The organism is Mycobacterium sp. 141 (genome assembly GCF_000382405.1).
Taxonomy (GTDB): Bacteria; Actinomycetota; Actinomycetes; order Mycobacteriales; family Mycobacteriaceae; genus Mycobacterium.
Window position 1 is genome coordinate 1 of record NZ_KB908274.1, and the last position, 55,826, is coordinate 55,826.

Genomic DNA, 55,826 nt, shown 5'->3' on the forward strand with positions numbered 1-55,826 from the left:
GGGAGTGTCGCAGTAACGGTGTAAGTGGCCTTAAAGCCCCCGGTGTGTCGGGGGCGGAAAGGTCACCTGATGACCGAGACTGTCGTGGCTGTGGAGCCATCGCAGAATGACTATGACGATCCCGCTCCGGCGGCGATTGATATCCCGCGCGGCCGTGAGGTCGATGAACTCGAGGTGGCCCGGGAGCTGGTGCGCCAGGCCCGGGAGGCCGGTGTTGCACTGACCGGCCCGGGTGGGCTGTTGAAGGCGATGACCAAGACGGTCATCGAAACCGCGTTGGATGAGGAGCTTTCCGAGCATCTGGGGTATGACCGCCACGACCCCGCGGGTCACGGTAGCGGTAACTCCCGCAACGGAACCCGCTCGAAAACCGTACTCACCGACTCGTGCGGCAATATCGAGATCGACGTGCCCCGCGACCGGGCCGGCACCTTTGAACCGCACATCGTCAAGAAACGCCAACGGCGCCTCACCGACGTCGACGAGGTGATCGTGTCGCTGTATGCCCGTGGGCTGACCACAGGCGAGATCAGCGCCCATTTCAGCGACATCTACGGCGCCGAGGTCTCCAAGGACACCATCAGTCGGATCACCGATCGCGTTGTCGAGGAAATGACAGCCTGGCATACGCGTCCACTGGAGCGGGTGTATGCCGCGGTGTTCATCGACGCTCTGCACGTCAAGATCCGCGACGGCCAGGTCGGTCCCAGGCCGATCTACGCGGCCATCGGGGTAGATCTGGCCGGCCATCGTGACGTGCTGGGTATGTGGGCAGGTGAGGGTGACGGCGAGTCGGCCAAGTACTGGCTCTCGGTGCTGACCGAACTGAAGAACCGCGGCGTGGCCGACATCTTCTTCCTGGTCTGCGACGGCCTCAAAGGACTGCCGCAATCGGTGGGTGCGGCGTTCCCCGACACCGTCGTGCAGACGTGTGTCATTCACTTGATCCGCGGGACGTTCCGTTACGCCGGGCGCCAGCATCGTGATGCGATCGCCAAGGCCATCAAGCCGATCTATACCGCGGTCAACGCCGAGGCCGCCGCGGCGGCGTTGGATGCCTTCGAAGCCGAATGGGGACAGCGCTATCCGGCAGCAATTCGGTTGTGGCGCAACGCGTGGAGTGAGTTCATTCCGTTCCTGGACTACGACACTGAAATAAGGAAGGTGATCTGTTCAACCAACGCCATCGAATCCTTGAATGCCCGCTATCGCCGTGCGATCCGGGCCCGTGGACATTTTCCGACTGAGCAGGCCGCCTTGAAATGCCTATACTTGGTCACCCGGTCACTGGACCCGACCGGGACCGGCCAGAAGCGGTGGACGATGCGCTGGAAACCAGCACTGAATGCCTTCGCGATCACCTTCGCCGACCGCATGCCGGGAAGCGAAACTGCCTAACAGAACACGCCGCTTACACCGTTAATCGGACAGTCCCGGTTTACGCCGCTGCTGCGGGCGGAGTTGTGCCGCGCTGAGTACGACCGCGGCGAGAAGCGAATCATACAGAAGGCCAAGACGATCAGCGTCAACACATTCACGGCAGATGACATCCAGTGGTGAGCCGCAGCCGCCGCCGATGCAATCGAAAAGTTCCTCGACATTGTCAACAAGCGGCTTGGCCACGCGCCTAGCGGTTCTCTAGGGCGTCGGTTATTCCGGCCCACGCAGGTTTGCGCTCATATCTCGGCGAGAGGGGCAGCGCGGCCCCGTAGCCAGAGAATGACTCGGGGTAGTCGGTGATCCAGGACCGTTTGTCGGTGAAACCCCAGAGCGTGATGCCGGTGCATTTGGGCTGGTCTAGGCACAGGTCGGTCATGGTCTTGTAGACCTGGCGTTGACGTTCCAAATCGGCGGGATCAGCCTTGCCGTTGACGACGGGAATGCGCACGTCGAGTTCGGTGAACCGGATGTCGAGTCCGAGATCGGCGAACCGTTGCAGGTTGCTCGCCATGTCTTGGGTGCTGGGCTGCTGGTCTTTGCCGCCGAGCATGTGTCCTTGAAATCCCATGCCGTCGATGAGCGGCTTGGTGGTGGGCTGTCCGTCGATGTTGACGTCGACTGTTGTTTCTCGCAGTCGCTTCACGAGGTCGTAGATGGCGTTGGATTTGTCGCTGTGGGTCTCAGCACTGTGGTCGTTGTAGTACAACAATGCTTTTGGATCGGCCAGCCGGGCAGCGCGGTAGGCGTCGAAGATGTACCGGTCGCTGTGGGTGGTGTCCCACCACACGGTAGGTTGGAGATTGCCCATCTGGTCGAACGCCTCGTTGACCACAGTGACCGTGCTCGATTTGCCGGCGTAGCGGCCCATGACGGTGGAGATGGAGTCGAGCATCAGCTGGTGGCGCTGATCCGGCGGGAGCATCTTGATCGTGTCCGGCACGATTTTCCACTGCTGTTGGTCCAGTGGATCCCAGATCAGCGAGTGGATTTGGAAGTCACGTCCGGTGCGTTCGGCCAGTGCTGCCACGGCATCGGCTTCTTTGAAGTCGAACCGCTTCGGGTCTGGCTGAACTGTGTTCATCATCGTGCCGATTTCAGTTGTCAGAGAGTTGAACTCGGTGACAGCGACCTGCTCGTAACACGGATCGTTGGCAGCGTAGGTGCTTCGATACGCGGTGCCGAACGTTTTTCCGCGGTCGGCGGCCAGGTCGGCGATTGTGGGGTTTGACATTCCGCAGGCCTTGTTCTGGATGGCTGCTTGCTGAGTGAGGTCGGGAGGGGACGGCGAAGGGGCGCACCCGAGGGGGAGTCCGATCACCAACGCGCCGATGAAAACGGGTGCTGCCCTGAGTGTTTTCCTCGTGTCGACAAGCATCACACCAACTGATTGTGCCGCACTTCTTCGATGCTGGAGGGTGCGCCGACTCGCTTTAGCGGTGGTTTACCCATGCATTGCGTCGTTGTACCAGCGTTAGATCGCGATTCTGTCGACCAGGGAGAGGGGCGAGGTTTCGGCGGCGCTGGATTGTGTTGCTACGGAAGGTATTTGAGTGGCAGTAGTGAAAGAAGTGGCTGACAGGAATTTGCGCAGAGCCGGCCCGTGCTCGGGATCGGTGATTGCTGAGGCGAATTGAGCGATCAGATAGTCCGTGTGGTTGCCGGTGTCGTACCAGGCGCCGGTGAGCACCTGCCCGTAAACGGCACGCGTGCCGGCGTAGCTGTTGATCGCGTCGGTCAGATAGATCTCGCCCGACCTGTCGTCATACCAACGACGGACCTGTTCACGCAGCACATCGATGATTCCCGGTGTCACGATGTACCCGCCGATCGCCGCATACGCCGACGGGACGGCTCACAGATAGTGCGGGAAAACGACTCAGCAGTGGATCGCTGGCCCGCCCACCCACCGGCGAACACGCCGACTGGTGGTGGTACCAACCCTTCCAACCCCAACCACCAGCAACCAATTAGGTGATGTGCGCCGGCCACTGGTGCACGTGTTCACCGATCCGATGACTGCCACCGCGACATCGTGCGAGTGGCCCGACTGCACATCAATCGGACGCGAGACACACCACTAGCTGGTGCCCAACGGATCGATGGTCCACGCGATGTAGAGCACCGCCGCGCTGACGGTCGCCGTGGTGACGAAATCGATCGCCCGGGTACGCACCACCAGCAGGCCGGCCCGGTCATCGGTCAAGGTCAGCCGCAGCGCCGCGGCCACCCCGACACCGATGCCGATGACCAGCGCACCGCGCCGCCAGTAACCCGCCACGACCAGAGCGAACGCCGCGATGAAGATCAGCCCGACCACGAGGATCGGCCATTGCCGGGCGAACAGCTTGTGGGCGAATTCCTGGACAGTCACGCCAGTTTCGACTCTTCGAGTTCAACGACATTGGTCAGCAAGAACGCGCGAGTCAGCGGGCCGACCCCGCCGGGATTCGGCGACACGTGACCGGCCACCTCCCATACATCGGGCGCCACGTCACCGGTCAACTTGCCATCGACCCGACTCACCCCGACGTCGACGACGGCCGCGCCCGGCTTGATCATGTCCGCAGTCAGCAGATGCGGCACGCCGACCGCGGCGATGATGATGTCGGCCTGCCGGGTCAGGCCGGCCAGATCCCGGGTTGCGGTGTGACACAACGTCACCGTGGCGTTTTCCGAGCGGCGCGTGAGCAGCAGACCTATCGGACGGCCTACCGTGACACCGCGGCCGATCACCACCACGTGGGCCCCGGCGATCGGCACGTCGAACCGGCGCAGCAGATGCACGATGCCACGCGGGGTGCAGGGCAGTGGCGCCTCTATACCGAGGACCAGCCGGCCCAGGTTGGTCGGATGCAGCCCGTCGGCATCCTTGGCCGGATCGATACGCTCGAGCGCCGAGTTCTCGTCGAGGTGCTTGGGCAGCGGCAGCTGCACGATGTAGCCGGTGCAGTCAGGGTTGGCGTTGAGTTCGTCGATGGTCGCATCGAGTTCGGCCTGCGAGATGTCCGCGGGCAGATCGCGCCGGATCGAGTTGATGCCGACCTTGGCGCAGTCGGCGTGCTTGCCGCGCACGTAGGCCTGCGATCCGGGGTCGTCACCGACCAGTACGGTGCCCAATCCGGGCGTGCGGCCCGCAGCAGTCAATTTCGCTACGCGGTCCTTGAGATCGGTGAAGATCTCGTCGCGCGCGGCCTTACCATCCAGCGTTATCGCACCCACCCTGTCATTCTGACAGGCCGCCCGGCGGGCTCCCCGCTGTGCACGGTTCTCCGGACGCGTTCAGTGCGTCCAAGCTCGACGATTTACCGCCACACCCACGGTGTGATCACCGGAGCGCCGGGTTCTCTGTCAATCTGAGGGGTATGCGGGAAACCGCCGATGACGCGATGGTGACCTACCGCTACGTGCGGGTCGGTCTCGTTGCGCTGGTGGTGTTCCTGATCGTGTCACTGGTACTGACAGCTGCACGCAGCTGTCTGCAGGGTTCGATCAGTGCGTTCTTCTACACCCGCACCCATGCGGTGTTCCTTGCCGCGCTGTGCGCCATCGGCGTCTGCCTGGTCGCCTACCAGGGCAGCCGCACCGCCGAGGACGCGCTTTTGAACTTCTCCGGGTTCATGGCGGTCATCGTGGCCCTGATCCCGACCGACAGTGCCGGGGTCTGCCGACCCTGGCTGCCGACCGTGGCCGACCCGCTCGGCGGCGTCGCCAACAACGTCATCGCCCTGTTCGTGGCCGCGGCCGCCGGTATCGCGCTGTATCTGGCGTTGAGCCGATGGCGGCCACCCCAGCCGGAGCCCACCGCCGAAGACGAGGAGTGCGCCACCGCCGCAGCTCTGTGGAAGTGGCTGGCGAAGGCCCTGTTGAAGACCGAATCGTGGTTGCCCAAAGCCTTGTTCGCACTCGCGGTCATCGGCGCGCTGGCGCTGTTCTCGGACTGGTTCATGGCGCGGGCGCACGCGTTCGCCGCGGTCGCCATGTTTCTGGCGATCACGATGGTCGCGGTCTACCACGCGTGCTACGCCCGCGCCGCCGGACGCCAGCAGCGGGCCCGCTTCTACGCCGTGATCGCGGTGCTGATGCTGGCCACGGTGGTCCTGGCCGTGGTGCTGCTCGTCAAGCATGTGGAGTTCGGCCTGCTGCTCGTCGAGCTCCTCCTGATCGGCCAGTTCGCGCTGTTCTGGGCGGTGCAGACCTGGGATGTCTGGGAGCCCCGCGACAAATATCCCGCCGAGGCGGTACCCGCGCTGGCCAATACGCCTCAGTCCGCCCGGTAACCGTCGATCAGCAGGTTCTGCCCATCGCGCCGCAGCACAAGCACAGCTCCGGGTACCGGGACCATGCCCTCGATGGCCGCTACGGGAACCGCTCCGGATTCTGCACACGTAGTGCTGTCGAAGGTGCGCAGCGCCGGCTGGATGCCCCGGTCGGCGACGAGGAAGCTGCGGGGAAAGACCAGGTAGGACAGTCCGGATGCACGGCCCGGCACTCGATTGTTCAGTCCACTGACGTTCCTATTGACCGTGCAACGTTGCTTGCCGTCGGCGCCGAACAACGTCAACTGCCGGTCGGAGACGACGAACTCGTCACCGGGCCCCTGGGACGGTTGTGGGAACCCTTGTTCGGGTAACGCAGTGACCGTCTTCTGCGCGACGTTCGCGTACGACGGTGCCCGCGGCGCGCCAAACCCGTCGAACTGCAGGAACACCCCGACGGAGTTGGCGGGCGCGGCGATCACGTCCAGCGATCTCCCCTCTTGGTCTTGGTGTTCCTGCGGGCGCGCCGCATGCAGGACCGTCGTGTCCCACTGAGTGTGACCACTGGCAGGGTCGAGCGCGATCAGCCGGATGTCGACACCGGCCGCCGAGATACAGCGGGCGATCGACACCACCCACGAGCGCGTGTCGGCGTCGATCTCCCCGTCCGCGCACTCCGGCGGGTTCGGATCCGGCACAGTCCAGGCCGATTTGCCGGTGCGGGTGTCGAACCGAGTCCACGACGCCACATCCCGGAAGACCAGGAACGGCACGTCCTGGTCACCGGCATGCCCGACGGCCTCCAGTAGCCGGGGGTCGGCGCTCGTCCACAACTTCGCCCCGGTGACAGCGTCGAGTGCCACCAATGCCCGGCCCAGGGAGACCACCACGGTGGCCCCGTTGTCGTAGACCGAGATGCCGTCGACGACGACATCGCCCTGGCCGGTGCGGGCATAGTGCCAGCGCTCGGTGCCGTCGGCGCCGTAGGCCGTCACCCGGTGGTTGGTGTAGACGACAAAGCCGGCTCCAGCGGCGGCGATCTGATAGTGCCCCGGTTTGCCGCCGATCGCGCCGGCGCCTCGGCGTCGAACGCGCCGGGAACCGTGAGGCCGAATCCGCGGCGGCCGAGCGTCGACGGCAGTGCGGGCACATCGGTCGTGGCAGCCGTGGACGCGTCGACAAAGCGGTCGTCGTCGCCGGCCCGCAGTGCGCCGACGGTCACCACGACCCCGGCGACCACCGCGATGACCACGCCCACCGCGACCAGCCGCAGGCTGTCGCGCCCCAGCCGGGCGAACGCCGCGGTGGCCAGCAGGGTGGCGATCGCGCCGGCCACGCAGAGCAGCCACGCCGCCACGCCGGCCGCCAGCGCCGGCGTCACCGGATACGCCTGTGTGAGTGTGCGGTAGAACGCCGGTATTCCCTGCGTGAAGTACGCGAAGAACACCAGGACCGCCAGCGACACCAGCACCACCGGTATGCCCGGCAAATTTCGTCCGTCACGCTCACGCTTCCGAACACTGACCATCGCGGCGATCAACAGCAGCGCCACCACGGTCACTGCGAGCGGGATCCGGCTCGGCAGATCCGCACCCCAACGGTGCAAACCGCCGATGAACCAGGCATCAAGGCCGAGCGGGCGCGGCGGCCCCAACCGGCTCCACCACGCCAGCGCGACCGCGTACACCAGCAACCCCATCGCGACCCCGGCACACACCGTCGCCGCCAGCCGCAGCACGGCACGAATTCGTTCAGTCGCCTCATCCCAGGCCATGCGGGCCATCGTCACACACGCCGCCACGCGTCCGTGGCGCGGCAATTCATGCGGCCGGACCGATAGAGTTGGTCCCGATGAGCCGACCAGCCCCGCCCGCGCTGACCGTTCGGTACGACGGGTCGACCCGTACCTTCGCCCCCGGCAACGATGTCGTCATAGGCCGTGACCTGCGCGCCGACGTCCGCATCGCTCACCCGCTGATTTCGCGTGCGCACCTGGTGCTGCGGTTCGACCAAGGCCGGTGGGTCGCGATCGACAACGGCAGCCTCAACGGTATGTATGTCAACGGCCGCCGAGTGCCTTCCGTGGATATCCAGGACGGCCAGGTCGTCAACATCGGAAACCCGGACGGCCCACAGCTGAGCTTCGAGGTCGGCCACCACCAGGGCAACGTGGGCCGCACGCCGACTGTCGCGGTGCCGATCGCCACACGACAATCCGGCAACTGGCCCACCCAGGCGCCCACCGGAGGGGGCTGGCAGCAGCCGCCCGGCAGCGCACAGCGCCCCGGCTATCCGTCGGGCCCGCAGCAGCGTTACCCGACCGCCACGCAGTCCGGTTTCTCCAGCGGCCCGCAAGCGGACTATCCGAGCGGCCCGCAGACGGGTTATCCCAGCAGCCCGCAGTCTTACCAGCCACCGCCACCGGCACGGCCGACTGGTCCGCCGTCTGCGCAGGCCCCGACCACTATGGGACCCGCCGTGTCGGCACCGCGCGGCAACGAGCCGATCGCCAACAAAGCGACCAGCATGCTCAAGATCCTGCGGCCGGGCCGGGCACCCGAACCGGCTGCAGGAGCGGTGAAGATCGGTCGCGCGACCGACAACGACATCGTGATTCCCGACGTGCTGGCGTCACGGCACCACGCCACCCTGCTCCCGATGCCCGGGGGCACCCAGATCCGCGACGAACGCAGCATCAACGGCACGTTCGTCAACGGCGCCCGGGTCGACTCGGCGATCCTGCACGACGGCGACGTGGTCACCATCGGCAACGTCGACCTGACCTACACCGGCGGCACGCTGGTGCGACGCAGCGAGACCGAGGCCGACACCCGCACCGGTGGGCTGGAGGTCCGCGCCCTGACGTGGACCATCGAGGGCAACAAGACCCTGCTGGACAACATTTCGCTGGATGCCCGACCCGGCACGCTGACGGCCGTGATCGGTCCATCCGGCGCCGGCAAGTCGACCTTCGCCAAGCAGGTCGCGGGCCTGACCCATCCGACCAGCGGCACGATCACGTTCGAGGGTCACGATGTCCACGCCGAGTACGCCTCGCTGCGCTCCCGTATCGGCATGGTTCCGCAGGACGACGTCGTGCACGGCCAGCTCACCGTTCGGCAGGCGCTGATGTACGCCGCCGAACTCCGGCTGCCACCTGACACCACCAAGGCCGACCGGGAACAGGTCGTCATGCAGGTGCTCGAGGAGCTCGAGATGACCAAGCATCTCGATACCCGCGTCGACAAGCTCTCGGGCGGGCAGCGCAAGCGCGCTTCAGTGGCGTTGGAGCTGCTCACGGGCCCGTCGCTGCTGATCCTCGACGAGCCCACCTCGGGGCTGGACCCGGCACTGGACCGCCAGGTGATGACGATGCTGCGGCAGCTGGCCGACGCCGGCCGCGTGGTGCTGGTGGTCACCCACTCGCTGACCTACCTCGACGTGTGCGACCAGGTGCTGTTGTTGGCGCCCGGCGGGAAGACCGCCTTCTGCGGGCCGCCCAGCGAGATCAGCGCGGAGCTGGGCACGACCAACTGGGCGGACATCTTCAGCACGGTCGCGGGTGACCCCGAAGCGGCCAAGCAGCGGTACCTGGCCATCCACGGGCCGCCACCGCAACGCCCGCCCGCGGACAAGCCGGCGAGCCTCGGCGAGCCCGTGCACACCAGCCTCTTGCGCCAGTTCTCCACGATCGCGCGCCGCCAGATGCGGTTGATCATCTCCGACCGTGGCTACTTCATCTTCCTGGCGCTGCTGCCGTTCATCATGGGCGTGCTGTCGCTGTCGGTGCCGGGCGAGACCGGCTTTGGACCGCCGAACCCGCTCAGCGACGCCCCGAACCAGCCCGGGCAGGTGCTGGTGCTGCTCAACGTGGGCGCAATCTTCATGGGTACCGCACTGACCATCCGCGACCTGATCGGCGAGCGCGCGATCTTCCTGCGTGAGCAGGCCGTCGGGTTGTCGACGACGGCCTACCTGTTGGCCAAGATCTGCGTGTACAGCATCTTCGCGGTGATCCAGGCGGGCATCGTCACCGCCATCACCATCATCGGTGTCGGCGCCCCCACCCAGGGCGCAAACCTGCTCGGCAACGCGTCCCTGGAACTGTTCGTCGGCATGGCCGCGTGCACCGTCTGCGCCGCGACGGTCGGCCTGGCCTTGTCATCGGTCGCCAAGACCAGCGAGCAGATCATGCCGCTGCTGGTGGTCGCGATCATGAGCCAGTTGGTGTTCTCCGGCGGCATGATCCCGGTGACCGGCCGGGCCGTGCTGGACCAGATGTCGTGGGTCACCCCGGCCCGCTGGGGATTCGCGGCGACGGCATCGACGGTGGGACTCACCGATCTGGTGAAACCGCCGATCATGCCCGCCGACTCGCTCTGGAAGCACTCCGAAGGGGCCTGGCTGTTCAACATGGCCATGCTGGCCGCGCTGTCGGTCTTCTACGTCAGCTTCGTGCGCTGGAAGATCCGCCTCAAGAGCTGAGTTCCCTGGGCGAGCAGACACTCGGGTACGCCAGCCCCGGCGTGTCGGGTACCGCAGCGTCTACTCGGCGGGAGAAAGTTACCCGCCGACGACGAGGCCGTGCGCGGCGGCGTAGGCCAACGACTGGTCGACGTCGATGCGTGCACCGCGCAGTTTGGCGGTGGTCCACAGCGTGGGGTCGACGCGGGCACCGCGCAGGTCCGCCTCTTCGAGCCGGGCGTCCTGCACCCGCACGCCGGTCAGATCGGCGCGGCGCAGCACCGCCTTACGCAGATCCGTTCCCACCAGGCTGGCCTCGCGCAGCCGACAGTCTGACAGGTCAACGCCTCGCAGATCGCATCCGCCGAGCACCGCCAGCGTCAGATCTGACTCGACGAGAGTGATCGGCCGCAGGCGCGCTTCGCTGAACACCGAGCCCAGCAGACTGCAGTTGGTGAACGTGCTGTGCCACAGCGTGGCCCGGCGGAACGTGCAATTGCGAAACGCCGAGCCGGAATGCTCGGACTCGGACAGGTCGACACCGCTGAAGTCACACTCGGTGAAGACCACCCGCTCGGTGCGGAGACGACTCAGAGCTCCGTCGTATTCGTCGGCACGAAAATCCACGCCGACAAATTCCTCGTCGGCCCAGAACAGCTCCGCCATGGGCTCAGCCGCGCAGCGCGGTCAGGCTGCTCAGCGAGTACTCGGTGAGGGCGATCAGCGCGGCCTTCGCCGAGTTGCGATCCCGGGCGTCGACGGTCATCACCGGAATGTGCTCGGGCAATGCGAGCGCCGTGCGCACGGCCTGCGGAGGGTGTCGCGGCGCGTCGTCGAATTCGTTGACCGCCACGATGAACGGCAGATTGCGGGCCTCGAAGAAATCCACCGCGGCGAAGCTGTCCTGCAGTCGGCGGATGTCAACCAGCACGATCGCACCGATGGCGCCGCGTACCAAGTCGTCCCACATGAACCAGAACCGCCGCTGGCCGGGGGTGCCGAACAGATACAGGACCAAATCCTCGTCGAGGGTGATCCTGCCGAAATCCATCGCGACCGTGGTGGTCCGCTTGTCGGGCGTGCCGTCGAGCGCGTCGACGCCCTCGGAAACGTTGGTCACCAACGCTTCCGTCCGCAACGGCATGATCTCCGAAACCGAGCCGACGAATGTCGTTTTTCCTGCGCCGAACCCTCCGGAGATGACGATCTTCGTCGACGCGGCCCTCCGCCGGGGGCTGCCGTCGGCGCGGTCAGAGTGCTCGTAGACCACGCAGGGTCCTTCCTATCAGCTCGCGGCGCTCGTCGAAGCTCGCCGAATCGTCGAGGGTGGTGAGTACGCGTAGATAACCCTGCGCCACCAGGTCCCCCACAAGCACGCGCGCCACGCCGAGAGGTAGGGACAAATGTGCCGCAATCTCTGCCACCGACGGCCTGTCGGTGCACAATTCCACGATTTGGCCACGAACATCGCGAGCCGACCAGCGCGGTTCACGCGGCGGTGACTCCAGTGCCTCTACCGGCGCTTCCAACGGCAGGTGGACGCGCGAATCGGTCCGGCCAGCCGTCAGCGTGTAAGGCCGGACAAGACTTGGTCGTTCGGCTGGTTCAAACGCATCCATGAGCGGCTCACGAAGGTTGGGGCGTCCGGCGCGACGACTGCACCACAGCGCCGACGCGTTCGACCAGGATCGCCATCTCGTAACCGATCTGCCCGATATCGCAGGACCGGCCGGCCAGCGTCGCCAGGTTCGAGCCATCACCGACCCGCATCAACAGCAGATAGCCGTTGTCCATCTCGACCACCGACTGCAGCACGTTGCCGCCCTCGAACAGTTGTGCCGCACCGGTGGCAAGGCTCGCCAGACCGGATGCCACCGCCGCGAGCTGATCGGCGTGCTCGATCGGCATGTGCTCACTGGCCGCCATCAGCAGCCCGTCGGCCGACACCAACACCGCGTGCGACACCCCGGACACCTCGCGGGCAAACTTCGACACCAACCAGTCCAGGGAGTCACGCTGCGTTCCTCCACGGGTCATTCGTTATCTGTTCCTCTGGTCTCTCGGGCATGCGACCGGCCGGCGGCCACACCGCCGAAATGGTTGCTGATGCTCGCGCGGACGGCGTCGGGATCGCGCGGCGGGAGCACCGCGAAAACGTCGCTGTCAGGGTTGTCGGCCGATGCTACCGCTTCAGGGCTGTCGTCATGCCGGTGTGCGGGGCGGCGGTCGTCGAGCCCGACGACCGCCGCAACCCCGCCCGGCACGAGGCGGGCACCCGGCGTACGCATCGGCAGACCGTCCTCGGTGTGCTGCTCGACGGGTGCGTCCTGCGCCGCGGCCGCTACGGTCCAGCCCTTCTCCCAGACGGTCTTCCAATCCAGGTCAGCGCTGCGCACGTGCGTCGCGGGGTCGATGTCCCATTCGGTCATCATCGACTGGTAGATGGCGTCGACCGCTGACGCCGGACGCGGCTCACCTGCCGGCGATTGCTCGGCAGCGGCGGGCGGCGGGGCGAACTCGGGCTGCACGCCGTTGGAGGCAGCCTGCGCGCGCGAGGCGAAAAACGCCGAGGTGTTGGTGACCGCGGTGTTCGTCAGCGCCCCGGTGCTCGGCCCCGGTTCGGGAGGCTGCTTCTCGTCCGCGGCCGGCTGCTCAGCTGCCTCTGCTGCGGCAACACCCTCGGCTGGGGTCTCTGTGTCCGAGGCACCGGGATTGCGCTGCGACAGCTCGGAGATGCCGCTGGCACCGGGATTGCGCTGCGGCAGATCGGCATGGCCGTTGCGCAGCAGCTCAGCAGACTCGGTTGCCGCGTCGGCCGGTCGCATGTCCAGGCCCATCGCGGCAGCCAGCCCGTGCGAGGGGTGATCAGATGCTGTTGCCAACGATGGCGGGGCGGTCATCGGCGCCCCGTCGCGCGCCAGCAGCTCCACCGGAACATAGATTCCGGCGATGGTCCCCGAGTTCGGTTCCTCGGCGACGGTGCTGCGCAGCCGGACCACCAGACCGTGCTGGGTGGCCAGGCGCCCGACCACGAACAAGCCCATGTGGCGGGCGGTGTACGGATTGACCTCGCCACCGGACTGCAGACGCGCGTTGGCGACGCGAAGATCGGCGTCGGTCATACCCAGACCGACATCGCTGACCTCGATGACCAGCCCGCCGGTGTCCGCATGCTCGGCAGACACCCGGACTTGGGAGATCGGCGGCGAGTAGCGCAGCGCGTTGTCGAGCAACTCGGCCAGTAGGTGGATCAGGTCGCCGGCGGCGGAGCCGACGATCTCAACATCGGCGACGTCCGCGGTGACGACGCGCGCGTAATCCTCGACCTCGGAGGCCGCGGCGTTGATGATCGTCTCGACCGGAACCGGCTCTTTGTGCTCGCGGGTCACCTTGGAGCCCGACAACACCAGCAGGTTGGCGCCGTTGCGCCGCATCCGGGCGGCCAGGTGGTCCAGCTTGAACAGGCTATTCAGCCGCTCGGGACTGTCCTCGTCGCGCTCAAGGCGGTCGATCAGGGACAGCTGCTGATCCACCAGCGAACGGCTGCGCCGCGACAGCGTCTCGAACATGTCGGAGACCTGCGACTGCAACTGCGCCTGTTCACCGGCCAAGAAGACGGCCTGCTGGTGCAGCTCGTCAACGGCGTGGGCGACCTGACCGACCTCTTCGGTGGTGAAGACGGGCAGCGGCTCGACGATGCCCGGCTCACCGCCGCCACGGATGCGTTCGATCTCGGCGGCCAGATCCTCGTGGGCGACCTTGAGCGCACCATCGCGCAGCGCGCGCAGTGGACGCACCAGTGAACGGGCCACCAGCAGCACGATCACCAACGCGATGATGATGGCTGCGCCGACCAAGATTGCGTCGCGGACAACCACGTTGCGCTGATGATTCGCTTGGGCATCGACGTCGGCCGGGATGGAGGCCGTGAAGTCGCCGATCATCTGTTCGGCGATCTTGCCGGTTGCCTGCAGCGAAGCGAGCAGGTCAGGATTGTCGACGAGCGTAATGGTCGGGTCGGACAGCATCCCCAATCGCTTGACCATCTCCGAACGCAGCGTCGCCGCCTGCTCCGAGGCACCGCCCAAGGCCTTCGTCATCGCCGTCACGGTCGACGGTTCGGTACCGGCCAATGCGATCATCGAGTCGCGAAGTACCGGCTCGGAGAGATCACCACCGCGGGTGACCAGCAGCTGCTGCATCATCATCTGTCCGCGGGCACCGATCGCCCGCGACAACGCGTCGGCCTTCAGTTGCACGTCCTGATCGTCGGTTCGTACCGATCCGGTGACCGCAGTTTCCGCGGTGAGCAGCAGCGACCCGTACTCCATCACCTGGGTCCGCAGGTCGACCGCGTTGGTCGTCACCGCGCCTACCAGTTCCTGGCCCTTGTCGAGCAGACCGTGCACCGATTGCCCGACGTCGTCGGCAACCTGGGTGGAGTCGGTACGCTGACGCAGGTCGGTCTTATGCGCGTTGAAATCCGCCAGCGCAGCCTGGCTGTCACCACCCTCGGTGGCGGCCACCATGACGCCTTCCAACGCAGCCAGGTACTTGTCGATGTCCGGGATCAATTCCGCGCGGTCGGCGGCCAACCGCAGCCGGGAGGCCTCCACTGAGCTGCTGTAGATGCGTAATCCGCCGAACACGACGGCCAGAATCAGCGGCACCAGAACAATGGCGAGCACTTTCCCTCGGACGGGCCAATTCGCCGGAGACCAACGGGACGGCCGCTTAGCCGGCACGTGTGGCGCCGGGGTGAATTCGACCACCGTTCCGTCGGCCTGTTTCAGCTGTGTAAAGGCGGTCATCGGCATCCAACCCTGCTACCGACCGAGTCTCGCCACTTTGGTCCTGAGGCGTGATTCATAAGGCTTCCTGCTGATTTCGCCCACACTCGGGCGGGCGTCACTACGCCTGGCAATTCGACGAGTATGACAGCCACTCGCAAGCGTTTCCACAATTCTTACTGAACAGTCAAAGTTTGTGACCGAGCTGTAGCGCAGTCGTGTGGTAATTGAGCAAACCTCGCAACGATCACCGATCTTGTCGACGGCAATCACTCGGAGTACGGTACGGCGCCCCACCGTACGATCGTCGGCGAAATGTTTCGGTTGCTGTTCTTCTCACCTCGCATCGCGCCCAACACGGGCAACGCGATCAGAATGGTCGCTGCCACCGGCTGCGAATTGCATCTCGTGGAGCCATTGGGATTCGATCTGTCGGAGCCCAAACTGCGCCGCGCCGGACTCGACTACCACGATCTGGCGTCGGTGACCGTGCATCCGGATCTTGCGACGGCATGGTCGGCGCTGATGCCCGCCAAGGTATACGCGTTCACAGCGCACGCTGCGTCGTCGTTTGCCGACATCAGCTACCAACCGGGCGATGTGCTGATGTTCGGGCCCGAACCCACCGGATTGGATACCGAGACGCTCGCCGATCCCCACATCACCGACCGCGTGCGGATCCCGATGCTCGACGGCAGGCGGTCGCTGAACCTGTCGAACGCCGCCGCGGTCGCCGCTTACGAGGCGTGGCGGCAACACGGCTTCAGCGGCGCGGTCTGATTCCCTGCCCCGTCCGGCTCACCAGGTGTCCCAGTGCGTGAGCTGCTCGGCGGGCAGCCGCTTAGCCGGCTTGAAGTCGGTTCCCTTGGTGTAGGCAATCGGGAACAGCCCCGCCTGCGCGTACCGGTCGAACGGAATGCCCAGGACCTCGGCGGCCTGCCTCTCGCCGTCGCCGAGCAGATGCAACGTCGTCCACGCCGAGCCCAGCCCGCGGGACCGCAGCGCAAGCATGAAGCTCCACACCGCAGGCAGCAACGAACCCCAGTACGACGCCTGCTTTCCGACCGGCGCTCCGTCCGGACGGCCCGCCAGGCACGGCACCATCAGCACGGGCACCTTCTCGAAGTTCTCGTTGAGGTACTTCGCTGAGCTCATCACGGCGCCGACCTGCTCGTCGCGAATGTCGCCGCGCTCAGGGGTCGGGTGGTCGAGGTACGGGTTGGCGTTGGACCGATAGATGTCGGCCAGCGCCTTCTTCTTTGCGGAATCGGTCACGAAGACCCACTGCCAGCCCTGAGCGTTGGACCCGGTCGGCGCCTGCAGCGCCAACCCCAGGCACTCCATGATCACTTCGCGCGACACCGGCTTGTCGAAGTCGAGTCGCTTGCGCACCGACCGAGTCGTGGTCAGAAGTTCGTCGGTGGACAAGTTCAGGTTCGAATCGGCTGTCATGGCGCGAGATTACCTTCGTGCGGACGTGGAGCGGTTCGACCAGCAAGCGCGAGCGCAGGCTCAGCGGTGCTGCATGACCGCGATGTGCCACGCGCCGTGGTGGTTGTGCCAGCCGGGCACAGCGTTGGGCGCGGGGTGGGCGTGCGTACTCGGGCTGAAGGAGTGGCCCGGGCCTGACGGAGCCTGGGCAGTGGTGCTGGCCGATGCGGTGCCGGCCAGACCGAGCGCGGCCCCGCCGATGACGCCGGCAGAGATGATCGGGAGTGCGATGGTGCCGATGATGCGGATCATTTCTGTAATCCTTTGCGTGAGTTGGGTTTTGACTTATCTGTTTGGCTTGTTTCGCCGTTGAGATAAGAATGCCGCCCAACTCGGCCCGGGTCTGTCGCCCTAGTGGTGGATGCACGCGATGAACGTGGTGTCCCCCTATCGGAGGAAGCCGGTGTCGCCCGCCGGGGGCGGCCCGCGTCAGCGGAAGTCCCGCGAGCGGGACCCCATCCTGAGGTCCACGGGACTCATCTGGTCGGCCAGAACGGTGACCGCGCCGCTGGCGTTCTGCACGATGCCCCTGATGAGCAGCGCCGAGGCCGTCTGCGCCAACCTGCGGTAGCGCGCCCACACCCCCGGCGCGCACAGCACGTTGACCATGCCGGTCTCGTCTTCCAGGTTGACGAACGTGACGCCCTGCGCCGTCGCGGGCCGTTGTCGGTGTGTCACCGCCCCCGCCACCAGGATTCGGGTTCCGTCGGGAATCTCCAGCAGCCTGCCCGCGGGCACGACTCCCAGGGTGTCGAGGCCCTCCCGCAGGAACTGGGTGGGATAACTGTCTGGCGAGATGCCGGTGGCCCACACGTCGGCAGCCGCCAGTTCCAGGTCGGTCATCCCGGGCAGCGTCGGGATGTGCGATGCCGACCCCACCCCCGGCAGCCGGTCCGGGCGCTGGGTGGCGGCCGCACCCGCTGCCCACAGCGCCTCGCGGCGGGTGATCCTGAAACAACTCAGTGCACCGGCGGTCGCCAGCGCCTCGGTATGCGGGACGCTCAATTGCATCCGCCCGGTCAGGTCGATCAGAGTCGTGAACGGCCCGTTGATATCCCGTTCGCTGACGATGCGCTGCGCCAGCTCGTCACCGATGTGCCGCACACTGCCGAGCCCGAGCCGAACCTCCATCCCGCGGTTCTCCAGCGTGGCGTAGGCCAGGCTGGCGTTGACGTCGGGCCCACGCACCGCCACCCCGTGCCGCCGCGCGTCGGCGACCAGCGATTGCGGCGAGTAGAACCCCATGGGCTGCGCCCGCAGCAGCGCCGCGCAGAACGCCGCCGGGTGGTGCAGCTTGAACCACGACGAGTAGAACACCAGCGACGCGAAGGAGAGCGAATGGCTTTCCGGAAAACCGAAATTGGCGAAGGCCTCCAACTTGTCGTAGATCCGTTCGGCCACCTCGCCGGTGATGCCGTGCTTCTCGCGCATCCCGTCGTAGAAGCGGGCCCGCAGTCGCTGCATCTTCTCGGTGGAGCGTTTGGACCCCATGGCCCGCCGCAGTTGATCGGCCTCGGCCGCGGTGAACCCCGCACAGTCGACCGCCAACTGCATGAGCTGTTCCTGGAACAGCGGCACACCCAACGTCTTGGCCAGGGCCGGCTCCATCGACGGGTGATCGCACTCCGACTCTTCTTCCCCGTTGCGCCGCTTGATGTAGGGGTGCACCGAGCCACCCTGGATAGGGCCGGGCCGGATCAGCGCCACCTCGACCACCAGGTCGTAGAACTCACGTGGTTTCAGCCTCGGCAGCGTCGCCATCTGGGCCCGTGACTCGACCTGGAACACCCCGACCGAGTCGGCCTTCTGCAGCATCTCGTAGACCGCGGGCTCACTCAAGTCCAGCTTGGCCAGGTCAACCACGATGCCCTTGTGGTCGGCCACCAGATCGATCGCGTAGTGCAGCACCGAGAGCATGCCCAGCCCCAGCAGGTCGAACTTCACCAGGCCGATGGCCGCACAGTCGTCTTTGTCCCATTGCAGGACACTGCGATTGGCCATACGAGCCCACTCCACCGGGCACACATCGGCGATGGGACGGTCGCAGATCACCATGCCACCGGAGTGGATGCCCATATGGCGGGGCAGGTTCGCGATCTGGGTGGCCAGGTCGATCACCTGCTCCGGGATGTCCTCCACGTCCGGCGAGTCGACCCGGCCGTTCCACCGGCCGATCTGCTTACTCCAGGCATCCTGCTGGCCCTGGGAGAACCCGAGCGCGCGGGCCATGTCGCGCACCGAACTGCGCCCGCGGTAGGTGATGACGTTGGCCACCTGGGCGGCGTAATCCCGGCCGTAGCGTTCGTAGACGTGCTGAATGACGTTCTCGCGCAGGTCCGATTCGATGTCGATGTCGATGTCGGGTGGGCCGTCGCGAACCGGCGACAGAAATCGCTCGAACAACAGGTTGTTGGCGATCGGGTCGACATTTGTGACCTTGAGCGCGTAGCAGACTGCCGAGTTGGCCGCCGATCCCCTGCCTTGGGCCAGGATGTTTTTCTCCCGGCAGAACCGGGTGATGTCGTGCACCACCAGGAAGTAACCCGGAAACCTCAGCTGCTCAATAATTTTCAGCTCATGCTCGATCTGTGCATACGCCTTGTGCGCCTGCGCGCGCGGACCGTAGCGTTCGGCGGCACCGGCCATGACCAGATGCCGCAGCCAGGTGTCCTCGGTGTGCCCGTCGGGGACGTCGAAGGGCGGCAACTGCGGGGCGATGAGTTCCAGCCGGAACGCGCACTGCTCGCCCAGGTCAGCCGCTGCAGACACGATTTCGGAACCGAACAGCTGCGCCATCTCCTCCCCCGAGCGCAGATGCGCTCCGCCCAACGGGGCCAGCCAACCGGCGGCGGCCTCCATCGAGTCGCGGGCCCGGATCGCCGCCATGGCCATCGCCAACCGTCCGCGCGACGGTTCGGCGAAGTGCGCACCGGTGGTCGCGACGATATTCACCCCGAACCGCGGCGCCAGCTCAGCCAGCACGACGTTACGTTCGTCGTCGCACGGCCGACCGTGATGGGTGAGCTCGACGCTGACCCGGTCGGCCCCGAACCGGTCCACCAGTTCCGCCAGTGCCCGCTCGGCGCCCACCGGGCCGTCGCGGGACAATGCCTGGCGGACATGGCCTTTGCGGCATCCGGTGAGGATGTGCCAGTGGCCACCGGCCGCCTCGGTGAGCGTATCGAGGTCGTAGCGGGGTTTGCCCTTCTCGCCGCCGGCCAAATGCGCCCTGGCGATCTCCCGGGACAACCGCCGGTAGCCCTCGGGCCCGCGGGCCAGCACCAGCAGGTGTGGGCCGGGCGGATCCGGAACGTCCGTGCGCGGCGTATTGCCCAACGACAACTCGGCGCCGAACACCGTGGCCACATCGAGTTCGCGGGCCGCCTCGGCGAACCGCACCACCCCGTAGAGCCCGTCGTGGTCGGTCAACGCGATAGCCCCCAGATTCAGCCGGGCCGCCTCCTCGACCATCTCCTCGGGGGTGCTGGCGCCGTCGAGGAAGCTGTACGCCGAATGGGCATGCAGTTCGGCATAGGGCACCGCATCGGAAGCACGGGGCACCTCGGGCGGCCGATAAACCCCACGCTTACGCGACCAGGCCGGGCTGTCGCCACCATCGCCGGACGATTCCAGCGGAAGACCGGACCGACGCGGCTTGCCATCCTCGGCGGGCCGAGGCAGCCGACCAGACAACACCCGCTCCATCTCGGTCCAGCTCGATGGCCCGTTGTGCCAACCCACCCGGTCAGCTTATCGAACATATGTTCGGGTGCGCTACTCACGGACGCACGGTGGGCCGGTAGATAAGCTCTTGAATGCGGCCGTCAAGCATGCGGCTCTCGATCAGCTCGAGGTCGAAGTCGGCCGCACCCTGGAAGATGGGGTCATCACCGGTCTGACCCGTGATGATCGGGAAGATCGTCACCTGGATGCGGTCGACCAGGCCGGCTGCCATCAGCGCCCGGTTCATCGACAGGCTGCCGTGCGAGCGCAACGGTACCTCGGACTCCTCCTTGAGCCGGGCGACCACCTCCACGGCGTCGCCGCTCACGACGGTCGCGTCCGGCCAGTCGAGCGGCGCGTCCAGGGTGCTCGACACGACGGTCGCAGGCAGGTTCCGCATGCGGGTCACCCAGGCGTCTCCCACCGACTCCTCGGTGCCCGAGTCGAGGAGCTCGATGAACGTCCGATAGGTGTTGGCGCCGAACACCATCCGCTGTTCCTCGCGGTAGAGCGCAAGGCGGTGCTCAAGCAGTTCAGGGCCCTGCTTGCCCCAGTAGCCGCCCCAGTCACCGCCGCTGACGCCGCCGTAGCCGTCGAGGCTGGAAAAGACGTCGAAGGTGTACGCGGCAGTCATGGTGCTCTCCTAGGGCGCGGTTGGTCAGGTGCCGATATAGACGGGACACCACGGCGAAACTCATCGCACACTCCGAGCGTTTTATGAGTACGACGAGATCGCCGATCTGCTCAACGCGGAATACCCGGCCGACAATGTGCGCTAGGCCGCAACCGACGCGTTTCGCGCGTCATTACCCCTCGTCGTCACCCCCATCGTCGCGCGGTACCACCACCATCGGAACATGGAGCACCCGCAACATCTTTGCCGCAGTGGAGCTGAGGAAGATTCGCCTGGGTGCACTGAGCCTGCTGGAACCCACCATCAGCACGTCCCCGTCCTGCCACTCCAGCTTGCTCACCGCGGCTTCCACCGTGGGTCCGTCGACCACCGTCGAGGTCACCGGGAAGCCTTCCGGCAGACTGGCTTTCGCTGTTTCCAGGGTCTTTCTGGCGTGGTCCAGCGCATGCTTACGAACGGCATCGCTATCCGAACGCAGCGAGCCGAAGGTGGGATCGAGCGCCACCAGGGACACCAACCGCAACGGTGTACCCGCCGCCTTGCTTGCTTGTACCGCGGTATCCAGCAACCGATCCGCGCCTTTGCGGGTCCCGAGTGCGCAGGTGACTTCCCGAACCCGCTCGATCTTCGATTCGCGGGTTCCGCGCGGCGCCACCGCGACCGGTACCGGCGACGAGTACAGCAGCTCGTTGACCACCGAGCCCAGCGAATAGCTACCGGCCAGGCCGCCGCCGGAGCCACCTACCACGATGGCCTCGGCCTCGAGCCGTACCGCCTCGTGGATCAGTCCGTCGGTGAACGATTCATCGAAGCTCAGATGGCTATGCGCGACAACGTCAGCGGGTACCGCGGCGAGCGCCTTCTCGAGCCAGCCCCGGGCCTGCCGGGCGAGGGCCTTCTCGAAACCACCTCTGGGCACCAATGCGGGTAGGCCCGTGTCCGGTGGTAACACGATGCATATCTCGACCTCTGCGCCGAGCGTTCGGGCGAAGCGCAACGCGAGAGCCAACGCGTCGGCGCCGCCGGGTGTGGCGAGGTAACCAACGACCAACTTCATGTGTCACCGCCATTTCCGCACTGCGTTGTGGACTGTAGTCGCACAAATCCTGTCAACCCACGGCCCGGCTTATCGTCGCTTCGACGAAATTGACTGCAGGGCGGGAATCCATCAGCCAACACACTCGGCGACCCCATCGTCGAGCACCACCCGGGCGGCCGTCCCGTCCGGCGCGGCGGCCTCGGTGCGGAACACGGCTGTACCCGGCGCCGTACGCCAGATCGACGTGGTCAACGTCTCCCCCGGAAAGACCGGTGAGCTGAATCGGGCGGCGACCGCGCGCAGTTTCGTTGCGTCACCGCCGCACAACTCGGCCACCAGTGCACGTCCGGCGACACCGTAAGTGCACAGCCCGTGCAGGATCGGCTTCGGGAAGCCGGCGAGGTTCTTGGCGAACCACGGGTCGCTGTGCAGCGGGTTGCGGTCACCGGACAACCGGTAAATCAGCGCCTGGTCCTCGCGGGTGGGCAGGGCCAGCCGGGCGTCGGGTTCGGACTCTGGAATCTCTGGGACCGCCGGGCGCCGGCCGGGTTGCCCGCCGAAACCACCCTCACCGCGAATCACCACGGTGGTAAGGGTTTCCACGAGCACCTCGTCGGTCGCCGGATCGGTGCCGATGCCTTTGAGCATCACCACGGCGTTCTTACCCGCGCCCTTGTCCTGGATGTCGGCGACCTCGGAGACCACCCGTAGCTTCCCGGCCGGCGGCAGCGGTTTGGCCACCCGGATCTCCTGCGAACCGTGCAGCAGCATGCCGAAGTTGAACGTGCCGATCTTGGCGGCCGCCGCAAACGGTGAGCACGCGATGATCGCGTACGTCGGCAGCACCTGCTGTTGGATCCCATGGCTGTTCTCGGTGGTGAACGCCAGATCGTCGATGCCCGCGCCGACGCCGATGGCGTACAGCAGGGTGTCGCGGTCGGTCCAGTCGAAGATATACGGGTCGGTCTTCTCACCGATGGCATTGGGGTTGATCGGCATGATTCGGACGATAGACCCTCGGTTGACTGGTACCCAGCGTGCACTGGCAGCCGAGGGCGTTATCGTGGGCGACGTGCCGCCGCAGCCCGTCTTCGCCGACGTCGACACCGGAGTCGATGACGCGATGGCCCTGGTGTACCTGCTGGCCAGCCCCGACGCGGAGCTGGTAGGCATTGCCGCGACAGCGGGAAACATTGGTGTGCAACAGGTTTGTGTCAACAACCTGGGCCTGCTGGAACTGTGCCGAGCGGGCGCCATCCCGGTGTCCAAGGGCGCCGAGCACCCCCTGAGCGTTCCGTTACGCACCGCGGAGGACACCCACGGGCCCGCGGGGCTGGGCTATGCGCGGTTGCCGGTCACCGATCGCCAGTTGACCGGGTACGGTTCCGCGCAGGCCTGGGTGAACGCGGCGCAGGCGTGGCCGGGTGAGCTGATCGGGCTGGCCACCGGCCCGTTGACCAATCTGGCCCTGGCGATGCGCGCGGAGCCCCGACTACCCCGCCTGCTGCGCCGGCTGGTGATCATGGGCGGGGCTTTCGACTACCGCGGCAACACCACCCCGGTCTCGGAGTGGAACATCAGCGTGGATCCGGAATCGGCGGCCGAGGTGTTCGGCGGCTGGGCCGCGGCATGGGGTTCCGCTGCGCCGGAGCATCTGCCGATTGTGTTGGGGCTGAACCTCACCGAGCACATCGCGATGACGCCGGCGCTGCTGGGCCGGCTGGCTGACGCAGCGGGGTCACCGACCGGACCGATGAGCGAATTCGATGAGCGTGGGACCCGATCGGCGGCGGTCAATCCGCTGATCCGGGTGCTCGAGGACGCGATGCGGTTCTATTTCGAATTCCACTTCGCCACCGGTGACGGGTATCTCGCGCATCTGCACGATCCGTTGGCCGCCGCAGTGGCGCTGGATCCTGATCTGGTGCGGTGCCGGCGGACCACGGTCGACGTCGAGCTGACGGGCACCTTGACCCGTGGCATGACGGTGGCCGACTGGCGTGGGCACTGGGGTCGTCAGCCCAACGCGCTCATCGGCGACCACGTGGACCCGGCGGCGTTCTTCGATAGGTTCATCGGCCGGGTCGGCCCATTTGCCCGGAGGCTGGGCTGAGCACCGGCGGCTGTTCAGGCTATTCATAGGCCCCCTCCAGGTACCACCGTCGCTGCCGGTAGCACAGCAGCAGCGCCTGACCGTCCTCGCCGTCGCCGAGCAACACCTGCGCCCGCGCGGTACGACCAGCACCCCGGCTCTGCGGATCCCACCACCGCTCGTCGACCGGCCACGGCCCGGCCCACCAGCGCAGGCTGCCGTCGCGCCGGCCCGCACCGGCCAGCCGGGCGGGATCGGTGGAGAACATCCCCCGGCTGGTGACCCGCACGGGATCACCCTGCCCGTCAAGGAGTTCCACCGGATCATCGAGCAGGACGGTCGGCGAAGGCTCGGGTAGTTGCCCGGGCCAGGGCTGCCTCGGGTCGGCGCGCGGTACCGGCTCGTCCCCCAGCGGGGTGAAGGTGATGCGTTCGGCGGGCCCGCGCCCACCACTGAGCACCGGCACCTGCACTGCCTCCGGCCCGAGCAGGCCCTGGACCCGCACCAACGCACGCCGGGCCCGCAACCGGTCATCCTCGCCCATCCCGCCCCACAACGGCAGCTGCAGCGCCGCCGCGGGCACCACCTCCACCGGGCGCAACCGCAGCACGGTGACCGGTGCGGTAGGCCGGTCGGAGGTACGGCGGTTCAGCCAGCCGTCCAGTTGCCAGCGCACTCGGTCGGCCGTGGCATCCTCGGTCAGCGGTTCGGCACACCGCCAAACCCGTTCCAGCTCCTCGCCGTTGGCTGTGACGGCATGGACGGCCAACCGGGTGCAGCCGACCCCCGCCGATTCCAGGCTGCGATGCAGAGCACTGGCCAGCGAACGCCCGGCGAAGGCCGCCGCATCCACCCGTTCGATCGGTGGATCACAGTTCATCACCGCGTCGAGTTCAGCCGCCGGCTCGCGCCCCGACGGCCCCCTGGCCGACTCGCCACGGGCAAACCGATGCGCGAGCACCGCGTCGGCCCCGAACCGGGAGGCCACATCGGTCCGCGACAACTCGGCGAACTTGCCCAGGGTGCGGATACCCATCCGCCACAACAGATCTGCCAGCTCCTCTCGGCGGGGCGCCGCCAAAGCCGGTTCGGTGGACAACTGCCGGATCGACAACGGGGACAGGAACGGGGCATCCATCCCCGGTGCGATGATGCACCCCTCCCGGGCGGCGAAAACCGCGGTGGGCAACTGATCTGCGATGCCCACCTGGCATTCCACCCCCGCCGCGGCCACCGCGTCGACCAGCCGTTCGGCAGCGGCCGGTTCGGATCCGAAGTAGCGCGCTGCGCCGCGCACCGGCAGCACCAGCAGACCTGGCCGCAGCACCTCGGCCCGCGGCACCAGGTCGTCGACTGCGATCGTGACGCTCTCGAAGTGCCGGGCGTCGCGAGCCGGATCGGCGGCGACCACATGCAGGTAGGGACACCGAGCCTGAGCTTCCCGGCGGCGCAATCCGCGCCGCACCCCCGATGCCCGCGCTGACGCGGAGCAGGCGACGACCCGGTTGGCCAACGTGACCGCGACCGGCGCGGTCGGTTCCAACCGTGCCGCAGTGGCCGCCGCGACAGCAGGCCAGTCCATGCACCACAGCGCCAGCACCCGAGACGCCGACACGATCTATCCGCCTGCCGCGCAGATTGATCCCGCAGCTCCCCGCATGGACAGCCGGACCTTGCCGATCCGGCCGCGCCCAGGAGCAAGTGCGCCTGCGCCCGCACCGGTCACGTCATAACCGCAGACCCTGGCTTCCAACCGCGTGGACGCACCCTGCCAATCGCCGTCGACCACCAGCAGCGTGCACCCTTTCTGCCGAGCTCGTGCCACCATCACCCGCGCCCGGCTCGGCGGTACTGCGCGTCCGCCCAGCCCGAGCAGCACCAGGTCCATCCCGTCCATCAGCACCGACGCCACTTCGACCGGATCGGCACCCGGATCCGGAACGACCGCAAGACGGCTCAGATCTGCACCCATTTCCACCGCGGCCAGCAGCCCCACATCGGGTTGCCCGACGATCGCGGCATGCCCTCCTGCCTTCGTCACGGCTGCCACCATGCCCAGTGGTAGCGACCGGGCACCCGTCATCACCGCGACGGTTCCGCGCGGCAGCGTCGTGGGCAACTCGGCGGGTACCGGATCAGCCGGTGATTCGGGTAGTTCCAGCAAAGAATTCCCGACAGGTCCCACCGCACCGGTCCGGCCCACCCCACGGTGCGCCGGACCGACCTTCCCCGATACCGCAGCGATCTTGCGGCGCAGATGTTCTACCTGTTCAGCACGGGTAAGATGACTCAGGCCGAGGTCCACCGCAACGGTCACAGCAGCACCTCCAACACCATCCGACCCAGTCATATTCGAAAGTATGTTCGATATGTTGAGTAAACACCCCCACCTCCACACCGTCAAGCCGCGGACGCCGGGCCTGCGGGTCGGTAACACCACCGGGAATGCCCCACACCCTTTTGAGCTTTAAGTTAAAGTTCGACTACCAAAACCACCTCGGAACGGGATCTGGTGCACGATCATCCGATCGTGCGTAATCGCACAACGCTTCGCCGAAAGCCAGCGCTCTAATACCGGGGGACAAGTGAGGACACCACCATGAGGTCTGGGCAATTGACTCGTCGGCTCGCCGTCATCGCAGGCGGCGCCGCAGTCGTCGGGATGATTTCGTTCACCGCATCGTGCGGTACCAAGGAGAAGGCCCCCGAGACGACGACGCCGACCACCACCACGACCACCACCACGACGACTCCGGCCACACCCGCACCGCCGCCATCGGTGGAGCCCACCGAGAAGTCGATCAACCCCACCGGCGGCAACCTGTTCACCCCCACGGTGAAGGCACCGCCCGCACCGACCGCCATCCCCGGCGACAACTAGAACCTCGCGAGGTTCGTTCGTCAGTCGTCCGTCCATGGCCGGGACTCGCGTCATCCCCGGATACGCACTACTGACGCTGATCCTGGCAGGAGCGTTGCTCCTGGCCTCGGACCTGCGGGTTACCCAAGCACCGGGCGTAAGGACTCCCATCGGGGGTCCTTACGCCCAGTTGCTTGCCGCCTCAACCGATCTCGGGCCTTCGCGCAATGACTCGGTCCAGCTCACCGTCGTACTGCAGGGCCCGCACCGGCCGGCGGCGCTGTACACCTGGGCGGACGGTCGAGGGCTGTCGGTGCGATGGCGCGCGGGCGACCCGTGGGCCATCGTCGACGGTGCCTCTGATGCCATGGCAGCTGCCTTCGGTGTCGACATCCACGATTACCGGGGCAGACGCGGCCAGGTGTTCTACGCCTCGCCGCAACAGCCGTCGACACCCGAACCGCTGCGCGGCGAGATCACCGAAGTCGGCCGTATCCTCAGCTACACCCCGCCCCGGATGTCCCGGCCGGACCTGTCGAACCTGCCCACCGACGTCCCCGACCGGGGACTGACCCCGACGGCGCTGCTCAATACCTACAACCTGAGCGAGCTGGCACAGCAGGGCTACACCGGCAAGGGCACCACCATCGTGATCTTCGCGTTCGACGGTTTCAACCAGACCGATCTGGACACCTTCGCCACCACCTTCAATCTGCCCAGGTTCACCCCCACTCTGATCGGCGGACAGCCCAGCGAACCCCACGGCGAGACGACCATGGATCTGCAGGTCGCCCACGCCATTGCGCCCGATGCGCGCAAGGTGGTGATCAATGCCCGGCCGACTGTCCAGGGAGACGGAGCCTACGAGAAGATCGGGCAGATGCTTCAGACGGCGGACTCCCAGTTCCCCGGTGCGGTCTGGAGCTTTTCCATCGGTTGGGGCTGCGACAAGCTGATCACCGCCGCCGATCTGGCCCCGGTCCGCTCCGCGCTGGTCACCGCACACTCCCACGGCACCACGGCAGTCAATGCCAGCGGCGACCTGGCCGGCCTGGAATGCAAAGGCGGACAAGACTGGTCGTCACCTCCGGGACCCGACGACATCGGGTTGGACTCGGTCGCATCGCTGCCCGAGATCACCAATATCGGCGGCACCACGTTGTCCACCGACACGGATGGCGGCTGGCTGGCAGAACAGGCCTGGTTCGACGTACCACTGACGCAGGGCACCGGCGGCGGGGTTTCGGCGCTGTTCGACCGGCCGGACTGGCAGCGCGGTGTCACCGCGCCCGGCAGCACTGCAGCCGGCGGCGACCACAAGCGGCTCACCCCGGATGTGTCCGCGGTCGCCGACCCGTTCACCGGTGTGAAGATCGTGTTGAACAATCAGCTGTTGGTCGGTGGGGGCACGTCCCAATCGGCGCCGCTGTGGGCCGGCATGGCCGCGGTGATGGATCAGTATCTGCTCGCCAACGGTGGCCGGGAGCTGGGTGATCTCAATCCGCTGCTGTACCGCATGGCCGCCGGGGCGCCACTGCCCGCCTTCCACGACGTCACGCTCGGCGGAAATGCGGTGGCCAGCGCCGGGCCGGGCTATGACCTGGTGACCGGGCTCGGAACACCCAACGTGGACAACCTCGTCAAGAACATCCTTGTCTGGCAGAGAGCGAACCCATGAATAGCCGGCGAGAAGCGAAGGCGGGTCCCGCATGAATAGCCAGCGAGAAGCGAAGGCGGATCGCGCATGAAAACCGACCCAGGCCTTGTCGGTCCGGAGACGATGGAATGCGAGGTCTGCCAACTCGAGGTCCCCGCAGGCCGATACTGCGGGCTCTGCGGCGCTCCGCTGTCAGACCACCGGGGCAACGGTCCGCATTGGCTGCGGGCGCGGTCTTTCAGCGCGGCTCCGGGACAGCCCCTACTGATCCCTTCGGTCGCCAGTTCGCTGTTCCCGCATCTGTCCCCACGGTCGCGGATGGCGTTCCTGATCGGCCTGGCACTGCTGTTGGCGGCACTGGTGGCCGCTGCCCTGTTCCGGCTGCCTGCCGCGCTCATCACCGTCGCCTCGCTCGGACTGCCTCTGCTGTTCGGAATGTACCTGCGGGAGTCCGATGTTCATCGCGACGTCCCGAGCAGCACCCTGGTACTCACCGCACTGCTGGGCACGGGTCTCGGAGTCGGCTGGGTGCTGTTGACCGGCGAGGCGATGGCCCGCGCGTACGGCGTCCCGCTGGGCATGGGCATCACCGGATCGCGCATGCTGCGCGACAGTCTCGGGGTGTCCCTGGGCGGCATGGTGTTGATGCTGATACCCGCGCTGGTAGTGCGCTTCACCCGGCAGGGAACACAAGAAGCGTTGGACGGCTACGCAATCGGCGCGTTCGGTGCGCTGACCTACTGTGCTGCGGCGACGATGACCCGCCTGGCGCCGCAGTTCACCACCGGCATGGTGGCCCGCGACCGGCCGATGAGCGGGCTGCTGATCGAGGCCGGGATCCGCGGTGTCGCGGTACCGACGACTGCTGTCGCGGTGGGCGGGCTGATCGGTACAGCATTGTGGTTCACCAGACCGCCCAACAAGGTTCACGTACACCGCGGGTTCGTGCGTGTCACCCTGACCCTGTTCGCGGTCGGTGTGATGATCCTCTACGCCGGGCTCGGCCTGGTCGACATTGCGCGATTCCCCCAGTGGCTGCAGTTCGGGCTGCACATCGCCTTGGCAGCGATCGCGCTGCTGCTCCTGCGGCTCGGTGTGCATCTGGCGCTGCTACACGAGGCCCAGGATGAGATCCACACCGATGAGCCGCTGCTGTGCATCCAATGCGGGCATGTTGTGCCCGACGCTCCTTTCTGCGCACACTGCGGTGCGGCCATCCATGCGTCGTCGCGCAGTTCGCGCGAAGCCCGCAGAACGGGCCGGCCGATACGTCAGGACGAGCCGGGGGAGATCACGGTCGGGCTGCTGCCCGGCTACTCGATCCACAAGGGGACATTCACCGCTGCGCCCGTACACAAGACGTCGTACACCGGGTTGGCACTGGCCCTCGGGATCGTCATCGTCGTCGCGGCGGCCGGGTTGGTCGGCCTCTCGGCGGTGCTGCAGAAGCCGTCAGCACGCTACGTGTGCCCGCCGAACTGCGGCTCGCCACCGCTCGGACAACCCGTCACCATCAACCCCCTGTACACGGCGGCCGACAACTCGTTCACCGTGTCGTATCCGGCCGCGGGGTCGGCCTACAAGGTCAGCACCAACGATCACGGCGTGATGGCGAACCTACTGGCCGGCGACGGCGGCACCATGCAGCTGTTCAGCAGGCCGGCGGCCGGGAAATCACCGAAAGACATTGCGGTCCAACTGGTTCGCCAGACGTTCCCGGACACCAAGACCGCCTACGAGATCCCCAACACGATGGTGGGCTATCAGCCCGGGTTCGGACTTGTCGCCGACTACTGGCCACAGGGCTCGACCAGCAGCTACGCCCGGATGCGGGTGATCATCATGGTGGCGGTCAAACATGATCTCGCGCTCATTGCCGCGGCCGTCGGACCCTACCGCGAATTCGGTCCGGACTCGGGTTCCGGCAAGCCGTCAGGCGCCAACCTGCAGCTCGCGCTTGATATGGGTAAGTATGTCAACAGTTTTCGCTGGCGCGGAGACCCCGCCCGGTAACCAACCCCTCCTACCGCGAGCAGACACTGCGGTACCCGACACGCCGCAGTTTGGGTACCGCAGTGCCTGCTCGCGGGGAGAACTATTCCCATTCGATGGTGCCTGGCGGTTTGCTCGTGACATCCAGCACCACTCGATTGACCTCGGGCACCTCGTTGGTGATACGGGTCGAAATCCGTTCCAGCACTTCATAGGGCACCCGGGTCCAGTCGGCAGTCATGGCATCCTCGCTGGATACCGGGCGCAACACGATCGGATGGCCGTACGTGCGCCCGTCGCCCTGCACGCCGACGGAGCGGACGTCGGCGAGCAGTACCACCGGGCACTGCCAGATCTGCTGATCCAGACCCGCGGCGGTGAGTTCCTCACGGGCGATCGAGTCGGCGCGGCGCAGCGTGTCGAGCCGCTGGGCGGTCACCTCGCCGACGATGCGGATGCCCAGCCCAGGACCCGGGAAGGGTTGGCGCCCAACGATTTCCTCCGGCAGACCGAGCTCACGGCCCACCGCGCGTACCTCATCCTTGAACAGCAGGCGCAGCGGCTCGACGAGTTTGAACTTCAGATCATCAGGCAGGCCGCCGACGTTGTGGTGGCTCTTGATGTTGGCCGTGCCGGTACCGCCGCCGGATTCGACGACGTCGGGATACAGCGTGCCCTGCACCAGGTACTCGATCTCGGTCTCGGAGCTGCCCAGAGTGTCGCGCACCGCACCCTCGAAGGCCCGGATGAATTCGCGGCCGATGATCTTGCGCTTGCCCTCGGGATTGGTGACGCCGCTGAGCGCCTGCAGGAACCGGTCGGCGACGTCGATGGTGACCAGTTTGGCACCGGTAGCGGCGACGAAGTCGCGCTCCACCTGGGCTCGCTCCCCCGCCCGCAGCAGGCCGTGGTCGACGAAAACGCAGGTAAGTCGGTCGCCGATGGCGCGTTGCACCAGCGCTGCGGCCACCGCGGAATCGACGCCACCCGACAGCCCACAGATGGCCTGGCCATCACCGATCTGCTCCCGCACCGCCGCGATGAGTTGCTCGGCGATGTTGGCCGACGTCCAGGTCGGTCCGATCCCGGCGAACTCGTGCAGAAACCGGGTCAGTACCTGCTGGCCGTGCGGTGAATGCAGCACCTCGGGGTGGTACTGCACACCCGCCAGCCGGCGGGCCCGGTTCTCGAATCCGGCGACCGGCGCCCCAGGGCTTGAGGCGATGACGTCGAAGCCGTCCGGTGCGGCGGTGACGGCGTCGCCGTGGCTCATCCATACCGGCTGCGTTGCGGGCAGGTCGGCGTGCAGGTCACCGCCGGTCACCTTGAGATCGGTACGGCCGTACTCACTGGTTCCGGTGTGCTCGACGGTGCCGCCGAGCACCTGCGCCATGGCCTGGAATCCGTAGCAGATGCCGAACACCGGCACGTCGAGGTCGAACAGCGCGGGGTCCAGTTGCGGGGCACCGTCGGCGTAGACGCTGGCCGGGCCGCCGGAGAGCACGATCGCCTGCGGGTCGCGCGCCTTGATCTCCTCGACACCGGCGGTGTGCGGAACGACCTCGGAGTAGACCCGCGCCTCACGGATGCGCCGCGCGATCAGCTGGGCGTACTGCGCGCCGAAGTCGACGACGAGAACGGGGCGGGGGGATTCTGCTGCCACCGGCTCAGTCTAGGAGTTGGCTGGTCCCCGTCCGCGTCGCCACCGCACAGAGGCACATTCCGCGAGTACGGGGCGCGGCATCAGCGCGGGGCTCACATCTTGATGGCCGGTATCAGCCTGTTGAGGTTCCACAGTCGGTCCCGCCGAGCGGACAGGCACGAGATCGTCATCGCTGCGGCCCAGATGATCACCAGCGCGATGATGGCCTGCCATAGTCGGAAGTCGATACCGCCGAGGATGAGCTGACGTAAACCGTTGACGCCGTAGGTCATCGGATCGTACTTGTGGATCACCTGGAACGGCTTCGACGTGGTTTCGACGGGATACATGCCGCCGGCGCTCACCAACTGCAGCATCAGCAACGCCATCACCAGCACGCGGCCCACCACCGGGCCGACGAGGGCGTTGATCGCCTGCGTGGCAGCGACGAACGCACACGAGATCAACACCATGAACCCGAGCATCGCGACCGGGTGCGCGGCGTGCATGCCGAGGGCGAACCGCACCACGCAGTACAGGATGACTGCCTGGCAGAACCCGATCATCGCCGCGGGCAGGTAACTGGCGAGCACCACCCGGATCGCCGGCACCTCGGCGGCGACAGCACGGCTCTGCAGGGGCCGCAGGATCATCCACAGCACCAAAGCACCGAAGAACAGGGCCAGGGTGAGGAAGAACGGCGCCATACCGGTGCCGAAGTTCGGTGCGGCGTTCTCGTGTGAGGTTTCGAGATTGACCGGACCGCCGATCGTGTCGGCGATCGCATTCTTCTGCTGGGCACTCCAGTCGGGAACCTGCTTGGCGCCTTCGGCGAGTTTGGTCGCCAACTCGGCCGACCCCGACCGCAGCTGGGCGGTGCCCGATTTGAGCTGTGTCGCACCGTCGTCGAGTTTGACGATACCGCCGGCCAATTCAGCGCTGCCCGAGGACAGTTGCTGTGCTCCGTTACGCAGTTGCGTCAGCTTGTTGTTGAGGTCCTGGCCCGTGCTCCCGGCTTGGTTGAGCGCGGAGTTGAGCGGGCTGCCGGGAGCGCGCAGCGCAGTGGTCATCGAGATGGCCGCGTTCTCGGCGTCGGTGAGCTGCTGGCGGATCTGCGGGGTGAACTGGTGACCGCGCAGCTGGTCCTGGATCCCGCGGAGGGTTCCGGCGGCGTTGTTGGCCACGGGGTCTGGGCTCGCGGACAACTGGTCGATCACCGTCGTCAACGAATCGGCAGCGGCATCCTGCGCCGTCGCGATGCCACCGATCTGGTCGTTGGCCTGCTGCAGCGCGGTCGCGCCCTGCTGCAGCTGGTCGGTGTTGCCGCCGATCTGCGACAACGCCTTGGTCACCGTGACCAATGGATCGGTGGCCTTGATGATCCCGTCGGAGAGCTGCTTGGCACCAGCGGCCACCTGCGCCGAACCAGACCGGGCAGTGTGCAGGCCCGTCGCCAGTTGCCCGGCGCCGTCGTCGACTTTCACTGCTCCGTCGGCAAGCTGCTGAGCACCGTCGGCGGCTTGCTTGATACCCGCCCCGGACGAAACCACCACTGACAGCACCTGATTGACCGCCTGCCCGGAGATGCGGGTGGAAACGGCATTGAGCACCTGGTCGACGGCGGTGCGTCCGATACTCGACGAGATGTAGTTGTTGGCGTCGTTGTACACCGCAATCAGGTTCGCCCGCTTGGGTTCCCCGGTCACGGGCGACGCGATCGCCGCACTGAAGTCCGGCGGCAACTCCAGCATGAAGTAGTACTTGCCATGGTCGACGCCCTGGCGGGCCTCATCGAGGTCCATCACATGCCAGTCCAGGCTGGCGTCATCGGTGAGACTCTTGGCGATCTCGTCGCCCGCGTTGATCTTCTGCCCGGAGACCACGGTGCCCCGGTCGGAATTGACCAGCGCCACAGGCATCTTGTTGACGTGACCGAACGGGTCCCAGTACGCCCACAGGTACAGCGCACCGTAGACCAGTGGCAGCAGCATCAGCACGACGATCGCCAGCCGGGTCATCCGGCTGCGGCCGAAGCGCTTGATCTCCGAGCCGAGTGCGAGTCCAGCCAGTGGGGATGAGCCGCTTGCGCGAAGACCTTTCAGTGGGGATGAGCCGCTTGCGCGAAGACCGTTTGGCATCGTCAGTCCTTCCGGTCAGGATGCGGTGTGATCGTGCAGATCGTGGATGGGGGCGTCGACGCCGAGCGGGTTGGTGACCCCGACCACGACGGTGCGCCGCGTCGCGATGGCGGCGAGACGTTCGACGGCGGTCGCGCGTCTGGTGTAGTCGCGGACTTGTTCGAGATCGCCGACGACCAGGATCGGCCGGTCCGAGAACAGCGACAGGGTGACGCGTAGCAGGAACAGCTCGAGGTCGGACAGGTCACTGATGAAGTCCTTCGGCGACGGCGTCGGCACGTCACCGAACACCTCGGCCAGTTCGGCCTCTCCGGCTTGGTCGGGCACCCGCGAATACCACGGCGCGAGCCACCGCCGCTGCTCGGCGACAACGGTCCGCACGGTCACTGAGTCCGGGAGATCGTCGATGTCGTCGAACGCCGCGATCGAGCAATGCCGGCGGATGGCTCGGGGCTGGGTGTCGCCGCATACGGTCACAGTTCCGTGGGTGGGCTTGAGGCGGCCGGCCAACGTCAGCAGCAGCGCGGTCTGCCCCCAGCCTCCGGGCATCTGGATCGCGTGAAAACCTCGCGTGAGTTCCAGGTCGATACCGGAGAACAGAGGCTCGTGTTCGCCGTCCACGCCGAGGCCGGTGGCGACTATCAGCGGCTTGTCGTCCGGTTCGGCCGGGCTCTCGCTGGGCTGCGCATCACCCTCGTCCGGTTCGTCCTCTGCGTGCATGCGGTGCTCTTTCCGTTGCCCGTCACCGGTCGGTCCGATACGAGGTGCCATTGCCGCCACCCCGCCGAACCACCGGATCAAAGTCTGCCATCCCGATAATTTCGATACTAATCAGTATCCATTCGATACTAGTGAGTATGCTGCCGGGTATGCCGTCCGTCAAACCCGCACGCACCAGGCCCACCCGCGGCGAGGTACGCGACCGAATCCTCGACGCAGCTCTGGAGGTGTTCGCCGCCGAAGGGTTCGCAGGCGCCACCATCGACGCGATCGGTCAGGCCGCGGGTTTCACCAAGGGCGCGGTGTACTCCAACTTCGAATCCAAGGACGACCTGTTCCTGGCATTGCTGGACCGTCAGTTCGAGACCCGGGGTGAGCTGATCGCGACGGCTTTCGACAACAGTGGCGGCGACACGGCCGCCACTGCGCGGGCGTTGAGCCGGTCCATGCTGGAGTCCATCCACACTCAGAACGAGTACTACGTCGTCCTCACCGAGTATTGGCTGCGTGCCGTGCGCGATCCACAACTGCGCGATCGGCTTATCGCGCGCCGCCGCGCCGCCGTCGAGCAGGCACTGCAGGTCGTCAACAATGTCGCGACCGCGTTGCCACGGCAGAATCTGCTGGCACTCGCTCAACTCGTCGTCACGATGTCGACGGGAGTCGCGATGGAGGAAGTGCTCCAGCCCGGGACGATCGACGAGACCATGCTGGCGCGCCTCATCACCGCGTTGGTCGAAGCGGCGCCGGACGCCGACGCGCGGTAGGACAGGACACGATCCGCCGACCTCGGGACCATGACCGGCCCGCGGTCGATGATGGCAATCCGCCGGGTAGTACCGCATACCCGGATGTGACGACTTAAGGTGGCGTGATGCGCAGGAGAATGCTGGTACCCCTGGTGAGCGCGGTGATCGGCGCCGGCCTCGGTGTCGCCGGCGTGGCCGCGGCGGATCCGCCGCCGCCTCCACCCCCGCCCCCGCTGAATCTCAATGCGCTTGCGCAGGTCAAGCCGTCGGAGTTCGCAATGCAGAACGGTGAGTACTACGCATTCGCAGTGCCGGGCGACATCGCGTGCGCCATCAGCCGCACGTCGGGCAACTACGGCTGTACCGGCCCACTGCCCGCAGCTCCAGACGGGGCCAACGCGGTCACGGGCGCACAACAGGGACCGCCCACCTTCCGCAACGACAACCGGCCACTGTTCGCCTTCGACGGGCTGCCCAACCGATTGCTGCCCGGGTCGCGCATCAGCTTCCGCAACGTGACGTGTGGGACCGACGGCACAGTGACGATGTGCAGCAACTCTTTTGACGGGGCGGGGTTCGTCCTGAGCCCCGGGAGCAGCTATATCCTCGACCCGAACAACCCGCTGCTGCTCAACACCGGCGAGGGCCGCAACCCGTTCGCCAACTAAACGGTCGTGTTGACCGGCTCGATCGGCAACCGCCGCAACGCACCCGGAGCATCGACGGGCACCACGGGATACAACGGGGTGACCGGGTCGAGCCGCTGATACGGCTGCCCCTGGGCCGGCCGGACATCTTCCTGATCCTTGTTGGGCCACAGCGACGCCGCCCGCTCCGCCTGTGCAGTGATCGAAAGAGACGGATTCACACCGAGATTCGCTGAGATCGCGGCGCCGTCGGCGACGTAGAGCGTCGGGTAGTTGTACACCCGCTGGTACGGGTCGATGACGCCGTGTTCAGCGTCGGCACCGATCGCGGCACCGCCGAGGAAGTGCGCGGTCAGCGGGATGTTGAACAGTTCACCCCAGGTACCACCCGCGATACCGCCGACCTTCTCCGCCATCCGCCTGGTGAATTCGTTGCCCACCGGGATCCACGTCGGATTCGGTTCTCCGTGGCCCTGTTTGGACGTCAACACCCGTCGGCCCCCCGGCCCGCGTCTGGTGAAGGTGGTGATCGAGTTGTCCAGATGCTGCATCACCAAGGCGATGACCGTCCGTTCACTCCAGCGCGCCGGGTTCAGCAGCCGGATCAAAAGTGCAGGCCGCTCCCGGCCTTGGTCCAGGAACTGGCGCCAGCGCGGCACATCGGTGCCGCCCGGGCCGGTGCCGTCGGTCATCAGGGTCTGCAGCAGGCCCATCGCATTGGACCCCTTGCCGTACCGCACCGGCTCGACGTGGGTATCAGCGGTGGGATGTACCGACGATGTGATCGCCACCCCATGGGTGAGATCCAGATCCGGTGGCACCGTGAGGGTTTGGGCTCCGACGATCGACTCGGAGTTGGTGCGGGTCAGCACGCCCAGACGTTCGGACAGCTTGGGCAGTTTGCCAGTGTCACGCATCTTGAAGAGCAGCTTCTGGGTGTTGTACGTGCCCGCCGCCAGGACCAGGTGCGACGCGGTGAAGGTCTTGCGGTGACGACGCAGCTTGCTGCCCGTCTTCACCGTGCTGACCTCCCACAGACCGTCGGGCCGCTGCTCGAACCCGGTGACCGTCGTCATCGGATGCACTTGCGCGCCAGCCGATTCGGCGAGACCGAGGTAGTTCTTGACCAAGGTGTTCTTGGCGCCGTGGCGGCAGCCCGTCATGCACTCGCCGCATTCCAGGCACCCGGTGCGGGCGGGCCCCGCGCCACCGAAGAACGGGTCGGGCACAGTCTTGCCCGGCGTCTTCTCGCCATGAGGCCCGAAGAACACGCCGACAGGCGTGGCAACGAAGGTGTCCCCGCATCCCATGTCGTCGGCCACCTCTTTGACGATGCGGTCGGCATCGGTGAAGGTCGGGTTCTTCACCACGCCGAGCATGCGTTGCGCCTGCTCGTAATGGGGCATGAGCTCGGCGCGCCAGTCGGTGATGCCCTTCCACTGCGGATCGTTGAAGAACGGCTCCGGCGGCACGTACAACGTGTTGGCGTAGTTCAGCGATCCGCCACCGACGCCGGCACCGGCCAAGATCATCACGTTGCGGAGCAGATGGATGCGCTGGATGCCGTACATGCCCAGCTGCGGCGCCCACAGGAACTTGCGCAGGTCCCACGAGGTGTTGGCGAAGTCGGCGTCGGCAAACCGTCGGCCGGCCTCCAGTACACCGACGCGATAACCCTTTTCGGTCAGCCGCAGCGCACTGACGCTGCCACCGAACCCGGAACCGATAACCAGGACATCGTAGTCAGGCTGCATGTGACCAGTATGACGCTACTGAACAGTAACTTCTAGACAGGAGAGCCTAACTTGTAAAGGGCTCATTGCCGCGAGCAGACGCGCAATCGCATGGATCGCGGCGGTTTCCTGCGAGTCTGTGTCTGCTCGGCGGGAGGAAGTTATCCACAATCCTGACTTCATCCCCAGATTGCGCAAGTGGTGCCGCAGCCAGGGTCGGCGACGGCACACGATTCGAACGTGACTACACCTGCGTCGGCACTGCTGGAAGAGGCCGGCGGGTTCGCCACCACTCGACAACTGCTGACCGTGATGACGCGTCAACAACTGGATGTCCAAGTGCGCAATGGCCGCCTCACCCGTGTCTGGTACGGCGTCTATGCCGCAGCCCCACCAGACTTGATGGGGCGGCTGGCGGCGCTCGACGTGTTCATGGGCGGCGGTAGGGCGGTCGCGTGTCTGGGCACCGCGGCTGCCCTGTACGGGTTCGATTTCGAAAACACGACGGCGATCCATGTGCTCGATCCGGGTGTACGGATGCGTCCCACCGTCGGCCTGATGGTTCACCAACGGATCGGCGCCCCGCTGCGGCGGGTGGCCGGACGTCTCGCGACGGCACCGGCATGGACCGCGGTCGAGATCGCCCGACAGCTGCCGCGCCCCCGCGCACTCGCCGCCCTCGACGGCGTGCTGCACTCAGCGCTCTGCACTCCCGCCGACCTCGACAAAGCCGTGCGCGAACAGGCGGGGCGACGCGGCATCGTCGCGGTGCGCGAGCTTCTGCCATATGCCGACGGCCGCGCCGAATCCGCCATGGAAAGCGAGGCCCGCCTCGTCATGATCGATCACGGCCTGCCACTACCGGAACTGCAGTACGAGATCCACGGCCGGCACGGTCAGCTTTGGCGTGTCGACTTCGCGTGGCCCGAAGCGCGCGTCGCCGCCGAGTACGAGGGCCTCGACTGGCACTCCGGGCCCGCCAAGATGATCGAGGACAAGACCCGGCTCGCCGGTATCCAAGAGCAGGCGTGGACTGTCATTCCGATCGTGGCTCAAGATGTTCGCCGATACCGCAGCAGGCTTGCCGATCGCATCGCCTATCACCTTTCAGCTGCGCAGCTGGCTGGGTGACGCTGCCGAGCAGACAGAGACTCGCACAAATCCGCCCTCGTTCATGCGATTCAGCGACTGCTCGCGGGGAGTCAGGACCCGACGGTCAAGCCGACCTTCTGGAACTCCTTGAGATCGCAGTACCCGGCCTTGGCCATGGCCCGACGTAGCCCACCAACCAGGTTCAGCGAGCCGAACGGGTCATCCGAAGGCCCGTTGAGGACGGTCTCCAACGCCGGCCGCTCCCCGAGCGCAATCTGCAGCAGTGCACCGCGCGGCAGCGACGGGTGCGCCGCGGCGGCCGGCCAGAACCAGCCGTCCCCCTGCGCCTCCGCGGCAACCGAAAGTGGCGTGCCCAGCACCACCGCGTCGGCGCCGCACGCAATTGCCTTGGCCAGGTCGCCCGATGTGTGGATGTCGCCGTCGGCCAGCACATGCACGTAGCGGCCGCCGGTTTCGTCGAGGTACTCCCGGCGCGCGGCGGCCGCATCGGCGATCGCCGTGGCCATCGGCACGCTGATACCCAATACCTCGTCGCTGGTGGTGACCCCCTGTGTGGAGCCGTAGCCGACGATGACGCCGGCCGCACCCGTGCGCATCAAGTGCAGGGCAGTGCGGTGGTCCAGGACACCGCCCGCCACCACCGGCACATCGAGCTCGGAGATGAATTTCTTCAAATTGAGGGGCTCACCGGCGCCGTCATCCTTGGCGACCCGCTCGGCCGAGATGATGCTGCCCTGGATGACCAGCAGGTCGATACCGGCAGCCACCAGGGCGGGCGTCAGCGCCTGGGCGTTTTGCGGGCTGACCCGGACCGCAGTCGTCACCCCGGCCTCCCGGATGCGGGCCACCGATTGCCCCAGCAGCTCCGGGTTCAACGGTGCCGCGTGCAGTTGCTGCAGCAGCCGGATCGCCGCTGACGGCTCATCGGAAGCCGCCGCCTTCTCCAGGACCTGGGCGATCTTCTCCTCGACATCGGCGTGCCTGCCGATCAGACCCTCACCATTCAGCACACCCAGCCCGCCGAGGCGGCCGAGTTCGATGGCGAATTCGACCGATACCAACGCGTCCGTGGGGTGGGCGATGACGGGAATCTCGAACCGGTAGGCATCTAGCTGCCAGGTCGTCGACACATCCTTCGACGACCGAGTGCGCCGGGACGGCACTATGTTGATGTCGTTGAGTTCATAGGTCCGGCGGGCGGTTCTGCCCATGCCGATTTCGACCATGTCACGCATGACGAGCCCTCTCTTTGCGTGTGCTTCGGCGCGCGAGCGCTCGTCAGCGGGTGGAGTAGTTCGGTGCTTCGACAGTCATTGTGATGTCGTGCGGGTGGCTCTCTTTCAGCCCCGCCGCAGTGATCTGCACGAATTGGGCCTGCTGCAGCGCTTCGATGGAGGCCGATCCGGTGTAGCCCATGGCAGCCCGCAGACCGCCGGTGAGCTGGTGGATGACGGTCGAGAGCGGCCCGCGGAACGGCACCCGGCCCTCGATACCCTCGGGCACGAGCTTGTCCTCGGAGAGCACATCGTCCTGGAAGTAGCGGTCCTTGGAGTAGCTCTTGGCCGCACCCCGGCCCTGCATGGCACCCAGCGAGCCCATACCGCGGTAGCTCTTGAACTGCTTGCCGTTGACGAAGATCAGATCACCAGGCGATTCGGCGGTGCCGGCCAGCAGCGAGCCCAGCATGGCCGTCGACGCACCGGCCGCGAGCGCCTTGGCGATGTCGCCGGAGTATTGCAAACCGCCGTCGGCGATCACGGGCACCCCGAACGGCTTGCAGGCCGCGACGGCCTCGAGGATCGCGGTGATCTGCGGAGCTCCCACGCCAGCCACCACCCGGGTCGTACAGATCGAGCCCGGGCCGACACCGACCTTCACCGCGTCGGCGCCGGCCTCGACCAGCGCCGCTGCCGCGGCCCGGGTGGCGACGTTGCCGCCGACCACCTCGACACGGTCGCCGACCGCGGTCTTGAGCCTGTACACCATGTCCAGCACACCCCGGTTATGGGCGTGGGCGGTGTCGACGATCAGCACGTCCACGCCGGCCTCGAGAAGCGTCATGGCCCGGGTCCAGGCGTCATCACCCACACCGACGGCAGCGCCGACCAGTAGCCGGCCGTCGCTGTCCTTGGTGGCCAGCGGGAACTGCTCAGTCTTGACGAAGTCCTTCACCGTGATCAGGCCGGTGAGCTTGCCGTGGCCGTCGACGATGGGCAACTTCTCGATCTTGTGCCGGCGCAGCAGCCCGAGCGCGGCCTCCGCGGAGACACCCTCGCGGGCGGTGATCAGTGGTGCTTTAGTCATCACCTCGGAAACCGGCTTGTTCTGGTCGACCTCGAACCGCATGTCGCGGTTGGTGATGATCCCGACGAGGGCACCGTCCCCGTCGACCACCGGTAGCCCCGAGATCCGGAACCGCGCACACATCGCGTCCACCTCGGCCAGCGTGTTGTCCGGCGAGCATGTCACCGGGTCGGTGACCATGCCGGCCTCGGACCGCTTCACGGTCTCCACCTGACCCGCCTGCTCGGCGACCGGCAGGTTGCGGTGCAGCACGCCCATACCGCCGGCGCGGGCCATCGCAATCGCCATCCGCGACTCGGTCACGGTGTCCATGGCCGAGCTGACCAGCGGTACCTTCAGCCGGATCTTGCGGGTGACCTGGCTGGACGTGTCCGCTGTGGCAGGCACCACGTCCGAGGCGGCCGGCAACAGCAGCACATCGTCGAACGTCAGACCGAGCATGGCGATCTTCGTCGGATCGTCGCCGCCGGTCGGCACCGGTACGGCAATGGGAACGCTGCTTTCAGCGATCGACATGGGCGGGCCTCCAGGTGACAGGCGCGGTCGCAGAGCTTTACCCCTAATCCTATCGGCTCGCTACTTATGCCCGTGCCACCGCCGGACTGGCGCGCGGAGTCGCCGTGCCACGAGGCGCGGGCCCTCGCGGCGGCTGGCGCGAGGGCTGTGGTGCTGCGTAGGCTGGGACTCGTGCGTGACCACCTCCCACCTGGTTTGCCACCCGATCCCTTCGCCGACGATCCGTGCGATCCGTCGGCAGCGCTGGATGCCATCGAGCCGGGCCAGCCGCTGGACCCACAGGAGCGCACCGCGGTCGAGGCCGACCTGGCGGATCTTGCGGTATACGAAGCGTTGTTGGCGCACAAGGGAATTCGCGGCCTCGTGGTGTGCTGCGACGAATGCCAGCAGGACCACTACCACGACTGGGACATGCTGCGCGCCAATCTGCTGCAACTGCTCGTCGACGGCACCGTCCGCCCGCATGAGCCGGCGTACGACCCAGAGCCCGACGCCTACGTGACGTGGGACTACTGCCGCGGTTACGCCGACGCTTCACTCAATCAAGCCACCTCGGAAACCGACGGCTACCGCTGACCGCCGCCACCTGTACCGGGTAATTCGGGAGCTTCTATGACCGAGGTCACCGGTAGCTGAGGCCGATCGGCGTGCCCTGGCTGGTCAAGGGCGCCCTGTCGCTGCTGCGGCACGTCCTGACCGGGCTGCTCTGCGCTGTCACCGCCACTTGTCGAGCCGCCGTGCGCCGAACCGGCCACAGTCGGTTCGGCCGTCGGAGAAACGCTCACGGTAGGCAGGGTCGTGGTCTGGGTATGCGTCGGCGATGACACCACCGACGAAGGCACCGACGAGACGGCCGAGGACGGCGTCACTTCCTCGCGCGGACTGGACGACGGGGCCGCCGTACTCGTCGACGTGACTGGCGACGACGTCGTGGCTGGCGACGACGTGGCTGGCGACGACGTGACCGATGCCGAGGTCTCGGTGGATGTCGACGGGGTCGGGGACGACGCATCGGACGACGACGTATCGGACGACGACGTGGTGGTCTCCGCCGGCGTCGACGAACTCGTGCCCGACGGCGTGCTGGTCGGTGACGTGCTCGTCGGTGCGGACGTATCGGATGTGCTGGACGTGCTGGTCTGCGTCTCAGGTACCTCCGGCAGCACGACCGGCGGAGCGTTGGGCGGCACCGTCGCGTTGGGATCGCGGTTCTCGACCTTGACCGACAACTGCTGCAACTGATCGACCAACTGCTGCTTGCGCTCGGCGTCGTTGACCGTCGCCACCGTGGTGGTGATGGTGCTCAGCTTTTCCTGTGCGGCCTGCCACTGGCCCTGGTCGATGAGCTGCTGGACCTGCGCCAACTCGGCCGAGGCAAGCTCGACCTTGACGTCCCGGGTGGGCCGGTCGCCGAACATCACGGTGCGCATGCCGTAGAGCGCGTCGCCGGGACCGGCGCCGTAGACGGCCGCGCCGAACCCGCCCAGGCACAGCACTGCCGCGGCCACCGATCCGACCAACGCCAGCGGCAGCCGCGGCCACCTGCGCGGAGTTCCGCGGTTCAGGGCCGAGATCGCGTCGCGGGTAGTCACGACACCTGACGTCGGACGCCGTGCCTCGTCGCGCCACCCTGCGAGCAACTGGGCCAGCTCGGCCTCAGCGGAGTCTGTCGCGTACACCGGGTTGTCGAGCGAAAGCGCCTCGATGAACCGGTCGGTGCGGTTGATCTCGTTCAGTGCGGGATCGCCACCATTGGACGTCCAGCGGCCGAAGTCAGGCATAGTCACGTCCCGTCGCCATGACTTCCGACTTCAGCCGACTCAGCGCCCGGTGCTGGGCCACCCGGACAGCGCCGGCGGTGCTGCCGACGGCTTCTGCGGTCTCCTCGGCGCTCATGCCGACCACGACCCGCAGGATCAGGATCTCGCGTTGCTTCTCCGGCAGCACCGACAACAGCTTGGCCATCCGCGCCGAGGATTCGGTGTCGAGAGCCGACTGTTCCGGGCCGGCTTCCAACGAGTAGCGCTCCGGCACCGCATCGGTAGGGTCAGCCCGATTCCGGGCTGCCGCGCGATGCGCGTCGGCAACCTTGTGCGCGGCGATGCCATACACAAACGCCAGGAAGGGTCGCCCCTGATCCTTGTAGCGCGGCAGCGCCGTAATGGCGGCCAAGCACACCTCCTGCGCAACGTCATCCGCTGAAAGACCACTTCGTTCGGTCATGCCGACTCGCGCCCGGACGTACCGAACGATGATCGGCCGGATGATCTCCAGGACTTCCTGAAGCGCATTCCGATCGCCGGCCACAGCCTCGGCAACGACAGCGTCGAGACGGTCTCCCGAACTTGTCATCGTGGGCGATATCTCCAGCGTTACTCGGCACCGACACTCGCAGGCACTTGGTTGAGCTAAACAATAACGATCGGCGGGAGGCGACCGGGATCAGTCGCCGGACCAGGCCCCGCCCCTGCGACGCACTGTATCGGCGCACCCGCCGCGGATCGTGCCGACTTGCGCAGGTGAGTGGGTCGCGCTGCCGATGTCGGCCAGCAGACACGCCAGCGCCCACCGTAGCGGGATCAGACCGAATTTCTCGGTGGCCAACAGCGCAGCGTCGGCCACGGCGCGGGCCCGGTCCAACTGCCCGGCGCTGCACAGGGCGGCGGCCAGGACGACATCGGACTTCACCGCGTGGCGCGTCGACGGGTAGCCGGCGGCAACCTCGATTCCCCGTTCGGCATGCGCGACCGCCCGGGTGCCGTCGCCGCACATCATGGCCAGCTCGGCGCTGACCCATGCCAGCCGCACCGCCGGGCGCCCGCTGCAGTCACCCACAACCGAGCGGGCCCGGTCCAGCAACCGAGCCGACGCCGGGAACCGGCCCACGCCGAGCGCATCTGCGGCCAAACCGATCAATGCGTCGGCGGGTGCCTCGGGATCGGCGGCGCCATCTCCTCCGCTGTGGGCCCACGCTTGTCCGTCTGCGTCACGGGCCCGGTCGTGGCCGCCGAGCTGACGCAAGAACGACGCCCGGGTGCTGTGGCTGAGCGACAGCAACGGTCCGGATCCGACGCTGCGGTCGATGACGGACAGTTCGGCCAGTGCACTGCCGTAGCGGCCCTGGCCTCCGGCGGCCACGGCGCGCAGCCATCGGTCGCGCGCGGTCGTGGCGCTCGGCAGCGGCCAGCGTCCCGGATCGTTTCCGAACGCGGCGTTCGCCAGCACGGTTGCTGCGTCGTCGGTGCTGCTCATCGGTTTCCGACGCTATCAATGTCCCGCAAATACGGGGTCCGCGGGAACTGATACCGCCAGGCACAGCTCAAAAGATATTGTGGAATCCGCGGCGGTTAACAATGGATGCACGCAATGTTAATCAATGTCAACCGGCGTCCCGACGTTATGAATGCCGTGTGCCGTCGTCACCGTTCCGAACTGCACAAACGTCATCACGCCGAGCACGCAGTAACACAGTTTTCGCAGCGCGCACATCTCAACGATGAACGTGATGTAAATTCTCGACCTGCGGATATGTCACGAAGCACACGCTCAGACTATTGACGCGAATTAATGAGCGCCCCTAGTTTATGTGCACGAGTAGTCATCAGCGACATGTGCTCAGTTCGGTTCCACCAACTCACGCACGCTCACATAATCGGAATGGGCGTGCAGAGAGGGGTTTTCCCATGCCACAGCCGCAGCAGCTACCCGGACCCAATGCGGATATCTGGGACTGGCAGATGCAGGGACTTTGCCGGGGCGTCGACTCGTCGGTGTTCTTCCACCCCGACGGGGAACGCGGCCGGGCCCGCGCCCAGCGCGAACTGCGCGCCAAGGAGATGTGCCGCAGCTGCCCTGTGATCACCCAATGCCGGTCACATGCCCTCGCCGTCGCCGAGCCCTACGGCATCTGGGGTGGACTCAGCGAGTCCGAACGCGAGCTCCTCCTGAAGCGGGGCATTCGCCGCACAGCCTGACATCAGCAAACCCGTCGAACCGACGGTGGTCTTGAGTGATACCGACGGTGGTCTTGAATGATTCGGCATCGTCGACGGTGGGCGGGCCGGCCCAGCGTGCCCCACAATGGGGCACGATCCGATGTAGCGGTGTGCAATCCGCCCCGCTCGCCGAGGGAGGGTTGCATGACGACCGATGTGACCGTGACAGAAACCGGCTCGAGAACCTATACGCAGGAGATCATCGCCGGAAACCACCGACTCACCGCCGACGAACCGCGACCGGTCGGCGACGATGCCGGCCCGAATCCCTACGCCCTGCTGCTGGCCGGCCTCGGCGCCTGCACCTCGATGACCGTGCGGATGTATGCCAACCGCAAGGGCTGGCCGCTGGAGCGGGTACGGGTGACACTGCGGCATGCCCGCATCCATGCCAAAGACTGTGTCGACTGCGAGACGCACGTTGGAATGCTCGATCAGATCGACCTCGTCATCGAGTTGACCGGCGACCTCGATGACGACCAGCGGACACGGCTCATGACCATCGCCGAACGCTGCCCGGTACACCAGACGCTGACCTCTGAGGTACACATCACCACGACCGCAGTGTGATCACGGGTCAGCCCGTGACCTTGAGGTCGTGGCCCGCGCAGAACGCCTTGCCTGAGGCCGCAAGCACCACGACGGGCACCGCCTCATCGGTTGCCAGTACATCAGGCCTCACCCAACGCCGTGAGCATCGCCTCAGACAGCGCATTGAACGCGGGGGCGCGGTTCAGTGTCAGTGTCAGGGAGTCGCGGGAAGTCCGCAGCGGTTGCGGAAGTCGACCGAGGGTTGTCTGATCCGCTGAAGATCGTCACGGACTGTGGGATTGGCTTCCAGATAACCCTGAACCTTGTTCCCGATTTGATCTTTGGGTTGCCCCTTGAGACCGGTGAAGAAATCGTTGACGGCGGGGTGCTCGGTCAAATAGTTGGAGGTGTCAAAGGTGACACCGGACATGACGCGCGCCAGTTCCGCCGCCGTGCACGGCGGCGGTACCGGAGGGTCGGCGACGGCGGACGCGGCGCCGAACAGCGCCAGGCCGGCCAGGACACCGGTACCGATCGCAGTGCCGATGGCGCGGTTTGTCAGACGGATTGGCAACATATTGGCTCCTTCAAGCAGCTGGTCGACACTTCACGAGGCGAATCCTCAACGTGGGCCGATACCACCACCCCCGCCGGGGCGACCTGGACCGCCTGGACCACCCGGCCGCCCTGGGTTCCAAACGATGCCGAGATCCCAGTCGTTGCCGCAGTACCAGTCGTTTTCACAGGGATAGGGAACGACCGGCGTGGCAGCTACAGGTCCGCCATCCACACCGCGCACATCTCCCTGCGCGCATACGGTGGCGTAGCCCGAACTCGTGCAGTCGGCCTTCGCTGGCGGCGCCATGGTGACCACCCCGATCGGCAACATCGCCATCGCCAATCCCAAGACCAGGTAGCGCTGTGTTATCCGCACGGCCGCATCCCCTTTTTTTTGCAGTAGGAGGGCTCGATGACCCGAATGCACCGAGGTTATACGGCATTTTCGGCACAGAGACACAAATCGACGCAATCGTAAACTCGGACGGCAATTATGTTCCCCAACGCAATAAATTCGGCGTAGCAACCCCATACCAAATGAGCCGCGGCGCGGTAGGCGGCGATCGCGGCGTCGGGCCAGCCGGTGGTTCTCGGATCGGCACTTGCTCGCGGTTCGATCCGAAAACCTCTCCGGCGACCACCACTCGACGGCACCGAGCAGAGACATCTGACGCGAGACCCGCCCGTCCCTGCCGGTGCTACCGCCATGTCCGGGTCGTGAGGTACCGAGCAATGAAAACCGGCCGGTCACACGGCATGTCGCGCCATCTACCCAAGATGGTGAGGTCTTGAGCCCCCAGTTCTGACGGAGACGTGAATTTTGAGCCGAGACCGACCGGGCTAATGCCTGTTGACAAGATTCAAACGCTGACTGCATATTGGGTTTTGCTGTTGGTTAAGTCACGCTCGATCCTCGCTATCAGCAGCTAACACAAAAGCTCGGCGCGGGGAGACGGTCATGATCACCACCGGTAGCCAGCGGCTCGCCGCTGCGTCCTTGATGACGGCCGCACTCCTGATGAGCACCGTGAATGGTGCGGTTGCCTCCGCAGATCCCGAGTCCGATTCCACCTCAGGTGCGAGTCAGGAGAACTCCAGCAGTTCGGCCGGTGACGCCGCCGCCAGCGACCGCAACGTCGCGAGCACGGCTGTTACAGGCCCAAGCACCGACAGACCCCGCTCCACACTCTCCGCGCAGACGAACACCTCCACCCAAGCGACGGACAACACAAACACCACACCGCCAACCACCAAAGCATCGGCGAATCCACTCAACGCAGACCGCACCGTCACCACCACGACGACTTCCGGAACCGGCCCCAACAAACCCCGCTCCACACTCTCCGCGCAGACGAACACCTCCACTCAAACGACGGACAACACAAACACCACACCGCCAACCACCAAAGCATCGGCGAATCCACTCAACGCAGACCGCACCGTCACCACCACGACGACTTCCGGAACCGACCCCAACAAACCCCGCTCCACACTCTCCGCGGCGGCGGACACATTCACGTCATCAGCCTCACCAGGCCCGTCAGACAACTCCGGCCAAGCTGCAGCCGAACCGATAACCGCCATCGAAGGGTTGGAAGCCCTGCTCGCCGTGGCCGACCGGCAGGTCCCGGCTATTCCACTGTCCATTCCGGCTATTCCATTTTTTCCCATTCCAGCCGTCCCGGCCAACAAGATCACGTCGAGTGCCGCCTCCGGGAAAGATTCGGCCGCCGTCGTGGCACCGAACGATTCCGAGACCGCCAAATCCGCGCAGCCGTCGACTTCCGTGCAGCCGTCGACCTCCGCAACGACGGCCACCGTGACGTCTGACGTCGACATTGCCACCACGGCGATCGCTGAGATGGCTGCATCGACCTCGATAGCCGAGATAGTCGCGACGGCTGCGACAGCGACGGTGCAGTACGCCATCACCTGCCTCATGCAGACATTGGCCACAGCCTCCAATCTCGTCCACGCCATCATGCAGCTGCCGGCAACTATCCGCGAGATACTCAGCGTCCTGTGGATCGCCCCCAATGTCGAGAGTCACCACGGGCTCTTGTCCACCTCAGACGACGGGCCCTTGTACCTGGCCGCGCTGGCGAACGTACAGGCTGGTTCGCTAGGCGCTGTCAGCAGCTCCCTGGTGGTCGGTCACAGCGGCACAGAGGTGGACGGCGGGATTGTGCTGTTGGCCTCGTTGCAGCCGCAGTCGGCCGCACCGGCGCCCGCCAAGGCGACGCCTCCGGATCACTCGGCACTGAGTCTGATCAAGAAGGCGATCACTGCCGTTGCGGTGTCGGTGTCGATATGGGCGCTGGTGTATGCGGCATTGCCAGGTCTGGGCGGCTTCCTGTCCTTTGGGGCAATCGGCGTGCGGATCGGCTATCGCCAGTCCAGCGCCGGAATCGCCTTGCGCAGCCCGGAATTGGCGCGTTTCGCGCGACCCGGGCCTATCGGCGTCGTACGTACTGGATCATTGGTTTCCGTTCATGTCCGCACCGCGGCTGTCGACCACGCGGTCCGGTACCTCCAACGCATCGCCTAGCGGACCGACCGCATGACGTCGCATCAGAAGTTCAGGCCCGAGAACATCACCCGCCCCGGGTCGTATTTCTGCCGGACAGCGGCCAGCCGGGAGAGGTTGGCGCCGAAATACCGTGACGCAGGCTGGTTCGCCTCGAGATAGTTCACGTAGCCGCCGACCGAATACGGTGCCACCGCTTGGTGAGCCGTACCGAGCCAGCCGGCCGCTGCCGCCGGCGAGCCTGAGGTCTCCACATACCACTGGACCAGAGCCGACTGCCTTCGCCACGGGAAAGCGGTGTCTCCCGGCCCTATGGTGGCCAGAGCACCGTCGAGCGCATGCATGATCACCAACGGGCGCCCGGCCCCATCGGGAAAAGCCTTGAACGCCGCGGCGATTCCCTGGGCCGCAGCCGGGGTGATCGAGGGAAAAACGTCGGATCCGCCGACGTAGCCCAGCGGCGACGGGTTGAGGTTGTTGACGGCCAGGTATTGCACCAGGTCCAGGTAATTGAACCTGTGTTTCTCCACCCCGATGGGTTGCAGCCCGACCGCTTTGGTGACGGCGGCCGCCGCGGCGTCACCGGCGCCGGCCGGACAGGTGGCCAGGATGCGACAGTGCGCTCCACCCGGGTCGGTGATGGTGTCGGCCAGGGCCCAGCTGCTGCGGTCGGCGGTACGTAGCCAGTTCTGCCACCCGACCAGAACCTGTGCGAAAGACTCCAGCGGGAAATGGAGACTCACGGCATCCACCTCGCTGGTGGGAAACGTGGTGAAGGTCAGCGCTGTCGTCACCCCGAAATTGCCACCGCCCCCGCCCTTTAGCGCCCAGAACAAATCGGGGTGCTCGTTGGCCGATGCGGTGACAGCCGCGCCGCCGGGCAGCACCACCGTCGCCGAAACCAATTGATCACACATCAGGCCCGCGTGCCGCGATTGCGCACCCAACCCGCCACCCAAAGCGTGCCCGGCCACGCCGACCGTCGGGCAGGTCCCCGTCGGGATCCCCCTGCCAGCTGAGGCCAGGGCCTGGTGGATCGTGTACAGACCGGTCGCCGGCGTCACCGTGACATACCCGGTGGCGGCGTCGTAGTTGACACCACCTGGCAGCTGACGCAGGTCCAGGATCATGGCGCCGGTCGCGGTCGACGCGCCCACATACGAATGCCCGCCGCCCCGTGGAGCAACCTTGAGGTTGTGGGCAGCAGCGAAGGCCATCGCCTTTTGCACCTCTACCGCCGAGGTCGGGATGACGACCGCCGCCGGTACGAAATCGTTGAAGTTGGTGTTGAAAACCGCTTTGGCCGAGTCGAATTGCGCGTTATTCGGCAAAATCACCGGATCGTTGATGGCTGCAGAGAGGCCCTCCCAGCCGGAGGTGCTGGGCTCGGCACCTGCCCGGTTCGACCCGAACACCGCTCCGGCAGCCAATGCCCCCACGGCGCCCCGCAGGAATGTTTGACGCGGGATCCGACGCGGCGACTCCCGCGGTACCGTCATGTCCGAATTGTGGCCCAGTGGATACGGAAAGCCGTACACAGCAGGATGTGTCGCGGTATCAGTCCGATAACCGATTCGTCTACAAAGCGTGAAGTTTGTGACCACCTTTGAGCGGGGAAAGGATGCCGGGGTTCGCCGAGACATTGCTTCGGTCGTTGATATCTACAAAGTTGCAGCCGATCAGATTCGGCAGACCATCCGCAACTACGAAAGTGGCACCACCATCGGTGGCGACGCCAGCACTGGCACACTGACGGCAGTGCCACCACTCGCGCATGTGGCGCCGGGTGACCAGAGCCGCGGTGGCTGAAAGTCATTGCACGCGCCAGCACAACTGCGCCAATTACGTTGGGCGACAATGTCCCGCCCCATGACGGCAAGCCGGTCGACTGGAAGCTGATTCGGCTAGCACGACTGACACAAACGAAGCGCTCCCGGCCCAACAGGACCGGGAGCGCTTCGTACGCGCTACCTAGTGGGCGTGCCCGTGATGGCCGTGGTCGGCCTCTTCGGCAGGCTTGTCCACAATGGCGGTCTCGGTGGTCAGAATCATCCGGGCCACCGATGCGGCGTTGAGGATTGCCGAACGGGTCACCTTGACCGGGTCGACGATGCCGTCGGCGACCAGGTCGCCGTAGGTCAGCGTCGCGGCGTTGAAGCCCTGCCCGTTGCCAAGCTCGCTGACCTTGTTCACCACGACGGAGCCGTCCAGCCCGGCGTTGGTTGCGATCCAGTACAGCGGGGCCGACAGCGCCGAGGAGAACACCTCGACACCCAGCGCCTCGTCACCCTTGACCTCACCGCGCAGCTTGTCCAGCGCCGCGCGGGCTTGGACCAGTGCGGCGCCGCCGCCGGTGACGATGCCCTCCTCGACGGCCGCTTTGGCCGCCGCGACGGCGTCCTCGACCGCTTCCTTGCGCTTCTTGAGGTCGGTCTCGGTGGCTGCGCCGACCTTGATCACCGCGACACCGCCGGCCAGCTTGGCCAGCCGCTCCTCCAGCTTCTCGCGATCCCAGTCGGACTCGGTGGTCTCGATCTCGGACTTGAGCTGCTTGACGCGGTCGGCCACGGCCTCCTTGGAACCGCCGCCGTCGACGATCACGGTGCTGTCCTTGCTGACCACGACGCGCCGTGCCGAACCCAGCACGTCGAGACCGGCCTCGCGCAGCACCAGACCCACGTCGGGGTTGATCACCTGGGCGCCGGTCACAATGGCGAGGTCTTCCAGGAACGCCTTGCGGCGGTCACCGAAGAACGGCGCCTTGACCGCAACGGCCTTGAGCGTCTTGCGGATGGCGTTGACGACCAGGGTCGACAGCGCCTCACCCTCGACGTCCTCGGCGACGATCAGCAACGGCTTACCTGCCTCGGCGACCTTCTCCAGCAGCGGCAGCAGGTCGGGCAGTGAGCTGATCTTGTCTCGGTGCAGCAGCACCACCGCGTCCTCGAGCACTGCTTCCTGCAGGTCGAAGTCGGTGACGAAATAGGCCGAGATGAAGCCCTTGTCGAAGCCGACGCCCTCGGTGATCTCCAGCTCGGTGTTGAGCGTCGAGGACTCCTCGACGGTCACGACGCCGTCGTGGCCGACCTTGGTCATGGCCTCGCCGACCAGCTCGCCGATCTGCTCGTCCCGCGAGGACACCGTGGCGACCTGAGCGATGGCGGTCTTGTCGGAGACCGGCTTGGCAGCGGCCAGCAGGGCCTCGGACGCCGCGTCGGCGGCCTTGCCGATGCCGAGACCCAGCGCGATCGGGTTGGCACCGGCGGCGACGTAACGCAGCCCGGACTTGATCAGTGCCTGCGCCAGCACCGTTGCGGTGGTCGTGCCGTCGCCGGCGACGTCGTTGGTCTTGGTGGCCACCGACTTGACCAGTTGGGCTCCCAGGTTCTCGAACGGATCCTCGAGATCGATCTCCCTGGCGACGGTGACACCGTCATTGGTGACCTGCGGGCCACCGAACGCCTTGGCGAGCACCACGTAGCGGCCGCGCGGGCCCAGGGTCACCTTGACGGCGTCGGCGAGCTTGTCGACACCGGCCTCCATGGCACGGCGCGCAGTTTCGTTGAACTCAATCTGCTTGCTCATAGATGTCTTTCCTTAATTTCCCCGTCGCTGCGCTCGCCCAAAGGCAATAACGCATACCGCCCCGGACACCACCCGTGCTCACACGGGGATCTCCGGGGCGGGACACGGGTGCTTTTACTTGGAGACGACAGCCAGCACGTCGCGGGCCGACAGGATCAGGTACTCCTCGCCGTTGTACTTGATCTCGGTGCCGCCGTACTTGCTGTAGATGACGGTGTCGCCCTCGGCAACGTCCAGAGGGATCCGCTTCTCGCCGTCCTCATCCCAGCGGCCGGGGCCAACTGCGACGACGGTGCCTTCCTGCGGCTTTTCCTTGGCGGTGTCGGGGATGACCAGACCGGAAGCGGTCGTGGTCTCGGCCTCGTTGGCCTGAACGAGGATCTTGTCCTCGAGTGGCTTGATGTTGACTGCCACGATGGAAGCCCTCCACTTGTCGGGGTGTGGATCCGGGGGATCCCCAGATGCCAATTACCAGGTGTTCGTGGCATGCGCCCGTGCCCTCGCTCCGTCGTCGCGGGTGCCGGCGCTGGGTTTGGCCGCGTGCCACCTAGCACTCTATACATGCGAGTGCTAGCACTCAAGGTTGGGCCGTGACTATTTGGCCGGTTGTTCATCCACAGCGAACACGGTGGCGGTGCGGGTCGCGTCGCAGCAGCCGGTGATCTCCAGCTTGTCGGCGACGGTGCCGATGCGCGATCCGCCTGCGGCTTCTCGCCGGCTCACGCCACTTGCCCCCGCACCACCGGCAGTCCAGGATCACTCGCGGCGTCCAGCGGTGAGGGCTCGGCGCCCGCCGCGATCAGATGCGCTGCGAACGACGCGATCATCGCGCCGTTGTCGGTGCACAATCGCGGCCGGGGCACCCGGAGCGTCAAACCTGCTGCAGCGCAACGCTCTTCGGCCAGTTCACGCAGCCGCGAGTTGGCCGCCACCCCACCGGCGATCAGCAGCGTGGAGACTTCTAGGTCGGTGGCGGCACGCACAGCCTTACGGGTCAGCACGTCGGCGACCGCCTCCTGGAAGCCGGCCGCGACATCTGCCTTGACCGCCGCGGAATGGACCGCTTCTTTCTCCCAGTGGCGCGCCACCGCCGTCTTCAGACCGGAGAAGCTGAACGCGTACGGGTCGTCGCGCGGCCCGGTCATCCCGCGCGGGAAGACGACGGCGTTGCGGTCACCCGTGCGGGCCAGGTCGTCGAGCACCTTGCCGCCGGGATAGCCCAGGCCGAGCAGCCGGGCCACCTTGTCGTAGGCCTCGCCGGCCGCATCGTCGACGGTGCTGCCCAGCTCGACGATCGGTTCCCCCAGCGACCGGACGTGCAGCAGGTGGGTGTGTCCGCCGGAGACCAGCAGCCCCACGCTCTCCGGGAGCGGACCGTGGTCGTATACGTCGGCGGCCAGATGCCCGCCGAGGTGGTTGACCGCGTAGAACGGCACATTCCAGCCGGCCGCGTAGGCCTTGGCTGCGGCCACTCCGACCAGCAGCGCCCCGGCCAGGCCCGGACCGATCGTGGCGGCGACGACGTCGGGTCGCTCGATGCCCGCGGTGTCCAGCGCGCGCCGCATGGTGGGGCCCAGCGACTCCAGGTGGGCGCGCGACGCGATCTCGGGGACGACGCCGCCGAACCGGGCGTGCTCGTCGACGCTGGACGCGACTTCGTCGGCAAGGAGAGAAACGGTTGCCGGCCCCCCGTCTTCCGGCAAGGCGAGCTCGGCGATGCCGACTCCGGTTTCGTCACAGGAACTTTCGATGGCCAGGATGATCACGATGGACTCCGGGTGGGAAGGCGTTGCATGGTATAGGCGTCGGCACCGCTGGCCCGGTAATACCGTTTGCGCAGACCGATGTTGACGAAGCCGACGCTCTCGTAGAGCTTGATCGCCGGTACGTTGTCGGTGCGGACTTCCAGGAAAACCATTCCCCCCGAGGCTATCTCGAGCATGGCGTCGAGCAGCCGCCGGCCGATGCCCTGACCTTGGAAGTCGGGATCGACACCGATGGTGTGCACTTCGTACTCGTAGGGGCGGACCCGACCCAATCGGGAGATCCCGGCATAGCCGACCAGGCGTCCCTCACTGCGCGCAGCGATGTAGTGGTTGTGCTTGGCGGCCAGCTCGGCGAAAAAGGCTCGTGCCGGCCAGGGATCGTCCCCGGGGAACAGCTGGGACTCCAGTTCCGCGCAGCGGTCGGCGTCGGCCTTGGTCAGCGCGCCGTACACGATGGTCATTTCCGCACCGCCACAGACGGTTTGGCGTCGGGCCGGCGCAGGTAGAGCGGGATCAGCGGCGCCGGGTCGCCCCAGTCGTTCACCGCAGCGACGAGGCCGTCCGGCGTCGGATACACCGCCTCCTGGCGCGGCAGGTCGAACAGCGCGGTGTGCTCGGGTGATCCGGCCACCTCGTCTGCACCGGCGGGTACGTCGGCGGGGGCGTTGACGGCCGGGCCGTCGATGCGGAGCCCGTCGCGGTAGCGCGCCCAGTACACCTCACGGCGACGCGCATCGGTAACCACCAGCACGTCTCCAGAGGTACGCACGCCGATGGCGTCGAGGCTGCACACGCCGTACACCGGGACACCGAGCGCGTGCCCGAACGCCGCGGCACTCGCCATGCCGACCCGCAGCCCGGTGA

At 66.5% G+C, this 55,826-nt stretch carries 56 protein-coding genes and 1 pseudogene (1 of these 57 running past the window's edge); 17 read left to right on the plus strand and 40 right to left on the minus strand.

Annotated elements, in window-relative coordinates:
• Positions 1–66: 66 nt before the first annotated feature.
• Entirely contained in the window at positions 67–1,398 is a 1,332-nt protein-coding gene (locus H276_RS0119630; RefSeq protein WP_026356883.1) for an IS256 family transposase, read from the plus strand.
• A 21-nt stretch (positions 1,399–1,419) separates the two neighbouring features.
• Here the strand turns inward: H276_RS0119630 and H276_RS25400 are convergent, their stop codons facing one another.
• The 3 genes from H276_RS25400 to H276_RS0119645 all read right to left on the minus strand — a co-directional run bounded on the left by H276_RS25400 (position 1,420) and on the right by H276_RS0119645 (position 3,253).
• Positions 1,420–1,623: a hypothetical protein gene (locus tag H276_RS25400; RefSeq protein WP_019972993.1), complete on the minus strand. Its 204-nt coding sequence runs from the start codon at positions 1,621–1,623 to the stop codon at positions 1,420–1,422.
• 4 nt (positions 1,624–1,627) lie between these two features.
• Positions 1,628–2,671 (minus strand): endo-1,4-beta-xylanase, encoded by a 1,044-nt coding sequence (locus tag H276_RS0119640; protein ID WP_155943184.1) that lies wholly within the window; start codon positions 2,669–2,671, stop codon positions 1,628–1,630.
• 240 nt (positions 2,672–2,911) lie between these two features.
• The gene (locus tag H276_RS0119645; RefSeq protein ID WP_019972995.1) at positions 2,912–3,253 is read right to left on the minus strand and encodes a hypothetical protein; all 342 of its coding nucleotides are present in this window, start codon (positions 3,251–3,253) and stop codon (positions 2,912–2,914) included.
• 26 nt (positions 3,254–3,279) lie between these two features.
• On the opposite strand from H276_RS0119645, the pseudogene H276_RS25725 reads away from it, so the two are divergent.
• Positions 3,280–3,411, plus strand: a pseudogene (locus H276_RS25725) (hypothetical protein); the annotation flags it as partial.
• Positions 3,412–3,517: 106 nt separating this feature from the next.
• On the opposite strand, the gene H276_RS0119650 reads toward H276_RS25725, so the two are convergent.
• Positions 3,518–3,811 (minus strand): DUF3017 domain-containing protein, encoded by a 294-nt coding sequence (locus H276_RS0119650; RefSeq protein ID WP_018601689.1) that lies wholly within the window; start codon positions 3,809–3,811, stop codon positions 3,518–3,520.
• Positions 3,808–4,659: a bifunctional methylenetetrahydrofolate dehydrogenase/methenyltetrahydrofolate cyclohydrolase gene (locus H276_RS0119655; RefSeq protein ID WP_019972996.1), complete on the minus strand. Its 852-nt coding sequence runs from the start codon at positions 4,657–4,659 to the stop codon at positions 3,808–3,810. The genes H276_RS0119650 and H276_RS0119655 overlap by 4 nt, the downstream gene beginning before the upstream one ends.
• A 143-nt stretch (positions 4,660–4,802) precedes the next feature.
• On the opposite strand from H276_RS0119655, the gene H276_RS0119660 reads away from it, so the two are divergent.
• Positions 4,803–5,717 (plus strand): hypothetical protein, encoded by a 915-nt coding sequence (locus tag H276_RS0119660; protein ID WP_019972997.1) that lies wholly within the window; start codon positions 4,803–4,805, stop codon positions 5,715–5,717.
• Here H276_RS0119660 and H276_RS25405 read toward each other — a convergent pair.
• Together H276_RS25405 and H276_RS25410 are read right to left on the minus strand one after the other, a co-directional pair.
• A complete protein-coding gene (locus tag H276_RS25405) occupies positions 5,702–6,691 on the minus strand; it encodes a PQQ-binding-like beta-propeller repeat protein (protein WP_019972998.1) in 990 nt (329 codons plus the stop codon). The two genes, H276_RS0119660 and H276_RS25405, sit on opposite strands and share 16 nt — an antisense overlap.
• On the minus strand, positions 6,688–7,470 hold the full coding sequence (locus H276_RS25410; RefSeq protein ID WP_231376721.1) for a hypothetical protein: 783 nt from the start codon (positions 7,468–7,470) through the stop codon (positions 6,688–6,690). The genes H276_RS25405 and H276_RS25410 overlap by 4 nt, the downstream gene beginning before the upstream one ends.
• Before the next feature lie 77 nt (positions 7,471–7,547).
• On the opposite strand from H276_RS25410, the gene H276_RS0119670 reads away from it, so the two are divergent.
• Positions 7,548–10,181 (plus strand): FHA domain-containing protein, encoded by a 2,634-nt coding sequence (locus H276_RS0119670; protein WP_019973000.1) that lies wholly within the window; start codon positions 7,548–7,550, stop codon positions 10,179–10,181.
• A gap of 78 nt (positions 10,182–10,259) precedes the next feature.
• Here the strand turns inward: H276_RS0119670 and H276_RS0119675 are convergent, their stop codons facing one another.
• Genes H276_RS0119675 through H276_RS0119690 form a run of 5 tightly spaced genes read right to left on the minus strand, consistent with a single transcriptional unit; the run spans position 10,260 to position 14,977 of the window.
• On the minus strand, positions 10,260–10,826 hold the full coding sequence (locus H276_RS0119675) for a pentapeptide repeat-containing protein (RefSeq protein WP_019973001.1): 567 nt from the start codon (positions 10,824–10,826) through the stop codon (positions 10,260–10,262).
• A 4-nt stretch (positions 10,827–10,830) separates the two neighbouring features.
• Positions 10,831–11,430: an ATP/GTP-binding protein gene (locus tag H276_RS0119680; protein ID WP_019973002.1), complete on the minus strand. Its 600-nt coding sequence runs from the start codon at positions 11,428–11,430 to the stop codon at positions 10,831–10,833.
• Positions 11,411–11,779, minus strand: coding sequence for a DUF742 domain-containing protein (locus H276_RS24265; protein ID WP_081625515.1), 369 nt, complete (start codon positions 11,777–11,779; stop codon positions 11,411–11,413). Before H276_RS24265 ends, H276_RS0119680 begins: the two co-directional genes overlap by 20 nt.
• A gap of 7 nt (positions 11,780–11,786) precedes the next feature.
• Positions 11,787–12,197 carry a roadblock/LC7 domain-containing protein gene (locus tag H276_RS0119685; protein WP_019973003.1) on the minus strand — a complete coding sequence of 137 codons (411 nt, stop codon included), beginning with the start codon at positions 12,195–12,197 and terminating at the stop codon, positions 11,787–11,789.
• Positions 12,194–14,977, minus strand: a complete 2,784-nt coding sequence (locus H276_RS0119690) for an ATP-binding protein (RefSeq protein ID WP_019973004.1) — start codon at positions 14,975–14,977, stop codon at positions 12,194–12,196. The genes H276_RS0119685 and H276_RS0119690 overlap by 4 nt, the downstream gene beginning before the upstream one ends.
• A 288-nt stretch (positions 14,978–15,265) precedes the next feature.
• Between H276_RS0119690 and H276_RS0119695 the strand changes: the two genes are divergently transcribed.
• Positions 15,266–15,730, plus strand: a complete 465-nt coding sequence (locus H276_RS0119695) for a tRNA (cytidine(34)-2'-O)-methyltransferase (RefSeq protein WP_019973005.1) — start codon at positions 15,266–15,268, stop codon at positions 15,728–15,730.
• Positions 15,731–15,748: 18 nt separating this feature from the next.
• Here H276_RS0119695 and H276_RS0119700 read toward each other — a convergent pair whose 3' ends face one another.
• The 6 genes from H276_RS0119700 to H276_RS0119725 form a co-directional block, all read right to left on the minus strand.
• A complete protein-coding gene (locus H276_RS0119700) occupies positions 15,749–16,402 on the minus strand; it encodes a nitroreductase family protein (protein ID WP_019973006.1) in 654 nt (217 codons plus the stop codon).
• Between the two features lie 60 nt (positions 16,403–16,462).
• Positions 16,463–16,693 (minus strand): hypothetical protein, encoded by a 231-nt coding sequence (locus H276_RS0119705; protein ID WP_019973007.1) that lies wholly within the window; start codon positions 16,691–16,693, stop codon positions 16,463–16,465.
• A gap of 177 nt (positions 16,694–16,870) precedes the next feature.
• On the minus strand, positions 16,871–20,182 hold the full coding sequence (locus H276_RS0119710; RefSeq protein ID WP_019973008.1) for an error-prone DNA polymerase: 3,312 nt from the start codon (positions 20,180–20,182) through the stop codon (positions 16,871–16,873).
• A gap of 37 nt (positions 20,183–20,219) precedes the next feature.
• Positions 20,220–20,798 (minus strand): dihydrofolate reductase family protein, encoded by a 579-nt coding sequence (locus H276_RS0119715; protein ID WP_019973009.1) that lies wholly within the window; start codon positions 20,796–20,798, stop codon positions 20,220–20,222.
• A 172-nt stretch (positions 20,799–20,970) separates the two neighbouring features.
• Positions 20,971–21,855: a universal stress protein gene (locus H276_RS0119720; protein WP_019973010.1), complete on the minus strand. Its 885-nt coding sequence runs from the start codon at positions 21,853–21,855 to the stop codon at positions 20,971–20,973.
• A gap of 111 nt (positions 21,856–21,966) precedes the next feature.
• Positions 21,967–22,836 carry a MaoC family dehydratase gene (locus H276_RS0119725; protein ID WP_019973011.1) on the minus strand — a complete coding sequence of 290 codons (870 nt, stop codon included), beginning with the start codon at positions 22,834–22,836 and terminating at the stop codon, positions 21,967–21,969.
• On the opposite strand from H276_RS0119725, the gene H276_RS0119730 reads away from it, so the two are divergent.
• Positions 22,835–23,950, plus strand: a complete 1,116-nt coding sequence (locus tag H276_RS0119730; RefSeq protein WP_019973012.1) for a nucleoside hydrolase — start codon at positions 22,835–22,837, stop codon at positions 23,948–23,950. The genes H276_RS0119725 and H276_RS0119730 overlap by 2 nt on opposite strands.
• Before the next feature lie 19 nt (positions 23,951–23,969).
• Here the strand turns inward: H276_RS0119730 and H276_RS0119735 are convergent, their stop codons facing one another.
• Entirely contained in the window at positions 23,970–25,511 is a 1,542-nt protein-coding gene (locus tag H276_RS0119735) for a DNA polymerase Y family protein (RefSeq protein WP_369758529.1), read from the minus strand.
• A gap of 36 nt (positions 25,512–25,547) precedes the next feature.
• Positions 25,548–26,246: a hypothetical protein gene (locus H276_RS0119740; RefSeq protein ID WP_019973014.1), complete on the minus strand. Its 699-nt coding sequence runs from the start codon at positions 26,244–26,246 to the stop codon at positions 25,548–25,550.
• 282 nt (positions 26,247–26,528) lie between these two features.
• Between H276_RS0119740 and H276_RS0119745 the strand changes: the two genes are divergently transcribed.
• From H276_RS0119745 to H276_RS0119755, 3 genes are all read left to right on the plus strand, one after another.
• Complete coding sequence (locus tag H276_RS0119745) at positions 26,529–26,810, plus strand: hypothetical protein (RefSeq protein ID WP_026357213.1); 282 nt, start codon at positions 26,529–26,531, stop codon at positions 26,808–26,810.
• A gap of 34 nt (positions 26,811–26,844) precedes the next feature.
• Positions 26,845–28,467 (plus strand): S53 family peptidase, encoded by a 1,623-nt coding sequence (locus H276_RS0119750; RefSeq protein ID WP_019973016.1) that lies wholly within the window; start codon positions 26,845–26,847, stop codon positions 28,465–28,467.
• Positions 28,468–28,533: 66 nt separating this feature from the next.
• Complete coding sequence (locus H276_RS0119755) at positions 28,534–30,459, plus strand: zinc ribbon domain-containing protein (protein ID WP_036461433.1); 1,926 nt, start codon at positions 28,534–28,536, stop codon at positions 30,457–30,459.
• An 82-nt stretch (positions 30,460–30,541) separates the two neighbouring features.
• Here the strand turns inward: H276_RS0119755 and guaA are convergent, their stop codons facing one another.
• The 3 genes from guaA to H276_RS23340 form a co-directional block, all read right to left on the minus strand.
• Positions 30,542–32,101 (minus strand): glutamine-hydrolyzing GMP synthase, encoded by a 1,560-nt coding sequence (gene guaA, locus H276_RS0119760; protein ID WP_019973018.1) that lies wholly within the window; start codon positions 32,099–32,101, stop codon positions 30,542–30,544.
• A 92-nt stretch (positions 32,102–32,193) separates the two neighbouring features.
• Positions 32,194–34,218 (minus strand): YhgE/Pip domain-containing protein, encoded by a 2,025-nt coding sequence (locus H276_RS0119765; RefSeq protein WP_255327486.1) that lies wholly within the window; start codon positions 34,216–34,218, stop codon positions 32,194–32,196.
• Positions 34,219–34,233: 15 nt separating this feature from the next.
• Positions 34,234–34,938, minus strand: a complete 705-nt coding sequence (locus H276_RS23340) for a hypothetical protein (protein WP_196807964.1) — start codon at positions 34,936–34,938, stop codon at positions 34,234–34,236.
• 137 nt (positions 34,939–35,075) lie between these two features.
• Here H276_RS23340 and H276_RS0119775 point away from each other — a divergent pair, with 137 nt between their 5' ends.
• A complete protein-coding gene (locus H276_RS0119775; protein WP_019973021.1) occupies positions 35,076–35,705 on the plus strand; it encodes a TetR/AcrR family transcriptional regulator in 630 nt (209 codons plus the stop codon).
• A 107-nt stretch (positions 35,706–35,812) separates the two neighbouring features.
• Positions 35,813–36,355 carry a hypothetical protein gene (locus H276_RS0119780; RefSeq protein WP_036461435.1) on the plus strand — a complete coding sequence of 181 codons (543 nt, stop codon included), beginning with the start codon at positions 35,813–35,815 and terminating at the stop codon, positions 36,353–36,355.
• On the opposite strand, the gene H276_RS0119785 is transcribed toward H276_RS0119780, so the two are convergent.
• Positions 36,352–38,088: a GMC oxidoreductase gene (locus H276_RS0119785; RefSeq protein WP_019973023.1), complete on the minus strand. Its 1,737-nt coding sequence runs from the start codon at positions 38,086–38,088 to the stop codon at positions 36,352–36,354. The genes H276_RS0119780 and H276_RS0119785 overlap by 4 nt on opposite strands.
• Before the next feature lie 219 nt (positions 38,089–38,307).
• Here H276_RS0119785 and H276_RS0119790 point away from each other — a divergent pair, with 219 nt between their 5' ends.
• On the plus strand, positions 38,308–39,198 hold the full coding sequence (locus H276_RS0119790; protein ID WP_026357216.1) for a hypothetical protein: 891 nt from the start codon (positions 38,308–38,310) through the stop codon (positions 39,196–39,198).
• Positions 39,199–39,269: 71 nt separating this feature from the next.
• Here H276_RS0119790 and H276_RS0119795 read toward each other — a convergent pair whose 3' ends face one another.
• Both H276_RS0119795 and guaB read right to left on the minus strand, forming a co-directional pair.
• Positions 39,270–40,406, minus strand: a complete 1,137-nt coding sequence (locus H276_RS0119795) for a GuaB3 family IMP dehydrogenase-related protein (protein WP_196807965.1) — start codon at positions 40,404–40,406, stop codon at positions 39,270–39,272.
• 52 nt (positions 40,407–40,458) lie between these two features.
• Entirely contained in the window at positions 40,459–42,000 is a 1,542-nt protein-coding gene (gene guaB / locus H276_RS0119800) for an IMP dehydrogenase (protein ID WP_019973026.1), read from the minus strand.
• Positions 42,001–42,171: 171 nt separating this feature from the next.
• Here guaB and H276_RS0119805 point away from each other — a divergent pair, with 171 nt between their 5' ends.
• Positions 42,172–42,576: a DUF5319 domain-containing protein gene (locus H276_RS0119805; protein WP_026256378.1), complete on the plus strand. Its 405-nt coding sequence runs from the start codon at positions 42,172–42,174 to the stop codon at positions 42,574–42,576.
• On the opposite strand, the gene H276_RS0119810 is transcribed toward H276_RS0119805, so the two are convergent.
• The 3 genes from H276_RS0119810 to H276_RS0119820 form a co-directional block, all read right to left on the minus strand.
• Positions 42,567–43,781, minus strand: coding sequence for an anti-sigma-D factor RsdA (locus H276_RS0119810; protein WP_019973028.1), 1,215 nt, complete (start codon positions 43,779–43,781; stop codon positions 42,567–42,569). The two genes, H276_RS0119805 and H276_RS0119810, sit on opposite strands and share 10 nt — an antisense overlap.
• Positions 43,774–44,352: a sigma-70 family RNA polymerase sigma factor gene (locus H276_RS0119815; protein ID WP_019973029.1), complete on the minus strand. Its 579-nt coding sequence runs from the start codon at positions 44,350–44,352 to the stop codon at positions 43,774–43,776. The genes H276_RS0119810 and H276_RS0119815 overlap by 8 nt, the downstream gene beginning before the upstream one ends.
• A 90-nt stretch (positions 44,353–44,442) precedes the next feature.
• Complete coding sequence (locus H276_RS0119820; protein ID WP_019973030.1) at positions 44,443–45,252, minus strand: hypothetical protein; 810 nt, start codon at positions 45,250–45,252, stop codon at positions 44,443–44,445.
• Between the two features lie 431 nt (positions 45,253–45,683).
• Here H276_RS0119820 and H276_RS0119830 point away from each other — a divergent pair, with 431 nt between their 5' ends.
• Together H276_RS0119830 and H276_RS0119835 are read left to right on the plus strand one after the other, a co-directional pair.
• Complete coding sequence (locus H276_RS0119830; protein WP_019973032.1) at positions 45,684–45,974, plus strand: WhiB family transcriptional regulator; 291 nt, start codon at positions 45,684–45,686, stop codon at positions 45,972–45,974.
• Between the two features lie 165 nt (positions 45,975–46,139).
• Positions 46,140–46,565 (plus strand): OsmC family protein, encoded by a 426-nt coding sequence (locus H276_RS0119835; protein WP_019973033.1) that lies wholly within the window; start codon positions 46,140–46,142, stop codon positions 46,563–46,565.
• A 175-nt stretch (positions 46,566–46,740) separates the two neighbouring features.
• On the opposite strand, the gene H276_RS0119840 is transcribed toward H276_RS0119835, so the two are convergent.
• From H276_RS0119840 to H276_RS25420, 4 genes are all read right to left on the minus strand, one after another.
• Complete coding sequence (locus H276_RS0119840) at positions 46,741–47,103, minus strand: heme-binding protein (RefSeq protein WP_019973034.1); 363 nt, start codon at positions 47,101–47,103, stop codon at positions 46,741–46,743.
• Positions 47,104–47,148: 45 nt separating this feature from the next.
• Positions 47,149–47,460 carry a hypothetical protein gene (locus tag H276_RS25415; protein ID WP_081625516.1) on the minus strand — a complete coding sequence of 104 codons (312 nt, stop codon included), beginning with the start codon at positions 47,458–47,460 and terminating at the stop codon, positions 47,149–47,151.
• A 707-nt stretch (positions 47,461–48,167) separates the two neighbouring features.
• Entirely contained in the window at positions 48,168–48,422 is a 255-nt protein-coding gene (locus H276_RS0119850; RefSeq protein WP_196807963.1) for a hypothetical protein, read from the minus strand.
• Positions 48,423–48,449: 27 nt separating this feature from the next.
• Positions 48,450–49,025, minus strand: coding sequence for a hypothetical protein (locus H276_RS25420; protein WP_231376722.1), 576 nt, complete (start codon positions 49,023–49,025; stop codon positions 48,450–48,452).
• Here H276_RS25420 and H276_RS25425 point away from each other — a divergent pair.
• The gene (locus H276_RS25425; RefSeq protein WP_231376723.1) at positions 49,024–49,632 is read left to right on the plus strand and encodes a hypothetical protein; all 609 of its coding nucleotides are present in this window, start codon (positions 49,024–49,026) and stop codon (positions 49,630–49,632) included. The genes H276_RS25420 and H276_RS25425 overlap by 2 nt on opposite strands.
• Positions 49,633–49,655: 23 nt before the next feature.
• Here H276_RS25425 and H276_RS0119865 read toward each other — a convergent pair whose 3' ends face one another.
• Positions 49,656–51,110 carry an FAD-binding oxidoreductase gene (locus H276_RS0119865; protein WP_036461444.1) on the minus strand — a complete coding sequence of 485 codons (1,455 nt, stop codon included), beginning with the start codon at positions 51,108–51,110 and terminating at the stop codon, positions 49,656–49,658.
• 97 nt (positions 51,111–51,207) lie between these two features.
• Here H276_RS0119865 and H276_RS0119870 point away from each other — a divergent pair, with 97 nt between their 5' ends.
• Positions 51,208–51,420 (plus strand): hypothetical protein, encoded by a 213-nt coding sequence (locus tag H276_RS0119870; protein ID WP_155943187.1) that lies wholly within the window; start codon positions 51,208–51,210, stop codon positions 51,418–51,420.
• 162 nt (positions 51,421–51,582) lie between these two features.
• Here the strand turns inward: H276_RS0119870 and groL are convergent, their stop codons facing one another.
• The 6 genes from groL to tsaB form a co-directional block, all read right to left on the minus strand.
• Positions 51,583–53,196, minus strand: coding sequence for a chaperonin GroEL (groL, locus tag H276_RS0119875; RefSeq protein ID WP_019973039.1), 1,614 nt, complete (start codon positions 53,194–53,196; stop codon positions 51,583–51,585).
• Between the two features lie 114 nt (positions 53,197–53,310).
• On the minus strand, positions 53,311–53,613 hold the full coding sequence (gene groES, locus H276_RS0119880; RefSeq protein WP_029367666.1) for a co-chaperone GroES: 303 nt from the start codon (positions 53,611–53,613) through the stop codon (positions 53,311–53,313).
• A 177-nt stretch (positions 53,614–53,790) separates the two neighbouring features.
• Positions 53,791–53,919: a hypothetical protein gene (locus tag H276_RS0119885; protein ID WP_019973041.1), complete on the minus strand. Its 129-nt coding sequence runs from the start codon at positions 53,917–53,919 to the stop codon at positions 53,791–53,793.
• Positions 53,916–54,962: a tRNA (adenosine(37)-N6)-threonylcarbamoyltransferase complex transferase subunit TsaD gene (tsaD, locus tag H276_RS0119890; RefSeq protein ID WP_019973042.1), complete on the minus strand. Its 1,047-nt coding sequence runs from the start codon at positions 54,960–54,962 to the stop codon at positions 53,916–53,918. Before tsaD ends, H276_RS0119885 begins: the two co-directional genes overlap by 4 nt.
• Positions 54,959–55,423 carry a ribosomal protein S18-alanine N-acetyltransferase gene (gene rimI / locus H276_RS0119895; RefSeq protein WP_019973043.1) on the minus strand — a complete coding sequence of 155 codons (465 nt, stop codon included), beginning with the start codon at positions 55,421–55,423 and terminating at the stop codon, positions 54,959–54,961. Before rimI ends, tsaD begins: the two co-directional genes overlap by 4 nt.
• Positions 55,420–55,826, minus strand: partial view of a tRNA (adenosine(37)-N6)-threonylcarbamoyltransferase complex dimerization subunit type 1 TsaB gene (gene tsaB, locus H276_RS0119900; protein WP_019973044.1) — the 3' portion only. Its footprint extends 238 nt past the window's final position; 407 of the gene's 645 nt are visible here — the last part of the coding sequence; the start codon falls outside the window, past its right edge; the stop codon is at positions 55,420–55,422. The genes rimI and tsaB overlap by 4 nt, the downstream gene beginning before the upstream one ends.

Excerpts from the sequence above, each read along its gene's own strand:
- H276_RS0119640 (WP_155943184.1), bottom strand. The coding sequence starts at position 2,671 with ATGTCAAACCCCACAATCGCCGACCTGGCCGCCGACCGCGGAAAAACG.
- H276_RS0119660 (WP_019972997.1), top strand. The coding sequence starts at position 4,803 with ATGCGGGAAACCGCCGATGACGCGATGGTGACCTACCGCTACGTGCGG.
- H276_RS25410 (WP_231376721.1), bottom strand. The coding sequence starts at position 7,470 with ATGGCCTGGGATGAGGCGACTGAACGAATTCGTGCCGTGCTGCGGCTG.
- H276_RS0119670 (WP_019973000.1), top strand. The coding sequence starts at position 7,548 with ATGAGCCGACCAGCCCCGCCCGCGCTGACCGTTCGGTACGACGGGTCG.
- H276_RS0119675 (WP_019973001.1), bottom strand. The coding sequence starts at position 10,826 with ATGGCGGAGCTGTTCTGGGCCGACGAGGAATTTGTCGGCGTGGATTTT.
- H276_RS24265 (WP_081625515.1), bottom strand. The coding sequence starts at position 11,779 with ATGGATGCGTTTGAACCAGCCGAACGACCAAGTCTTGTCCGGCCTTAC.
- H276_RS0119685 (WP_019973003.1), bottom strand. The coding sequence starts at position 12,197 with ATGACCCGTGGAGGAACGCAGCGTGACTCCCTGGACTGGTTGGTGTCG.
- H276_RS0119690 (WP_019973004.1), bottom strand. The coding sequence starts at position 14,977 with ATGCCGATGACCGCCTTTACACAGCTGAAACAGGCCGACGGAACGGTG.
- H276_RS0119695 (WP_019973005.1), top strand. The coding sequence starts at position 15,266 with ATGTTTCGGTTGCTGTTCTTCTCACCTCGCATCGCGCCCAACACGGGC.
- H276_RS0119700 (WP_019973006.1), bottom strand. The coding sequence starts at position 16,402 with ATGACAGCCGATTCGAACCTGAACTTGTCCACCGACGAACTTCTGACC.
- H276_RS0119705 (WP_019973007.1), bottom strand. The coding sequence starts at position 16,693 with ATGATCCGCATCATCGGCACCATCGCACTCCCGATCATCTCTGCCGGC.
- H276_RS0119715 (WP_019973009.1), bottom strand. The coding sequence starts at position 20,798 with ATGACTGCCGCGTACACCTTCGACGTCTTTTCCAGCCTCGACGGCTAC.
- H276_RS0119720 (WP_019973010.1), bottom strand. The coding sequence starts at position 21,855 with ATGAAGTTGGTCGTTGGTTACCTCGCCACACCCGGCGGCGCCGACGCG.
- H276_RS0119730 (WP_019973012.1), top strand. The coding sequence starts at position 22,835 with ATGATTCGGACGATAGACCCTCGGTTGACTGGTACCCAGCGTGCACTG.
- H276_RS0119725 (WP_019973011.1), bottom strand. The coding sequence starts at position 22,836 with ATGCCGATCAACCCCAATGCCATCGGTGAGAAGACCGACCCGTATATC.
- H276_RS0119735 (WP_369758529.1), bottom strand. The coding sequence starts at position 25,511 with ATGGACTGGCCTGCTGTCGCGGCGGCCACTGCGGCACGGTTGGAACCG.
- H276_RS0119745 (WP_026357213.1), top strand. The coding sequence starts at position 26,529 with ATGAGGTCTGGGCAATTGACTCGTCGGCTCGCCGTCATCGCAGGCGGC.
- H276_RS0119750 (WP_019973016.1), top strand. The coding sequence starts at position 26,845 with ATGGCCGGGACTCGCGTCATCCCCGGATACGCACTACTGACGCTGATC.
- H276_RS0119755 (WP_036461433.1), top strand. The coding sequence starts at position 28,534 with ATGAAAACCGACCCAGGCCTTGTCGGTCCGGAGACGATGGAATGCGAG.
- H276_RS0119765 (WP_255327486.1), bottom strand. The coding sequence starts at position 34,218 with ATGCCAAACGGTCTTCGCGCAAGCGGCTCATCCCCACTGAAAGGTCTT.
- H276_RS23340 (WP_196807964.1), bottom strand. The coding sequence starts at position 34,938 with ATGCACGCAGAGGACGAACCGGACGAGGGTGATGCGCAGCCCAGCGAG.
- H276_RS0119775 (WP_019973021.1), top strand. The coding sequence starts at position 35,076 with ATGCTGCCGGGTATGCCGTCCGTCAAACCCGCACGCACCAGGCCCACC.
- H276_RS0119780 (WP_036461435.1), top strand. The coding sequence starts at position 35,813 with ATGCGCAGGAGAATGCTGGTACCCCTGGTGAGCGCGGTGATCGGCGCC.
- H276_RS0119785 (WP_019973023.1), bottom strand. The coding sequence starts at position 38,088 with ATGCAGCCTGACTACGATGTCCTGGTTATCGGTTCCGGGTTCGGTGGC.
- H276_RS0119795 (WP_196807965.1), bottom strand. The coding sequence starts at position 40,406 with ATGGTCGAAATCGGCATGGGCAGAACCGCCCGCCGGACCTATGAACTC.
- guaB (WP_019973026.1), bottom strand. The coding sequence starts at position 42,000 with ATGTCGATCGCTGAAAGCAGCGTTCCCATTGCCGTACCGGTGCCGACC.
- H276_RS0119810 (WP_019973028.1), bottom strand. The coding sequence starts at position 43,781 with ATGCCTGACTTCGGCCGCTGGACGTCCAATGGTGGCGATCCCGCACTG.
- H276_RS0119815 (WP_019973029.1), bottom strand. The coding sequence starts at position 44,352 with ATGACAAGTTCGGGAGACCGTCTCGACGCTGTCGTTGCCGAGGCTGTG.
- H276_RS0119820 (WP_019973030.1), bottom strand. The coding sequence starts at position 45,252 with ATGAGCAGCACCGACGACGCAGCAACCGTGCTGGCGAACGCCGCGTTC.
- H276_RS0119830 (WP_019973032.1), top strand. The coding sequence starts at position 45,684 with ATGCCACAGCCGCAGCAGCTACCCGGACCCAATGCGGATATCTGGGAC.
- H276_RS0119835 (WP_019973033.1), top strand. The coding sequence starts at position 46,140 with ATGACGACCGATGTGACCGTGACAGAAACCGGCTCGAGAACCTATACG.
- H276_RS0119840 (WP_019973034.1), bottom strand. The coding sequence starts at position 47,103 with ATGTTGCCAATCCGTCTGACAAACCGCGCCATCGGCACTGCGATCGGT.
- H276_RS25425 (WP_231376723.1), top strand. The coding sequence starts at position 49,024 with ATGCAGACATTGGCCACAGCCTCCAATCTCGTCCACGCCATCATGCAG.
- H276_RS25420 (WP_231376722.1), bottom strand. The coding sequence starts at position 49,025 with ATGAGGCAGGTGATGGCGTACTGCACCGTCGCTGTCGCAGCCGTCGCG.
- H276_RS0119865 (WP_036461444.1), bottom strand. The coding sequence starts at position 51,110 with ATGACGGTACCGCGGGAGTCGCCGCGTCGGATCCCGCGTCAAACATTC.
- groL (WP_019973039.1), bottom strand. The coding sequence starts at position 53,196 with ATGAGCAAGCAGATTGAGTTCAACGAAACTGCGCGCCGTGCCATGGAG.
- rimI (WP_019973043.1), bottom strand. The coding sequence starts at position 55,423 with ATGACCATCGTGTACGGCGCGCTGACCAAGGCCGACGCCGACCGCTGC.